42 protein-coding genes (2 of these 42 running past the window's edge) are annotated in these 57,671 nt (G+C 42.4%); 16 read left to right on the forward strand and 26 right to left on the reverse strand.

Going from position 1 to position 57,671, the window contains the following annotated elements; genetic code table 11:
- Positions 1-1,125, forward strand: partial view of a dihydroorotase gene (locus G4D82_RS07960; RefSeq protein ID WP_166336396.1) — the 3' portion only. 135 nt of this gene lie to the left of the window's left edge; 1,125 of the gene's 1,260 nt are visible here — the last part of the coding sequence; its start codon lies beyond the left edge, outside the window; it ends in the stop codon at positions 1,123-1,125.
- Positions 1,118-1,441 (forward strand): hypothetical protein, encoded by a 324-nt coding sequence (locus G4D82_RS07965; protein WP_166336398.1) that lies wholly within the window; start codon positions 1,118-1,120, stop codon positions 1,439-1,441. Before G4D82_RS07960 ends, G4D82_RS07965 begins: the two co-directional genes overlap by 8 nt.
- A 12-nt stretch (positions 1,442-1,453) precedes the next feature.
- Here G4D82_RS07965 and G4D82_RS07970 read toward each other — a convergent pair whose 3' ends face one another.
- Positions 1,454-4,348, reverse strand: coding sequence for a T9SS type B sorting domain-containing protein (locus G4D82_RS07970; RefSeq protein WP_166336400.1), 2,895 nt, complete (start codon positions 4,346-4,348; stop codon positions 1,454-1,456).
- A gap of 3 nt (positions 4,349-4,351) precedes the next feature.
- Positions 4,352-5,005, reverse strand: a complete 654-nt coding sequence (locus tag G4D82_RS07975; protein WP_166336402.1) for a hypothetical protein — start codon at positions 5,003-5,005, stop codon at positions 4,352-4,354.
- A gap of 96 nt (positions 5,006-5,101) precedes the next feature.
- Here G4D82_RS07975 and G4D82_RS07980 point away from each other — a divergent pair, with 96 nt between their 5' ends.
- On the forward strand, positions 5,102-5,743 hold the full coding sequence (locus G4D82_RS07980) for an alpha/beta hydrolase (protein ID WP_166336404.1): 642 nt from the start codon (positions 5,102-5,104) through the stop codon (positions 5,741-5,743).
- Here G4D82_RS07980 and G4D82_RS07985 read toward each other — a convergent pair whose 3' ends face one another.
- Both G4D82_RS07985 and G4D82_RS07990 read right to left on the reverse strand, forming a co-directional pair.
- The gene (locus tag G4D82_RS07985) at positions 5,744-6,244 is read right to left on the reverse strand and encodes a hypothetical protein (protein ID WP_166336406.1); all 501 of its coding nucleotides are present in this window, start codon (positions 6,242-6,244) and stop codon (positions 5,744-5,746) included.
- 3 nt (positions 6,245-6,247) lie between these two features.
- The gene (locus G4D82_RS07990) at positions 6,248-7,012 is read right to left on the reverse strand and encodes an MBL fold metallo-hydrolase (protein ID WP_166336408.1); all 765 of its coding nucleotides are present in this window, start codon (positions 7,010-7,012) and stop codon (positions 6,248-6,250) included.
- A 90-nt stretch (positions 7,013-7,102) separates the two neighbouring features.
- Here G4D82_RS07990 and G4D82_RS07995 point away from each other — a divergent pair, with 90 nt between their 5' ends.
- Positions 7,103-8,563 carry a TonB-dependent receptor gene (locus G4D82_RS07995; protein ID WP_166336410.1) on the forward strand — a complete coding sequence of 487 codons (1,461 nt, stop codon included), beginning with the start codon at positions 7,103-7,105 and terminating at the stop codon, positions 8,561-8,563.
- A 142-nt stretch (positions 8,564-8,705) separates the two neighbouring features.
- Here G4D82_RS07995 and bcp read toward each other — a convergent pair whose 3' ends face one another.
- Positions 8,706-9,158, reverse strand: coding sequence for a thioredoxin-dependent thiol peroxidase (gene bcp / locus G4D82_RS08000; protein WP_166336412.1), 453 nt, complete (start codon positions 9,156-9,158; stop codon positions 8,706-8,708).
- 223 nt (positions 9,159-9,381) lie between these two features.
- On the opposite strand from bcp, the gene G4D82_RS08005 reads away from it, so the two are divergent.
- Positions 9,382-10,047 (forward strand): endonuclease III domain-containing protein, encoded by a 666-nt coding sequence (locus G4D82_RS08005; protein ID WP_166336413.1) that lies wholly within the window; start codon positions 9,382-9,384, stop codon positions 10,045-10,047.
- 43 nt (positions 10,048-10,090) lie between these two features.
- Here the strand turns inward: G4D82_RS08005 and G4D82_RS08010 are convergent, their stop codons facing one another.
- Together G4D82_RS08010 and G4D82_RS08015 are read right to left on the reverse strand one after the other, a co-directional pair.
- Positions 10,091-10,234, reverse strand: a complete 144-nt coding sequence (locus G4D82_RS08010; protein WP_166336415.1) for a hypothetical protein — start codon at positions 10,232-10,234, stop codon at positions 10,091-10,093.
- Between the two features lie 55 nt (positions 10,235-10,289).
- Complete coding sequence (locus G4D82_RS08015) at positions 10,290-10,874, reverse strand: RNA polymerase sigma factor (protein WP_166336417.1); 585 nt, start codon at positions 10,872-10,874, stop codon at positions 10,290-10,292.
- A gap of 295 nt (positions 10,875-11,169) precedes the next feature.
- On the opposite strand from G4D82_RS08015, the gene uvrA reads away from it, so the two are divergent.
- Positions 11,170-13,959, forward strand: a complete 2,790-nt coding sequence (gene uvrA / locus G4D82_RS08020; RefSeq protein WP_166336419.1) for an excinuclease ABC subunit UvrA — start codon at positions 11,170-11,172, stop codon at positions 13,957-13,959.
- Between the two features lie 56 nt (positions 13,960-14,015).
- Here the strand turns inward: uvrA and G4D82_RS08025 are convergent, their stop codons facing one another.
- From G4D82_RS08025 to G4D82_RS08045, 5 genes are all read right to left on the reverse strand, one after another.
- Positions 14,016-14,483, reverse strand: a complete 468-nt coding sequence (locus G4D82_RS08025) for a hypothetical protein (RefSeq protein ID WP_166336421.1) — start codon at positions 14,481-14,483, stop codon at positions 14,016-14,018.
- 478 nt (positions 14,484-14,961) lie between these two features.
- Positions 14,962-16,425 carry a lipopolysaccharide biosynthesis protein gene (locus G4D82_RS08030; protein WP_166336422.1) on the reverse strand — a complete coding sequence of 488 codons (1,464 nt, stop codon included), beginning with the start codon at positions 16,423-16,425 and terminating at the stop codon, positions 14,962-14,964.
- A gap of 3 nt (positions 16,426-16,428) precedes the next feature.
- Positions 16,429-17,721: a glycosyltransferase gene (locus tag G4D82_RS08035; protein WP_166336424.1), complete on the reverse strand. Its 1,293-nt coding sequence runs from the start codon at positions 17,719-17,721 to the stop codon at positions 16,429-16,431.
- A gap of 5 nt (positions 17,722-17,726) precedes the next feature.
- Positions 17,727-20,168 carry a YfhO family protein gene (locus tag G4D82_RS08040; protein WP_166336426.1) on the reverse strand — a complete coding sequence of 814 codons (2,442 nt, stop codon included), beginning with the start codon at positions 20,166-20,168 and terminating at the stop codon, positions 17,727-17,729.
- 93 nt (positions 20,169-20,261) lie between these two features.
- Positions 20,262-20,543, reverse strand: a complete 282-nt coding sequence (locus G4D82_RS08045; protein WP_166336428.1) for a DUF4834 family protein — start codon at positions 20,541-20,543, stop codon at positions 20,262-20,264.
- Positions 20,544-20,659: 116 nt separating this feature from the next.
- On the opposite strand from G4D82_RS08045, the gene G4D82_RS08050 reads away from it, so the two are divergent.
- Together G4D82_RS08050 and G4D82_RS08055 are read left to right on the forward strand one after the other, a co-directional pair.
- Positions 20,660-21,652: a transporter gene (locus tag G4D82_RS08050; protein ID WP_207788146.1), complete on the forward strand. Its 993-nt coding sequence runs from the start codon at positions 20,660-20,662 to the stop codon at positions 21,650-21,652.
- A gap of 60 nt (positions 21,653-21,712) precedes the next feature.
- Entirely contained in the window at positions 21,713-22,840 is a 1,128-nt protein-coding gene (locus tag G4D82_RS08055) for a GTP cyclohydrolase (RefSeq protein WP_166336430.1), read from the forward strand.
- A gap of 84 nt (positions 22,841-22,924) precedes the next feature.
- On the opposite strand, the gene G4D82_RS08060 is transcribed toward G4D82_RS08055, so the two are convergent.
- Positions 22,925-24,184, reverse strand: coding sequence for an aminotransferase class I/II-fold pyridoxal phosphate-dependent enzyme (locus tag G4D82_RS08060; protein ID WP_166336432.1), 1,260 nt, complete (start codon positions 24,182-24,184; stop codon positions 22,925-22,927).
- A 286-nt stretch (positions 24,185-24,470) separates the two neighbouring features.
- A complete protein-coding gene (locus tag G4D82_RS08065) occupies positions 24,471-30,515 on the reverse strand; it encodes a YDG domain-containing protein (protein WP_166336435.1) in 6,045 nt (2,014 codons plus the stop codon).
- Positions 30,516-30,871: 356 nt separating this feature from the next.
- On the opposite strand from G4D82_RS08065, the gene G4D82_RS08070 reads away from it, so the two are divergent.
- Positions 30,872-31,795 carry a T9SS type A sorting domain-containing protein gene (locus G4D82_RS08070; protein ID WP_166336437.1) on the forward strand — a complete coding sequence of 308 codons (924 nt, stop codon included), beginning with the start codon at positions 30,872-30,874 and terminating at the stop codon, positions 31,793-31,795.
- Between the two features lie 56 nt (positions 31,796-31,851).
- Here the strand turns inward: G4D82_RS08070 and G4D82_RS08075 are convergent, their stop codons facing one another.
- Positions 31,852-34,224 (reverse strand): hybrid sensor histidine kinase/response regulator, encoded by a 2,373-nt coding sequence (locus tag G4D82_RS08075; RefSeq protein ID WP_166336439.1) that lies wholly within the window; start codon positions 34,222-34,224, stop codon positions 31,852-31,854.
- A 75-nt stretch (positions 34,225-34,299) separates the two neighbouring features.
- The gene (locus G4D82_RS08080) at positions 34,300-35,379 is read right to left on the reverse strand and encodes a choice-of-anchor L domain-containing protein (RefSeq protein ID WP_166336441.1); all 1,080 of its coding nucleotides are present in this window, start codon (positions 35,377-35,379) and stop codon (positions 34,300-34,302) included.
- 97 nt (positions 35,380-35,476) lie between these two features.
- Between G4D82_RS08080 and G4D82_RS08085 the strand changes: the two genes are divergently transcribed.
- From G4D82_RS08085 to G4D82_RS08095, 3 genes are all read left to right on the forward strand, one after another.
- Positions 35,477-36,055 carry a non-canonical purine NTP diphosphatase gene (locus G4D82_RS08085; RefSeq protein ID WP_166336443.1) on the forward strand — a complete coding sequence of 193 codons (579 nt, stop codon included), beginning with the start codon at positions 35,477-35,479 and terminating at the stop codon, positions 36,053-36,055.
- Positions 36,056-36,290: 235 nt separating this feature from the next.
- A complete protein-coding gene (locus G4D82_RS08090; RefSeq protein ID WP_166336445.1) occupies positions 36,291-38,183 on the forward strand; it encodes a DEAD/DEAH box helicase in 1,893 nt (630 codons plus the stop codon).
- An 87-nt stretch (positions 38,184-38,270) separates the two neighbouring features.
- Positions 38,271-39,038, forward strand: coding sequence for a carboxypeptidase-like regulatory domain-containing protein (locus G4D82_RS08095; RefSeq protein ID WP_166336447.1), 768 nt, complete (start codon positions 38,271-38,273; stop codon positions 39,036-39,038).
- Between the two features lie 490 nt (positions 39,039-39,528).
- On the opposite strand, the gene G4D82_RS08100 is transcribed toward G4D82_RS08095, so the two are convergent.
- On the reverse strand, positions 39,529-40,194 hold the full coding sequence (locus tag G4D82_RS08100; protein WP_166336449.1) for a TrmH family RNA methyltransferase: 666 nt from the start codon (positions 40,192-40,194) through the stop codon (positions 39,529-39,531).
- 154 nt (positions 40,195-40,348) lie between these two features.
- Here G4D82_RS08100 and G4D82_RS08105 point away from each other — a divergent pair, with 154 nt between their 5' ends.
- Together G4D82_RS08105 and purB are read left to right on the forward strand one after the other, a co-directional pair.
- Positions 40,349-41,044, forward strand: a complete 696-nt coding sequence (locus G4D82_RS08105; RefSeq protein WP_166336451.1) for an SIR2 family NAD-dependent protein deacylase — start codon at positions 40,349-40,351, stop codon at positions 41,042-41,044.
- Between the two features lie 194 nt (positions 41,045-41,238).
- Entirely contained in the window at positions 41,239-42,585 is a 1,347-nt protein-coding gene (gene purB / locus G4D82_RS08110; RefSeq protein WP_166336453.1) for an adenylosuccinate lyase, read from the forward strand.
- Between the two features lie 67 nt (positions 42,586-42,652).
- Here purB and G4D82_RS08115 read toward each other — a convergent pair whose 3' ends face one another.
- Positions 42,653-44,416, reverse strand: a complete 1,764-nt coding sequence (locus G4D82_RS08115) for an FG-GAP-like repeat-containing protein (RefSeq protein WP_166336455.1) — start codon at positions 44,414-44,416, stop codon at positions 42,653-42,655.
- A gap of 219 nt (positions 44,417-44,635) precedes the next feature.
- Here G4D82_RS08115 and G4D82_RS08120 point away from each other — a divergent pair, with 219 nt between their 5' ends.
- Positions 44,636-45,700 carry a sensor histidine kinase gene (locus tag G4D82_RS08120; RefSeq protein WP_166336457.1) on the forward strand — a complete coding sequence of 355 codons (1,065 nt, stop codon included), beginning with the start codon at positions 44,636-44,638 and terminating at the stop codon, positions 45,698-45,700.
- On the forward strand, positions 45,687-46,385 hold the full coding sequence (locus G4D82_RS08125) for a LytR/AlgR family response regulator transcription factor (protein WP_166336459.1): 699 nt from the start codon (positions 45,687-45,689) through the stop codon (positions 46,383-46,385). The genes G4D82_RS08120 and G4D82_RS08125 overlap by 14 nt, the downstream gene beginning before the upstream one ends.
- Before the next feature lie 47 nt (positions 46,386-46,432).
- Here the strand turns inward: G4D82_RS08125 and G4D82_RS08130 are convergent, their stop codons facing one another.
- The 8 genes from G4D82_RS08130 to G4D82_RS08165 all read right to left on the reverse strand — a co-directional run.
- The gene (locus tag G4D82_RS08130; RefSeq protein WP_166336461.1) at positions 46,433-48,634 is read right to left on the reverse strand and encodes a T9SS type A sorting domain-containing protein; all 2,202 of its coding nucleotides are present in this window, start codon (positions 48,632-48,634) and stop codon (positions 46,433-46,435) included.
- A 146-nt stretch (positions 48,635-48,780) separates the two neighbouring features.
- Entirely contained in the window at positions 48,781-50,550 is a 1,770-nt protein-coding gene (gene rpsA / locus G4D82_RS08135; RefSeq protein WP_166336463.1) for a 30S ribosomal protein S1, read from the reverse strand.
- A 431-nt stretch (positions 50,551-50,981) separates the two neighbouring features.
- On the reverse strand, positions 50,982-51,422 hold the full coding sequence (locus tag G4D82_RS08140; RefSeq protein WP_166336465.1) for a VOC family protein: 441 nt from the start codon (positions 51,420-51,422) through the stop codon (positions 50,982-50,984).
- Positions 51,423-51,457: 35 nt separating this feature from the next.
- The gene (locus G4D82_RS08145; protein ID WP_166336467.1) at positions 51,458-52,711 is read right to left on the reverse strand and encodes a nucleoside permease; all 1,254 of its coding nucleotides are present in this window, start codon (positions 52,709-52,711) and stop codon (positions 51,458-51,460) included.
- 128 nt (positions 52,712-52,839) lie between these two features.
- The gene (cmk, locus tag G4D82_RS08150) at positions 52,840-53,526 is read right to left on the reverse strand and encodes a (d)CMP kinase (RefSeq protein ID WP_166336469.1); all 687 of its coding nucleotides are present in this window, start codon (positions 53,524-53,526) and stop codon (positions 52,840-52,842) included.
- A 30-nt stretch (positions 53,527-53,556) separates the two neighbouring features.
- Positions 53,557-54,582 carry a type IX secretion system protein PorQ gene (gene porQ, locus G4D82_RS08155; RefSeq protein ID WP_166336471.1) on the reverse strand — a complete coding sequence of 342 codons (1,026 nt, stop codon included), beginning with the start codon at positions 54,580-54,582 and terminating at the stop codon, positions 53,557-53,559.
- 90 nt (positions 54,583-54,672) lie between these two features.
- Entirely contained in the window at positions 54,673-57,123 is a 2,451-nt protein-coding gene (gene lon / locus G4D82_RS08160) for an endopeptidase La (RefSeq protein ID WP_166336473.1), read from the reverse strand.
- A gap of 168 nt (positions 57,124-57,291) precedes the next feature.
- Positions 57,292-57,671, reverse strand: the 3' portion of a protein-coding gene (locus tag G4D82_RS08165; RefSeq protein ID WP_166336475.1) for a hypothetical protein. Its footprint extends 598 nt past the window's final position; only the last 380 of its 978 coding nucleotides appear in the window; its start codon lies off the right edge, out of view; it ends in the stop codon at positions 57,292-57,294.

Below are 57,671 nucleotides of genomic sequence, written 5' to 3' on the forward strand. Positions count from 1 at the left end.
GAAATTGAATTAGACAACCTGCACCTTTCTTCAGGTTGGTTTGATTCGAGCGTTTCTTTGGGCGAACCGGGTTATGAAGACCGAGAAACAATTGCCAACGGATTGCGCGTTGCAGCCTGTAGCGGATTTACCGGAATTGCCTTACAACCCAATACATTTCCGATTGTTGACAACCAATCCCAAGTGCGGTTTGTAAAATCAAAATCGGATACCACAGCGACAGAAATTTTCCCGATTGGTGCATTGACTAAGGAAAGTGAAGGAAAAGACCTCGCGGAAATTTATGATATGAAAAAAGCCGGAGCGGTAGCTTTCGGAGATTACAACAAAAACATAGACAACGCGAACCTGCTTAAAATTGCTTTGCAGTATGCCCAAGATTTCGACGCCTTGGTGATTGCTTTTTCTCAAGACAACGATGTCAAAGGAAAAGGCGTGGTAAACGAAGGCGTGTCTGCTACTCGATTGGGTTTAAAAGGAATTCCTTCCTTGGCAGAGGAATTGCAAATCGCCCGAAATTTATTTCTGCTGGAATACACCGGAGGAAAATTGCACATCCCGACGATTTCTTCAGCTAAATCTGTGGCGCTGATTAAAGAAGCAAAAGCAAAAGGTTTGCAGGTAGCATGTAGTGTCACAGTACATCATTTGGTGCTTACCGACGAGACATTGGCCGGATTTGACACCCGATTTAAAGTCGCGCCGCCGTTGCGCACAGAAACAGACAGAAAGGCTTTAATTGACAGCGTTCTTGACGGAACAATTGACATGATTACCTCAGACCACAACCCGATTGACATCGAACACAAAAAAATGGAATTTGACCTAGCCAAAAATGGAACTATTGGACTCGAAAGTGCGTTTGGAGCTTTGTTGACGGTGCTTCCGCTAGAAGTTGTGGTGAAGAAACTAACTGCCGGACGAACTATCTTCGGTCAGGAAAAAGTAGTAATACAAGAAGGAAATCAGGCCAACATTTCACTTTTTAATCCCGAAGCCAGTGGCCATTTTAGCTTGAATAATATCTTTTCAAAATCAAAAAATGCCGCACTTTTAGATCATGCAACCCAAGGAAAAGTGTACGGCATTTACAACCGTGGAAAATTAGTTTTAAACGATGAATAATACAGTCAGCGAAGGAAAAACCGCAGCCATTACGAGCTACATTTTAATTATTGGCGTATTGATTGCCATTTCAATGAACTCCGAAACCAAAAATCCGTTTGCTTCATTTCATATTCGGCAAGCACTTGGGCTTACCGTTACTTTCCTTTCTTTGGGATTAATTGTGAGCAATTTTGACAGTCTGATGATTTCGGCGGCCATGTGGGTTTTCGTTTCCGTTTTATGGACTTACGGTTTCATCACAGCAATTAAAGGCGAAACCAAACCGCTTCCCTTGCTTGGAGATTGGTTTCAGAAAGTATTTCAGTTTATCTAATCAGCGCGGGGTTTAATGCTCGTTGTTGATGTAAATCCAGCCGGTTTTCGCGGCACCATCTTCAAAATCAATCACATAATAATAAGTAGCATCGGGCAAAATGCCATTGTCGTCTGACTGTCCGTGCCACTGGTCTTTGTAGCCGTTCTTGCTATAAACCTTGGTGCCGTATCGGTTATAAATACTGAGCTTTGCCACATCGAGATAGCGCAAATCAAAAAACTCATTCAGACCATCGTTGTTCGGAGAAATACCTTTCTGGATGCTGCAATAAATGCTTTCTACCGCGATAGATTTTGTCTTGGGGCAACCATCGGCCGAAGTGACGGTTATCGAAAATTCAAGCGGTAAAACTTCGGTCACTGAGGTACTTTTTATATACGAAGACACGTCGAAAACCGATGCATTACCAACACTAAGGTTGTTCATCTGCCAATCAAATTGTGCCGTTTGGATATCAAACCCATCAAAATTAGAATAGGCTTCGAGCATTAAATTTCCGCTTTGGCAATATTTGGTAAGCGCGAAATCGAAGTCGTCAAAAACCGCTACTTGCTTCGAGGTACCAAAGGCACATTCTTGCGGATTGGGCGTAAATAAATAAACCTTGGTTTGCGTATTACTGAAAGCCGGTGACCAAGTTCCCGAGATTCCATTATTGGAAATTGTGGGCAAACTGAAAGTGGTATCGCCAAAACAAATCGGCGGTATGTTGGTAAAATCAGGAGTTGCTTTTAAGTTCACATTAACAGTCATCTGAACCGGAATCGCGCACAAATCGGAAGTTGGTGAAAAAGTATAAGTTGTGGCTTGTGCATTGTTCGTCGCTGGCGACCAAACTCCAGTGATTCCATTAGTTGAGATAGTAGGAAGTAATAGCGGGCTGCCTTCGCAAATCGGGGCAATCGGAACAAAAACCGGTGTTGGTGTCGGTTTGACTACCACTTGCGTAGTGACCAAATCAATACACGAACCTTCGGTGGGCGTGAACGAATAAGTAGTGGTTTGCTGGTTGTTGAATGCCGGCGACCAAGTACCGTTGATACCATTCAGTGAAGTCGTAGGCAAAGGGCTTTGTGAAATGCCCGCACAAACCGGCGCAATCGGGTTAAAGGAAGGTACCGTGGTGGACGGAACATTAATGGTCATGGTAGCCGTTGTGATGCAGCTTCCTTGAACACTCGGCGTAAAAGTATAAGTGGTTGTTAGCTGGTTGTTGACCGGCGGAGACCAAGTTCCGGTAATTCCATTGTTTGACGTAGTAGGCAACGGGTCTAAAGTGGCGCCCGAACAAATCGGTGGCACTTGAGTAAAGGTAGGTGTAACATTGTTACTGATGCCGATGGTTGCTTGCATCGATAGAAAGTTTGAACAATCGCCGGTGCCGCCCAAAATAAAACTCAAATTGATATTCTGATTGACGATTGCGGCAGGAACCGTTACGTTTACTGAGCCATTAGCGCCAATAGATACCGTTTGTGAAGCAGCACCATTGAGCGAATAAGTTACAATATCGCCAGGTGTTCCGCTGATAGTGAAAATGGCGTCGGTACCCGAGCAAATCGTCGGACTGTTGGTGGTTAAGGTCGGTTGTTCGCATAAAGTTCCGCAGACCGCTACAATGGGCGGCGTAATGAAATCGAAAGATTGTTGTAGCATGTCTGCTGAACTACCATCGCCCATTGAACCATCAATCCTATGCCCTACGTAGCCATAACGAACGCTACCCAATTTAACTACAGCGGTAGAATGCCCTCCAGATTCGGCATGAGTAATAACATCTGTGCTTTGTATTCCGCTTGGGAAGTCAAAATGATTAATTCCGTTTTGCCGTCCTATCATATAATAACTATTCGATCCAGCTGTGTATAAAAGGCCACCCGTTTTAATCACCGCAATGCTTGGATAATTGACATCATGCTCATTAGCTGAAATCCAAACAGCATCTGTCATTACTGAGTTGTCCGGATTTTTCGCATTCACCCAAACAGTTCTCTCTGTAGTTGTCCGATCCCCCAACTGTCCTAAATCATTATTACCCAAAGAATATATTTTTTTATTTGTTCCTAAAACGTAATATGACCCATTGGTTGATTGTATCATTTTTACAGCGGGAATATCTGGAGGCAAAGTCATTTGGGTAGCATAGTTTCTAGTAGTCGAATTAGAGCCATCTCCTAAGTAGGTAAAATGCCCCCAAGTCCACAGAGTACCATCGGACTTTAAAGCAAAACCTACATTAGTATTTCCGCGGGCGACAATGACGCCGGACAATGGCGTGGTTGGGTCTTGCATTACTTTGTACCATCGTGTTTCAAGCCCAGAAATATTTCCATTTCCACGGATAGCATTATTATCAATCGAGAGTACATAAACTTCACCTATACAAGTAGTCAAGATGATGGTAAAAGTCGTCACAAACAACATTTTGATTTGGTCCGTACTAACACCGATAGGCAAACCGTCTGCCTTTCCGTCAACTGTTATCCTATTGAAACTTGAACTGTTTGTAATGGCATTACTGATAACTGCACCTTCATAACCACCCACAAACAGTCCGTCTGATGTAAGTACCACAATTTGGGAGACTCCACCCCAAGAACCAAGAGCAATTTTATATATTGTTCCTGTGAGCGTCGTATAATTTGTTGTATTAATCAACATTGGAGATAAAGCTGGTGAAGAACCGTTTTCTCTCATATTCGCGCCCCAAGTTCTCCATTGCGAATTGGGCTCTTTGATATAAGTAGAATGATAGCCCGAACCAATATTATCGTAAGCGATGTTGGCCGCGTCATCGTTGGAATAAAGCCCAGTGTTTCCGTTGCAAAACTCCGAACCTCCGCATTGTGCTGAAACCGACATTGAAACGACAACTAAAAATATAAGTGAAAATAAGGCGCGCATGGGTTAGTTTTTTACTGGCGTTACTAATGAAATACTTTGGATTTTCCCGTTGGCATCGACAAAATCAAACATCAGATAAGCGTTTTCGGTTGCTATACCATTTAGGGAATATTCGAGAAAATGAGTTCCTTCGGATAAAGAGGTCGCTTCTGTTTTGAGTTGTGCCACGATGTTGGAGCCGATACCCGCTGATGCTACTGGCGCACGATTAAGCACCGCCGGACTATGGTCATAGGTTTGAATAACAACCGGAACTTTTAAAGTGATTCCGCGCGTCTCTTTATTCTTGACAATGGGTGACGAAAATTCAAGTGGTTGGCCAAAAGTCATTTTTACCGGGCTCACCTCTACCACTATTTCGCTGGGCAAATGCAGTCGGGCGCAATCGGCTTCTGGGTGTTTTTTTTCGTCGACTTTTAGGGTGTAAATTCCGGGTTTGTCGAAATGGAACTGATTGATTTTGTTTCCCTTGAGCCACAACGACTTCGGACCGTGGATTTCAAATCGGGTATCTTCGGGTACATTTCCTAAATGAATTTGATCGCCATAAGCGATGACAATTTTGTTTTGGGCTTGAAGGATGATAAAGGAAAAAAACAGAAAAACACTAAGACAGTTTCGCTTTTTTTGTTTGGATTTAAGGAGTACTTTTGGCATGTTTTGTATTTGAAAGAATTCAAATATATAAGATTTTGACTATCAATTAGAAAATAAATCGAAATCTTAAAATTTCATCAATTAAAATTACCTGTTATGAGCTTATACCATCTGGTTCGTGAACCGAAGATAAAGTCGGAAAGTAAAAACCCTTTGCTATTACTGTTGCATGGTTACGGTAGCAACGAAGAAGATCTTTTCTCGTTTGCGAGCGAACTTCCCGATCAGTACTACGTAATTTCGGTGCGCGCGCCTTATGATTTAATGTACGGAAGCTATGCTTGGTATGCGATTAATTTCGACGCAAATGAAAACAAATTCTCAGACTTCAACCAAGGACGACAATCGCGGGATTTGATTGCCGGTTTTATTGATAAAATCATCACAGATTATCCGATAGATGGCAATAATGTTACTCTAATTGGTTTTAGCCAAGGCGCAATTTTGAGTTATGCAGTGGCGCTTTCTTATCCCGAAAAAGTGAAGCGCGTAGTAGCGATGAGCGGCTATTTGACCACGGAGATGGCAACTGAAAATTACACCAAAAACGACTTCTCGAACTTGCGCATTTTCGCATCACACGGAACCGTAGACCAAGTAATTCCGGTAGATTGGGCGCGCAAAGCCAAACCAGAATTGGAGGCTTTAGGCATCGACATCGTTTATAAAGAATACCCGATTGGGCATGGCGTTTCGCCCCAGAATTTCTTTGATTTCAGAGACTGGCTCGAGCAATAATTATTTTTGGTACAGCACCGATTGAATCACTTCAAATGATATCGAATTGTCTTCATTGACAAAATACTTCAGAAGCACTTCGCCCCAGTAATTGCCGTCGCTGTAATCAGCAATTACCCAGCGGTGGTTGAGCACTTTGGCTTTATTGATAATAAACTTCTGCGCTCCCAATTGGGCTTGTCCGGTGTAGGGGTTTCCTTCAGGGTTTTCGTTGAAATCCATCAGTTTTTCTTTCACCCGCGGAATCAAATCTTCGTATGAGACGACCTTCTCAGCGGATACTTGGACGAAATAATCTTGTGCATTTTGATTGTGCTCCAGTGAAAAATAATTGGCATCATCAACCTGATTAACGACTAACGCTAAGCTGTCCTTGAGTTTGGCGTTTGTAGCGGCAAAATGGGCTTGGTCAAAGGTGTCTTTTTTGCTGTAATACATGTAAGTAAAGATATTCATCAGCACCGAAAGGATAAACAGATAAAGGAATAACGATCTTTTCATAGGTTAAATAGTGATTTCTAAATTATCGTAAGCCACAAAAACGTTTGGCGGTAATTTTTTTTGAATGTCTTGATGCAAGCCGAAATGGTGGCTGATGTGCGTCAGGTAAGTGCGCTCCGGATTCACGAGTTTGATAAAAGCCAATGCTTCCTGCAAATTGAAATGAGAGTGATGCGGCTCTTCACGAAGGGCGTTAATGACTAAAATTTTGACCCCTTTGAGCTTTTCTACTTCTTCGGCATCGATAGTTTTAACATCGGTTAAGTAAGCGAAATCATCGATTCGGTAGCCGAAAACCTGCAAATCTGCATGAAATACGTTAATCGGCACAATGGTCTTATCGTAAAGCTGAAAAGGCTCCGACGCTTTCACCTTCACAGGAACAACTGACGGTGCACCCGGATAACGGTTCTCGGTTTCAAAAACATACTCAAAACGCTTTTTCAGATTTCCCAAAACCCTTTCGTGTGCGTAGATCGGAATCGGGCCTTGTTTGAAATTGAAAGGTCGAATATCATCCAGACCAGCTGTGTGATCGGCATGTTCGTGTGTGTAGAGAATGGCGTCGATGCGCTGGCAGTTTGAAGTGAGCATTTGCTGGCGGAAATCGGGTCCGCAATCAATTACCACAGAGCCATTTTCCCAGTGAATCCAGACTGATACGCGGAGTCTTTTGTCTTTGTTATCAACACTTTGACAAACCGGATGATCGCTCCCAATCACAGGAATGCCCTGCGAGGTTCCAGTACCTAAAAAATAGACTTTCAAACTGTTATTTTTTTTACAAAATTAGCATTAATTCTCACTTGGTAAAGGGCTATTTTAATTAACTTTGCGCGAAGTATTACTACCCTAATAATGGACAAACAGATCAAACTCAAGGGCGATAAGATCATCGAACAAGTTCCGTCGCTCAAAGACAAAGCGCTGCGCATCAATTTGAATGAAAACATCTACGGTACTTTTGCCGAGATTGGCGCCGGTCAGGAAACCGTAAGGCATTTCTTTAGATCAGGCGGTTCTTCCGGAACGATTGCCAAGGCGATGAGTGCCTACGACAAAGATTTTTCCGATGCCATTTACGGCGTAGAAGAAGACGGCCGTTACGTCACAGAAAGCCGTTTGAAGAAAATGCTAACCCACGAAGTCAACTTGATTGAGCGCCGACTCAGCCGTGAGAAACACCCTAACAAACTATTTTTCAGCTACGCGAATACTGTAGCTACCATTGATTTTGCCAAGCAATTCAAAGGGCATGGTTGGGTTGGTATCCGTTTTCAGATTGATCCAGAGGAAGACTACAACGAAATCATCATCCACATCCGATTCAAAGAAACCGACGCGCGTTTGCAACAAGAAACCTTAGGTGTTTTGGGCGTGAACCTGATTTATGGTGCGTTCTACAAATATACCGACCCAAAAAAATTGTTGCGTTATCTGTACGATCACCTTGACAAAGACCAGTTGGAAATCGATACGATCAACTTCTCAGGGCCGCGTTTTTCAGAAGTTGACAACCGTTTGATGAGTTTACAATTGGTCAAAAATGGCATGACCGATGCGGTAATGTTCAATCCTGACGGAAAAAATATCTTGCCTGCCGCTATTTTATACAAGAAAAACATTTTGGCTTTGCGCGGTAGTTTCCGTCCGGTGACGAGTGTGAATATGGACATGTACGAGAAATCGCTGAAAATGTTCTTAGAGGAAAGCAAGGTTGACAAAGAAAATACACTGGTAATTTTTGAAATCACGCTTTCGAATTTGCGCTCAGAAGGCGAAATCGACGAAAGAGACTTCATGGATCGCGCCGAATTGCTTTGTGCCTTGGGCCAAACGGTAATGATTTCCAACTTCCAAGAATACTATAAAGTAGTCGAATATTTCTCGGCATACAGTAAAGCCAGAATGGGATTGGCCATGGGCGTGAACAACTTGATTGACATTTTTGACGAAAAGTACTATCGCCATTTGAGTGGTGGAATTCTCGAGGCTTTCGGGAAATTGTTCTACCGCGATTTAAAAGTGTTCCTCTACCCGATGCTGGGCGAAGACGGAGAAATCATTACTTCGGAAAACTTGAAAGTACATCCGAGAATGAAGGAACTTTACAAATTTTTCAAATTCAACGGAAAAGTGGTCGATATCGACAACTTCGATCCGAACAATTTACAGGTATTCTCGCGCGAAGTACTCAAGATGATCAACCGCGGAAAAACCGGCTGGGAAGAAATGCTGCCCAAAGGTATTGCAGAGCTCATCAAGCAACACCAACTCTTCGGTTACGACCCGAACAAAGTTTTAGAGGAAACGAAATAGATTGTTTTTAGATAAAACAAACCAAGAGCCAAGAAACAAGAGATTGTCTACTTGGCTCTTTTTTTCATAGAAACGTTCTTGGTTCTTGGCTCTTGCTTCTTGACTCTTGGTTCTTGGTTCTTTCTGCGCAGCGGTCAATATACTACTTTAAAATCTGCGCGCTGTGTTCTTTACTCTTCACGTTGGTAATTACCTCATCAATAATTCCTTCTTCATCGATGATGAACGTAGTGCGGTGAATGCCATCGAACTCGCGGCCCATAAACTTTTTTGGTCCCCAAACCCCAAATGCTTTGATGACGCTGTGGTCTTCATCTGCCAACAATGGAAAAGGCAAATCGTATTTGGTTTTGAACTTGGCCTGTTTTTTTGCGGTGTCTGCGCTCACGCCAAGCAATTCGTATTTGTGGGCTTGGAAACTCTGGTAATTGTCGCGCAAGTTGCAGGCTTCTGTAGTGCAAGTAGGCGTATCTGCAGCCGGATAAAAAAATACTACGAGCTTTTTGCCTTTGTAATCGGCTAAAGTATGAAGGTTTCCGTCTTGGTCATGGGCTGAAAAGTTGGGCGCTTTGTCTCCTTTTTGTAATGTCGTCATATCTTGTGGGTTGTTGAATTCCAGCAGAAAACCCTGCCCCGGGTTGCAGTGAAAACCCCGGGCGGTTTCAGGCTTGCTTTTTCTGGTAATGGCTCAGTGACCCAAGGAAGCTGAAGCGATTGCCTAGAAAAACTGGCTGAAAGCGACCGGCGTTGCAACGGAAAACCGGAACTAGGCCCTACTGAAAAAATTACACTATTTTTACGCTCCTAAAATACTTCGTATGAACCAAGCTGAGCGTGTGACATTTGTTATAAATACGTTAAAAGAACTATACCCGAGTGTGCCTGTGCCGCTCGATCATAAAGACGCTTATACGCTGCTGGTGGCGGTGCTGCTTTCGGCCCAATGTACCGATGTGCGCGTGAACCAGATTACGCCGTTGCTGTTTGCTAAAGCCGATAATCCGTATGACATGGTAAAATTGTCGGTGGAAGAAATTCAGGAAATTATTCGCCCATGCGGGCTTTCGCCAATGAAATCGAAGGGCATTTATGGGCTGTCGCAAATATTGATTGAAAAATACAACGGACAAGTGCCGCAAAGTTTTGAAGCATTGGAAGCCTTGCCCGCCGTGGGCCACAAAACGGCCAGTGTCGTGATGAGTCAAGCCTTTGGTGTGCCTGCATTTCCCGTCGATACACACATTCATCGGTTGATGTACCGCTGGAATTTGTCTAACGGAAAAAATGTGGTACAGACGGAAAAAGATGCCAAACGGCTATTCCCGAAAGCGCTCTGGAACGATTTGCATTTGCAGATTATTTGGTATGGACGCGAATATTCGCCGGCGCGCGGTATGAACTTGGAAAAAGATATCATTACCAGAACCATCGGCAGAAAAAGTGTGATTGAGGAATTTACAAATCCTAAAAAGCCGAAAAAATAAAAGTAAATTCAAAAAAAATCCCGGCCAAAAACCGGGATATTTCTTAATTAGCGATGACTTCGAGTTTTAGGTTACCCACTTTTAGAAAGCTCAAAGCTTTAGAGTAATTCAGCAAAAAAGAAACAGTTTCTTTTTTTGGTTTCATAGAAGGCGTAACTAATGTTTCTTTAGAGTAAATTTTTGCCATATATTGTTGTTTGAGGTGTTATTTGTACCACAACGCAACAATATTTCTATTATTGTTAATTGGTTAAAATAATTTGGTGCTTATCGATTACTTTTCGCAAGTTCATCAGCGCGTAACGCATTCTACCTAAGGCGGTATTGATACTCACGCCGGTGATTTCAGAAATTTCTTTGAAACTCAAATCTTGATAAATGCGCATCACCAATACTTGCTTTTGGTCTTCGGGCAATTCCTCGATAAGTTTCTTTAGGTCTTTTTCGACTTGCTCGGTAATCATTTGGTTTTCGATGGTGTGCGAACCGTCTGACATGATTGAGAAAATCGAAAACTCTTCTGTTTCGCGAAACATCGGCATCTTTTTGTTTTTACGAAAATGGTCGATGATCAAGTTGTGTGCAATACGCATCACCCAAGGAAGAAACTTTCCTTCTTCGTTATAGGAATTAGACTTTAAGGTTTTGATTACCTTAATAAAAGTGTCTTGAAAAATATCGTCGGTGAGATCACGGTCGGCTATCTTAGAGAAGATAAAACCGTAAATCTTAGATTGGTGTCTGTTGATTAATGTAGCCAAAGCGCTTTCATCACCTGCCACATAATTTTTTACCAATAATGCATCTGGGGTTTGAACATTAGCCATAAAATTACCTTTTAGTTTGAAATAATAAATGTTGAGAACAAGCTCTAAAAAGTAGTTTTGCGCTATAGGCTATATGTTAATGTGGGATTAATATGAAGCCAAATGTAGTACTATTCTTTTTTAAAAAACAAATAAAACCGGAAATTTTAACAATTTTGGCACAATAAACTGTAAAACACTGTCGAATTTTCAAGCTTTTCAGCAATCGACTGTTTTTCTTTCTGAAATATTTATGAAATGGTATTATTTACCGCAAGGGCTTATTTAATTATCTTTGCGCTCTCTATTTACTGCTATGAAAACAACGGATTTTGCCACACTCGAACCCAAGAAAAATATTATCATAAAAGGCGCTCAGGTACACAACCTGAAAAACCTCGATGTCGCCATTCCAAGAAACCAACTGGTGGTCATTACCGGGCTTTCGGGTTCCGGAAAATCGTCATTGGCCTTTGATACTTTATATGCCGAAGGCCAACGCCGTTATGTGGAGAGTTTGTCTTCGTATGCGCGTCAGTTTTTGGGCCGTTTAGACAAACCGAAAGTAGAATATATTAAAGGTATTGCCCCGGCGATTGCCATTGAGCAAAAAGTGAACACCACCAATGCGCGTTCTACAGTCGGTACGTCGACCGAAATTTACGATTACCTCAAATTGCTCTTTGCCCGAATCGGGAAAACCTATTCGCCCGTTTCGGGTCGCGAAGTCAAAAAAGATTCGGTAACCGATGTGATTGATACCGTCAAAACGTTTACCCTAGACAGTAAATGGTTGCTGCTCGCTCCGATTTATTTGGAGGCCGGAAGAAAACTCGAAGAAAAACTCAATACTTTGTTGCAACAAGGTTTTTCCCGGATTTGGGCTGATGGCGAAACGATTCGTTTGGATGATCTTGGCAGTTTAAACCCAAAAGCAAAAGAAGTGTTGCTGATTGTCGACCGAATTGTGGTTAAAGACGAAGAAGCATTCTACAACCGTCTGTCTGATGCGGTTCAGGCCGCTTTTTTCGAAGGCAAAGGTGAATGCTATTTGCAAGCGCTCGAAGGCAAAGAGCGGTTTTCGTTCAGCAACAATTTCGAGCTTGACGGGATTACCTTTTTGGAACCCAACGTGCATTTGTTCAGTTTCAACAATCCGTACGGCGCTTGCCCGGTTTGCGAAGGCTATGGCAATATCATCGGCATCGATGCGGAACTGGTCATTCCCAATACCGCTTTGTCTGTTTATGAAAATGCGATTTTCCCTTGGCGTGGCGAAAGCATGGGCTGGTACCGCGACGAACTGGTCAAGCATGCGTATAAATTCGATTTTCCTATCCACAAACCTTATTACCAGTTAACCGAACAACAAAAGGATTTGCTCTGGACCGGAAACGAATATTTCCAAGGTTTGAACGATTTCTTTAAAGAACTCGAAGAAAAAAACTATAAAATCCAAAACCGTGTAATGCTCTCGCGTTATCGGGGCAAAACCAAATGCTATTCGTGTAAAGGCAAACGGTTGCGCGTTGAGGCTTCCTACGTGAAAATCGGTGGTCAAACCATTTCAGATTTGGTCGATTTACCAATCCGAAAATTAGCGGCTTTTTTCAAAGAACTAACCTTAAACGAATTCGATCAAAAAGTAGCCAAACGTTTGTTAACGGAAATCAACAACCGACTGGGTTTCTTGGTCGATGTCGGTTTGGATTATCTCACGCTCAATCGAAATTCGGCTTCACTTTCCGGCGGTGAATCACAGCGCATCAATTTAGCCACATCGCTCGGCAGCAGTCTGGTCGGGTCGATGTATATTCTGGACGAACCGAGTATTGGCCTGCATCCGAAAGATACCGAACGCTTGATTAAAGTATTGGTTTCCCTTCGCGATTTAGGCAACACAGTCATTGTGGTCGAGCATGACGAAGACATCATGAAAGCCGCCGACATGATTATCGACATTGGCCCAGAAGCCGGAACATTTGGTGGTAATCTCGTAGCCCAAGGCACTTACAAAGAAATTGCAAAATCCGGTTCTTTGACGGCGCAATACCTCAACGGTACGATGGAAATTGCGGTGCCTAAAGCCAGACGAAAATGGAGTAACTATATTGAAATTCTCGGTGCACGCGAAAATAATTTGCAGAATGTCGATGTTCGTTTTCCGCTTGAAGTACTTACCGTAATCACTGGTGTATCGGGTAGTGGAAAAAGTACACTCGTGAAAAAAATCCTTTTCCCGGCGATGCAAAAAAAACTTGAAGGCATTGGCGAGAAAGCCGGACAATTTACCGAATTGCGCGGTTATTACCACAAAATCCAACATATAGAATACGTAGACCAAAACCCGATTGGCCGCAGTTCGCGTTCAAACCCAGTGACTTACATTAAAGCTTATGACGACATTCGCGAGGTATTTGCCAAAGAGAAACTCTCGAAAATTCGCGGGTATCAGCCCAAGCATTTTTCGTTCAATGTAGACGGCGGACGATGCGAAACCTGTAGCGGTGAAGGCTCGATTAATGTAGAAATGGTGTTTATGGCTGATGTCCATTTACCTTGTGACACTTGTGGCGGCAAACGTTTTAAAAAGGAAATTCTCGAAGTGTATTTCGAAGGCAAAAACATCGACGACATTCTCACGATGACCATCGACGATTCTATTGCATTTTTTAGTGCAGCCAAACAAACCAAAATTATTCAGAAACTACAGCCATTGCAAGATGTAGGTTTGGGTTATGTGCAATTAGGGCAATCTTCGTCAACACTTTCCGGTGGCGAGGCACAACGCATCAAACTCGCTTCTTTTTTAGTGAAAGGAAGCACCAAAGACAAAGCCCTTTTCGTATTTGACGAACCAACGACGGGTTTGCATTTTCACGACATCAAAAAACTCTTGAAATCTTTCGACGCACTCATTGACAAAGGCCATTCGATCATTGTTATTGAGCACAATCTCGATCTGATTAAATGCGCCGATCATATTATTGATCTTGGCCCTGAAGGCGGCGAAAACGGCGGGCAGCTTCTCGCCATCGGCACACCTGAAGAAATAGCCAAGAACAAACAATCGGTAACCGGAAAATACCTCAAAGACAAACTATAAAAAATTGCGCCTTGACAAGAACAACTCATCAAGGCGCCTATTTAATACTGAACAACTTACTCGCTCTGTTCGCTCGGGTTTTCGTCACCGGCAAAGAATAAATTGAACACAAAAATCTTCACATAACGCGTTTCATTGCTTTCAAAAGAATAGGTGATTTTCTTTTTCTTCGGGTCGAGCGCTACTTTGCCTCGCGCACTTTTCGAACGCAGGATCCAAGTTGCTACGCCTTCGTCATCTATAGAATAGTTTACAATCGAGCCATGGTACAAACGCGTTTTGCCGTCGTCTGTCAAACTAATTACTATATAACCATTGCTCTTGGTGTTGATCTCGCGGATGTCAATCACCGAACTTTCATACTCGGTATCTTTCAAATCATAAGCATCACGCTCCGGATTCCATACATAAAACAGTCGGCTGTCAGAGTTGAAACGGCGCTGCTCGTTGACCTTCGCTGGAGTGGTTTGCGCCACTGTATTCAAACCGAAAAAAAGTAATAAACTGAAAATGAAATACTTCATTGCTTTGGGGAATTTTCGCCAAAAGTAAAAAATTTAATCAAAGCTAAAGGCGCTCAAAGTTATTTTTTTAACGAAATCAATTTTAGTTTGGTATAATAATTGAAAACTTAAAGCGTTCATAAATTATAAAAATTGGGTTTTATAATTAATTGGTTAAAAGTCCCGCTGGCTGTAGCAATATGGTAAGCGGGATTTTTTTTTGGAGCCGGGAACCTGCTGTGCGCTATAGTCCTCGCAAGCTGCGGGCTGCCGCTTCCATCAGGGCTAGGGCTTTAGTAAAAATCAAGAACATTGTTTCTTAATTGAAAATCAGGCCTAATACCTGAAGTCCACTGGACTTCCTCCTCTTAATATCAAATCTGAAGTCCACTGGACTTTTATTCCGCTATCGCTCCATACAATTCGACCTATGGTCTCGGGTCTCCTCTTAATATCTACCCGAGGCTTTAGCCGAACTGAGCGAAGCTAAATATCAGGGCTAGGGCTTCAGCTTATGCAAGAACCCATCGATGACTTCATTCACTTCGGCAGAAATTTTCCAACGGTAATTCCAGAAAACATAAACTGCGGTAATCAAACCCGATTTCAGCATGATGCTCGGAATTGGGTGAAACGGAAAATCCCAAAAATAAAACAATAGAAACACTATGGCAATAATCGCAAAAGAGCGCAAAGTCTGTTGGGTGAACGGAAACAAATTCATCTTACTGACCACAAACCAAAGTTTGACCGAATTGTAAATGATTACCGAAATCAGCGTCGCCAACGCAGCACCGACGATACCGTAGAGCGGAATAAAAATCATGTTCAACCCAATAATCAGCACCACGAGCATCACGCCAAAAAACAAAACCCAACGGTAATATTTCGTATTGAGAATAATAGCGTTGTTATTGCCCAAAATGACATCGTAAAACTTCGAAAGGCCGATTAAAAAAACCACCCAAATCCCGCCGCTGTATTCCGGCGGAACCAACAGATAAATTTGTTTGATGTTCAGAAAAATTCCTAACATAATCAAACCTCCAAAAACTTGCAGGTTGATGGCACTTTTCTGATATAAATCTTGCAATTCACCAAGCTTGTTTTCGCTCATGAGTTTGGCCGTAATCGGATAAATAATTTGCAACATCGCGCGGCTCGGCACTGCAATAACCGTCGCAATGAAAATCGCTACCGAATACAAGGCATTGCTCGAAATATTCTCGTAAGCCGGAATCATGACTTTGTCGAAATCCATGAGCAAAACCGCTACGCTGCCTGAAAGGATAATAAAGAACGAGTAACCGAAAATCTCTTTGCTGTTGTGCGGAATTTTGAATTGCAAAACGGGCATTTTCACATACATCGCATAGCTTTTCATCATCACAAATTGCAGCAAATAAGCCAAAGCCAACCCGTAAATAAAATCGTCTTTGCTGAGCCAATCCCAATGCACGGCAAAAAGCATCAGCATCACTACTGAGCGCACCAATACTTCGCTAATGAAGTTGCCAAAAACCGATTGCATGTGCACTTTTACCCAAGCGTAATACACTTCAAAGTAGCCCATAAAAATCCCGATGAGGGGAATCAGCCACAAGAACGGCCTTACCGTCGGGTTTTCCTTTAAAATATAAAAGGCGATTTCATCATAGAAAAAGAAAGTAATCGACGTAATGGGTATAATTAGCAAAAGTGGCATCCAAAGCATAAAACTCAGGAATTGCTCGCGCTGGGTTTCGTTTTGGCAACGCGAATAAAATCGGATTAGCGTATTGTGCACGCCAAAAGCCATTAGTGGCATCATGATGTTGGCCGCCGAAAGCAAAAAAGCCACCATGCCGTAATGGGTTTTTCCTAAAAAATGAGTGTACAAAAACAAGGCATTGACCGCACCAATAGCAAAACCAAAATAGGTAATCAAGGTGTTTTTAATCGATTGGTTCAGCACAATTCCCATGATCTAGGACGGATTTTGTTGCAAGATTAATTCCGCCAATCGTTCGGTGAGTTTTTTTCTGGAATAAGCTTCCAAGCCCACGGCATTCACTTTTAAAGTACCGTTGAGATAAGATTCGTAGAGCGCCAGAATAGTTTTTTTCAAACCTTCTTTGTCAGAATAATCGAAGAAACTTCCGGTGTTGGTGCTTTGGATAATCTCGGCAAAATCAGAGCTTCGCGGGCCAATAGCCACTATCGGACGACCTGAAACCATATATTCGAAAAGCTTGCCCGGAATGATACTAATGGTATTTCGCGAGTTAATTTCGATGAGCAACAAGACTTGTGATTTGCGCTGGTGCACCAAAGCTTCCTGATGCGAAACATAACCCAAATCGTTCACATACTCAGCTAGGTTATAACTGTGCATGGTTTCGTGAATTTCCTTGCTGATGGTTCCGATGAGTTTCAATTCTAAATGGCTGGAAAAACCCGGAACCTCTTTGACCAAATCAGACAAAGCTTGCCAAAGAATCACCGGATTGCGTTCAGACAAAAACGAACCGATATGTGCCAAAGAAAATTTTGCATCCAAGTTTTGTTTGCCTACATTTTCTGAATCGTAACCATTGGTAATGACTGTGATGGGTTGGTTGGTTTTCTTCTGAAACTCCAACTTGGTACTTTTGCTGGTCACAATAATCGAATCGGCGGTATGAAGGACTTGACGTTCTAAATTTTTGTGTTCGTTCTCGGCATAATCAGACAGTCGGAGTTTGTCATGATAGCCGATGGTGGTCCAAGGGTCGCGAAAATCGGCAATCCAACGAATGGGCAATTGTGCTTTTAGTTTCATCCCGATAAGGTGCAAACTGTGCGGCGGGCCAGTAGTGATTACGGTATCAATTTGATTTTCTTGAAGGTATTTTTTTAGGTAAGCGACTGAAGGTTTCACCCAAAAAACACGGGCATCAGGTATAAAAAAATTGCCGCGAATCCAAAGCAGGAACTTATCAACGGTAGTCATTTTGCGCTCGTTGGGAATAATGCCTGCACTGATTTTCTTGGTTTTATTTTTTGAGAAAACTGAAGCTAAACCATAGGGTTCAAAAATTGGTCTTTTGATAATAATTGCCTGTGCCGAAATATCTTCCTGTAAACCTTCATCCAATATCGGATAGGAAGGATTCTCGGGAACGTACACCACGGGCTGAATCTGGTAATCCGGCAAATATTTTACGAATTTAAGCCACCGCTGTACCCCTGGTCCGCCGGCTGGAGGAAAATAATAGGTAACAATCAGTACTTTTTTCATTGGCTTTATTCGTTATTGGCTGAGGGCTTTCCGAACCAAAGCTTTCTTCTTTCTGCATACAAACCGCCCACAATAACCACCAGCATCAGCACCGAACTGGCTAAAGAAATGGTACTTCCGGTTTTCACTACTTGCGGTTCAAACTTGAATTCAATTTCATGCTTACCGGACGGAATGGGTAAGGCACGCAAAGCGTAATCGACTCTCAGGTGTGGTACTTTTTTCCCATCGATGTAGGCATTCCATCCGTCTTTGTAATACATTTCGGAGAATACAGCCAAACCATCATGGCTATTATTAGAACGGTATTTTAAATGATTGGGTTCGTAGGATTTCAAACTGATGTAGGCCAAACTGTCTTTCTGGAAATTCTGGTGCACGAGCATCGAGCCGAACTCTTTCTGGTTGACCACGGCGATATTTTTAGTGTCGAGGCTGTCGAGATCTTTCATTTCTTGATCTGCGTTTTGAGCGAATTTCACGCGCTGCACAAACCAAGCATTGCCATTGGCATATTGGTTCAATCTTGGGTAAACTGTGCCCGAAGTATCGGCTTGCAAAACGTAACGCACATTGAGCATATCGAGTACATTCATATTGTTCTTGGCAATCTGATAATCGAACAACTGCTGCATTCTTCGTGGCTTAGCGGCATGATATCCACCGATAGATTTATGAAAATACGACGACCGAGCACTCGACAAATTGCCATCAATTTCAAAAACCCTGTAGTTTGCCGTATCACGCTGGATCATCAAATCGGCTTGCGTGGCTTCAAACGGAACGTCTACTTGTGCAGCACTCACAAAATCCTTGCTGCTGAGGTAATTTTTATCTACAAAAAACAGATCTGAAACCATCAGCAAACCCAACAAAATAATGGCCGTATTTCTCGCCACACGCTCTTTATAGAACAGCCAAAGAATCAACGAAACCAAAGCAATGAAAAATCCGCTGCGCAATAAATCGGCTGAATACAAACTCTTTCGATCCGACTTCAAAGCGTCAACGAACTCCGGCCCGTAAGATTGCAAATAATAAGCATCCGATGGCCCAGCAAACTCGAAAGATCCTTTCGCAAAAAACAATAAGCCTAAAATTCCTAAACCTATCGCGCCAGATTGCCACAAGGCTTTCCATTGCTGTGATTTTTCGGCTTTCAAAAAGGCTTGTAAACCAAGAATAGCCAGCACCGGAGCGCACAACTCCAGAATGACCTGTATCGACGAAACTGCGCGGAACTTGTTGTACATCGGTAAATATTCGATACAGAAATCGGTGAGTGCAGAGAAGTTTTTTCCCCATGAAAGCATCAAGGAAATGATAGCTGCGGTTAAAAAAGCATATCGAATTCGACGTTTGGACACAAAAAATGCCAATATGCAAAGAAAGAAAATTACCGCGCCAATATAGGCCGGAGCCGCCACGATAGGCTGATCGCCCCAATAAGTGGGCATGGCTGAAACGAAATCTTTGGCTTGGGCTTCGGGAACATTCTGGCTAACAATGAACTCGTACATGGCGCTATCGGTGCCGACGTTCTCTGCATTAGAACCTCCGAAAAGTCTGGGCGCAAATACATTCATACTTTCGGCAATACCATAACTGTATTCGGTGATATAGTCATTGCTCATCGCATTTTTAGTGGTGTTGGGCGTGCCATCAGGGTTGTAGGTGAGCTCGCTTTTGTCACGCGTACTAAACTTAGCGTATTCTGCCGTTGCCATGAGGTTGGTCGCATTTACACCAATGGCTAAAATTCCAGCCAAAACAAAAACACCTACCGCCGTTGCTAGGGTTTTAAATTGTTTTTCCTTTATGAAATTCCAGATGAAAAACCCCGAAATTATCAGCAACAGCAGCAACAAATAATAAGTCATCTGAAAGTGGTTCGCATTGATTTCAAGTGCTGCGGCAATCATCGTTAAAATTCCGCCGACGACAAATCGCTTTTTGTAAACCAATAAAACACCAGCCACCACCAACGGCATATAGGCAATGGCGTGCGCTTTAGCATTGTGCCCGACCCCGAGAATGACAATCAAATAAGTGGAAAGACCGAAAGCCAAAGCTCCAAAAAAAGCGGTCAATGGCTCGGTTCGCAATACCAATAACAACACGTAGAAGCCCACAAAATAAAGGAAAAGATAATCGGCCGGACGTGGTAGAAATCTTAAAACATGGTCTAATTTACTAATGTATTCGTGTGGATAATTGGCGCCCAACTGATAAGTAGGCATACCGCCAAAAGCAGCGTTGGTCCAGTATGGTTCGGCGTGATGTGTTGCGCGAAAATCGTTCTGCTCTTTGGCCATTCCAGTGTATTGCACAATATCGGATTGGAATATCTTCTTGCCCTGAAGTACCGGATAGAAATAAATACAGGAAACCAAAACAAAGCCAAGTATAAACAAGGCGTGAGCATAATACTTTTTGAGAAAATCCATAGCTGAAAGGCAGTGCTAACGCGTAGCATCGATTAGATTAATACCTGCCAAAAATAGTCAAAAACTACGAAGAATCGAATCTAGGATTTGATTTTAATTGAGCTCCTCGTAATCCACGTACTCGCCTACTTTTTTAGTTTCGCGAGGTTTGGTTGCCTTGGTCGCATCGTAGATAATTTCGTCTTGTTGGCTTGAATAGGCCTGTTGTTGCTGGTATTGCGATTGGTATTGCTGCTGAAAATTACCGGCGGCTTTCTCGACAACTTTCTTTACCAATACCGGAAGGAATAATCGCGCGAGAAACTTCACGATATAGTAAAACAAGATGATATAGCAGATGGTTTTGATAAAACCCGCGAATGAAGCTGTTTGCATCGTCTGTAAAAAATTTCAACAAATTTATGAAATCAAAAGTTCCGTGCTCTTAAATAAATAATAAATTAATAGTACTTTTGAGCGAGTTGACCCGGCACTTATTTAAACCTGCTTCTATGTTAAAAATCAAGCCTTTTGTTTCGTTGTTTTTGCTTTGCGGCACCAGCATTTCCTTTGCACAATTCACCGATGTAATCAATTCCAATCGTCCAGGACAATCGATGGCTGCTTTTTCAGTGGGAAAAACTGTTTTTCAAACCGAATTAGGCATCAACCGCATCCAAGAAAAGTACGATGATGCCAATTATGAAGCGGAAACTTGGGCCAGCGATTTGACTTTACGTTATGGTGTTTTTTTCGAACAACTCGAAGCCATTGCTACTTTTGACTATGCAAATGAAACCTATAGCACACCAACTACAGACATTCACAATACAGGTTTCAGAAGGGTTTTGCTTGGGGCGAAATTCTTGATTTATGATCCGGAAAGAAACTACGACCCGAAACCCAATTTATACAGTTGGAAAGCCAACCACAAATTCAACTGGAGGCAATTCATTCCGGCGGTTGCACTTTACGGCGGCATTAACATCAACACCAACAAAGACAAATTCCTACGCAAAGGCCAACCCAAGGATGAAGATTTCAGCACCAAAGGCATGATTCTTACACAAAACCAGTTCGGTCGTTATACCTTTTTGACCAATATCATTCTGGATAAATTCCCATCACAGAGAAGATCAATTGATTATGTGCTGACCATGACCCGCGGTTTTAATGCCAGATTATCGGGTTTTGTAGAAATTCAGGGCTTCAACGGTGAATTTTACAAAGACCATTATTTCCGTACCGGCGCGGCATATTTGCTTTGGCAGAACCTTCAGGTAGATGCTTCCATTGCCAGTAATTTTCAGGCAGAACCCAATTTAGTTTTTGGCGGAATCGGCGTTTCTTGGCGTTTTGATGACAATTATACTGAAGTCATGTTGCGCTCGCCGAAAGAAGAAAAGAACGACGGCAAATCGAAAAAGCAGAAAAAAGACGAAGAAAAAAAGAAACAGGAAAACAAAAAGCGCAAAGATGCCATCGAAAGCACGCCTGTAAATTAAATGCGCACACCGATTAATATCCAACACGAAAAAATTTTGTAAACGCCAAAATCCCACACTATGATTACCATTGAAAAAGTTTCCAGCAAAAAGCAACTCAAGTCGTTTGTAATGTTTCCGTTTTCGCTCTATGAGAACCATCCGTATTGGGTGCCGCCGCTCATAGGCGAAGAAATGGAAACCTTCGACAACAACAAAAATCCCGCACTACAAACCGCCGAAGCCCATTTATACTTAGCCTATAAAAACGGTGAAATTGTCGGACGAATTGCAGCCATCATCAACTGGAATGAAGTCAATCTGCAAGGCAAAAAGAAGGTCCGTTTTGGTTGGTGGGATGTGATTGATGAAGTTGAAGTGACCCAAGCCCTGCTCGAAAAAGTATTTGAACTCGGCAAACAACACCAACTCGAACATGCCGAAGGCCCAATGGGATTTTCCAACTTAGACAAAGTTGGCGTGCTCAGTCAAGGTTTTGATTTTATCGGTTCGATGATTACATGGTACAACTATCCTTACTATGTTTCCCATTTGGAGCAATTGGGTTTTGTGAAAGAAAAAGAATATTTCGAAAGCAACTTTTCGTTCGATTTGGTCGACCCGTCGTTTTTTGTGAAAGTCAACGATTTGGTAAAGAAACGCTACCAACTCACTCCACTGAATTTCACGCGAACCAAAGACATCATGCCCTATGTTGACAAAATGTTCGATTTGTTCAACACGACCTACGCGAATCTGGCTTCGTTTGTGGCCATTACCGATGTACAGCGCGAATATTTCAAGAAGAAATACATTCCATTTATCAACCCGGAATATATTAAATTCATTGTCGATAAAAATGACACCTTGATTGCCTTCAGTATTGTGATGCCTTCATTTTCAGAGGCTTTGCAAAAATCGAAAGGCAAGTTGTTTCCCTTTGGTTGGTATCATTTACTACAAGCCCGAAAGCACAGCAAGGAAGTATTGTTCTATTTGATAGGTGTAGCACCTGAGTACCAAAGCAAAGGCATCACGGCGATTATTTTCGACGAATATTACAAAACTTTCAAAGCCAAAGGAATTACCAATTGTATCCGAACACCGGAACTTGAAGAAAATCACGCCATCCACAACCTCTGGAAACACGTCGATCCGCGGGTGACTAGAAGAAGAAGAACGTACATGAAGTTAATTAATAATGAATAGTTAATAATTAATAATTCATGTTGGAGTAAAAAAAAGCGCCCCGTTTCCGAAGCGCCATTATTAATTATTCAATATTAATTATTGCTAACTGACATCAACTGTCGTTTTCTCGGCTATCGCTTTGTAAGTTCCGTTGGTCAATTTCTCACGAATGGCTTCGAACGCTGTCAAGGTTTCGTCGATATCGGCCAAAGTGTGTGAAGCCGTCGGAATCATACGCAACAAAATAATGCCTTTCGGGATTACCGGATAAACTACAATCGACAAGAAAATTCCGTAATTCTCGCGCAAATCGTTGACCATCACCATTGCTTCGGGAATACTTCCGTGCAAATAAACCGGCGTGACACAAGTATTGGTATCGCCAATGTCAAAACCTCTGGCTTTCAAACCGTTTTGCAACGCGTTCACATTTTCCCACAACTTGTCTTTGAGTTCCGGATGGCTTCTAAGCAATTCCAAACGCTTCAAAGCACCAACGGTTTGAATCATCGGCAAAGCCTTGGCAAACATTTGCGAGCGCAAGTTGTATTTCAAATAATCAATGATGTCTTTATCTGCGGCGATGAATGCCCCGATGCTCGCCATCGATTTGGCAAAAGTCGAGAAATACACATCAATTCCGTCTTGGCAACCTTGCTCCTCACCTGCACCGGCGCCAGTTTTTCCTAGCGTTCCGAAACCGTGCGCATCGTCTACTAATAAACGGAAATTGTATTTCTTTTTCATTTCCACGATTTCTTTCAGCTTACCTTGTTGGCCGCGCATTCCGAAAACACCCTCGGTAATGAATAGAATTCCGCCTCCGGTTTCCAAAGCCATTTTGGTGGCGCGCTGCAGGTTTTTCTCCATGCTATCCAGGTCGTTGTGCTTGTAGGTAAAACGTTTGCCCATGTGCAAGCGAACGCCATCGATAATACAGGCATGCGCATCTACGTCGTAGACAATAATGTCATTTTTTGTCACTAGCGCATCAATGGTCGACATGATTCCTTGGTAACCAAAATTGAGCAAATAAGCGGATTCTTTCATCACGAAAGCCGCCAATTCCTGCTCTAATTGTTCGTGTAAGGTGGTGTGTCCAGACATCATTCTGGCACCCATCGGATAAGCCGCGCCGTATTGGATGGCCGCATCGGTATCTGCTTTTCTAACTTCCGGATGGTTGGCCAACCCTAAATAATCGTTCAAGCTCCAGTTCAAAATCGGTTTGCCGTGAAATTGCATTCTCGGGCCAAGTTCGCCATCGAGTTTCGGAAATACATAATATCCTTCGGCCTGCGACGCCCATCTGCCCAGCGGCCCTTTATTGTTTTGGATTCTCTCGAATAAATCTTTTACCATGACAATCAGTATAAATTTCGATATTTTTTGATGCCGCAAAAGTAAGGATTTTAACGTCAAATTGAGGCTTAATGCTATTTATTTTTAGAAGCTTCTTCCCGCTATTCACTACAATCTTTTACTGCGAACACCGCAGCAAAAGGATTTTCGTTTCTATCGGGGCTAGGACACTACACAAACCAAGAAACTACTGATTTGAAATAAGCAAAAAATCACTGTGACAATTCTTCTAAACAAAAAAGCCCTTCCGTTTCCGAAAGGGCTTTCTGTTATAATGTGTCCATTTTTAGAATGGATAGTTCGCGAAAATAGAATTCTCGATATTGATAAAGACATTATCCAAATCCGCGTTATCCACAACACCATCTCCGTTCAAATCCGTAGCTAAAACCCCGAAGTTTGAATTCTCGATATCCGGGAAAATCGAATCCAAATCAGCGTTATCGATTACCTGATCTAGGTTCAAATCTCCTGTATACATAGCAAAAACTCCAGTTTCAATCTCTCTCATATTATCACCATAAGCTTGTGAAGCACCTGATGAGAAGTCATAAGAAAGTGGCGTAGTACCCACTGCCTGAGCAGTAGCTGACCATGTCTCGATGATGTTCGAACCTTTTACTACGATGTAGTAGGAACCTGCTGCTGCAGTATTGAACGTACAAGTTAAAGTACCATCGGTTTTCAAAGTACCAATCGCAGTATCAACCAAAGCATAACTTGTAGCATCATGCAACTCGATAGTCAAATCTTCTACTTCGTCTGCTGGTGATACATAATCTTGGTTCAACTTCACTGAGTTCATCGTGCTGCCTCCAATGTAGTAGCCTTCAATAAACAAAGTCAAGTTTACTACTGAACCTGCTGAACATGGGTTCGTTGGGTTAAGTGCTGGGTTTGTATCATCACAATCCAAATCATTGGTTGAATATCCGGCTGGCGTATTCACCCCTGAACAAACTGAAGCGGTAGCTGTACTTCCGTAAGTATCACCGTCAGCATCTACATAGAAGGTAGCGAATTGGTAGATAGCAGAGTTTGTATCGTCGCAATCAGTGTTGTTAACTGAATAGCCTGCTGTTGGAGGTGTATTGGCATCTACAGCACACAAAGAAGTAGTGGTTGCACCTGTGCCATATCCATCGTTATCGCCATCAGTATAGAAAGCAAAAGTTTCGTGTTTATTGACATCTTCATCATCGCAATCTGTATCATCAGTTACATAACCTGAAGGCTGTCCTGTACAACTCAACTGACTAACGGCGGGATTCCCGAAACCATCAGTATCGTTATCTTGATAGTAAGTGATATTTTCAGCGATTCCGGTAATGAAAACCACATTATTAGAATCTACTACAATCGAAGACGAACCATCTGCGCGCTCCACAGCAGTAATAGTCAGCAATTGGAAATTTGCAGACAATGGTAACGGAATTTCAAAAGTAGCCGCTCCACTAGCATCAGCAACACTTGTCAACACACTTTGCGTTGGTCCTTCATTGATGTTATAATAAATTCTAGATGCCAAATTCGGTGTCAATCCGTTCACGTCAAAAGTTCCGTTGGCTCCTTCACAAACGGTAGCACCGCTGTAGGAAACAGAATCAAAAGTTGGTGGCGCAGCAGTAGTAGTAACTTGAATCACGTTGGAATAATCAGACGTGCTATTAGGGCTATAGGCTCTTACTCGGTAGTAGTAATCGGTAAGTTCAGCCAAACCACTAACTGCTTGAGACAATCCATTGACTGATAAATTCTCATAAATCGAGAAGCTTGGAGGGTTTCCTGTTACAACAATAGAATCTATTGCGCTTGTTCCACCAGCAGCTACAGTTCCGGAGACTGCATTATTGCTGGTCATGATCCATCTGAGCATTACCGATGCTTGATTATCACATGTTGCTGGTAAAGCAATATCGCTTAAAACTCCTGAAGTCCAGTTGTTTCCTACTGTTACAATCGCTCCGCTTACATCAGCCCAAGAACCACCAGCATTGATACTGTACTGCACTTTGAAGTCTTTCGGACCTGTATTAGAAGAACGTTGGGCCGAAGACAATTTAATTGACGAATATCCAACAGTAGAAATATCAATTTGCCAATATTTAGTTCCATTTCCTGAGTTCCAACTAGCACCTGAAGCAGCACTAGTGGTACTAGATTGAACTGAATTAAATGACAAAGTACCGACACCTCCAACCGCAGTCAAGGTTTTTCCGTCATTGGCAGTAATACCACCATCAATTGTAGCATTGTCATTTGTCAACGGGAAATTCCAGTCTGCAATAGTAGTGATAGCACCAATAAAGTTTGGATCGGTACTAACATCTAATAAATAAGATTCCGCACCGGTGACAGCTTCCCAATTGGCTACAAAACTACCACTTGAAACAGAAGTTCCAGCCGTAGCTACAGGCCCAGTAGTCAAACCTAAAGTAGTAAAGGTTTCAACATCTCCATAAGAAATACCTAAAGCAGAAGAATCTGTGGCATAAGCTCTTACGTAATACAAAGTATTTGGTGTCAAAGTAGTTAAAGTTACTGGGAATCCTGAAACTTGAACAGCTCCGGCAAAATCACTAAACAAGCTGTACTGGATTCCTGAATCAGTTATAGCCGAACAACCCGCTTCGGTCAGACCGTCTATGGTAGCTCCAATAACAGTAATCGCAGTAGGAGTTCCGGTAACAACCGTAGCTGGCGTATTGATTCCGGATCCGGTTACTGAAACAAAAATAGTTGGCGCTCCACCACCACTTACCGGAATGTTGCCATCGTAAGATTGCGCAAGTGTTGGCGTAAATTTCACCGAAATGATTTCAAGCAAGTCTCCATTCACGTCTGGCGACAAAGTAATCGATGCATCGTAAGTGTTTGTTCCGGAATTGAAGAAAGTGTATCCATCCAACGGTCCGACAGTGATATCGCTTTCAAGCAATTCACCGAGTAATCCGAATGTGTTGGCAGAAGAAGTGGTGTTGATACAAATGCTTCCAAAACCACTCAATGGATCAGCCGTTAGTGTCGGTGTAGTAACTGGCAAAGTACTTACTGAAGCCGACGGACCAAAAGCGGTTTCTACATTGGCTCCGTTTCTGGCTTTTACCGAATAAGTATATGAAGTATTAGGATTCAATCCGGTTACCGAAATTAAATGCGGCGAAGGCAAAAGCAACCAATCAAAGGCAGATTGCCAAACTGCAGTTGCTCCAAGAGTTCCATTAGCCTGCAAGTATTGGCTATTGATTTGAATCGCATATTGCGTAGTGTTTGGGTTGTTGCTAATATCAAAATCAAAATCAAAAGATGTTGTGGTGATATTAGTAGCCGCGTTGGGTTGTACTGGCACGTTGGCTAAAGTGTAAAAACTTTGAGGAGCTCCGTAACCATATCCTTGCGCACTATTGGCGTAGGCTGTGTAGAAATATTCAGTATCTGAAAATAGTACATTACCGGTTCCTAGTGAAAAAGTACCCGTACCAATACTTGGCGATGGATTCTGTAATTGAATCACTCCTGGTTCTCCTAGGGTAGGTGTAAAGTCTGTGATAGAATAAAAGATACCATTTCCTAAAACATCAGAACCTCCAGTTGAAGTAACATCACCTGTTAAAGTAGCGGACTCAATGGTAATATCAGTAGCCGGCGTAACGGTAACCACAGTAGGTGGCGGCAAAACTACAGCTCCGTAAATTGTCAAATCATCTACTCTGAAAGTTCCTGAAGATGCTGCGGCACCACCAGCCAAATCAGAACGCTGTGTTCCATAAGGATAAATACGGAAAGTAACTGTTCCAGAGATTGGTGTATTGAAATCTGCAAAATCCCAAGACAATTGCGTTGCCGTTGTAGTGGTAAGTGCCGTATTGTTCATTGAAGTTGAAGTGGCAAAACCATCAGTACTATAACGAACTTCAAGCTGGTTTGGTGCTGTTCCACTACCGGAACGCAGGAATGATACTTTGGTTAAATTCAATCGATAACCTGAAGCAGCTGTTGCTCCAAATTCAACATAAGAATTGTTATTAATACTCGAAGTAACATTCAAACCTGTTGAACTAAATGAGTTATTAAGGTTAGAACAAGTCATCGTGCCACGAGTAGCAATTGCACCAATAACGTTAGGCTCTACTACTGGAACATTTCCTTGGGTTGGGCAAGCAGAAGTTCCTGTGAATTGGTTGAGGTATAAAGCCGCTTCTACGGTTCTGGTTTGAGTTAAATCCGGAGCTGCCGCATAGTTGGTATTACCGGCCTGCTTGGCAGTAATGGTTACCAAACCTGTACCTAGAATAGTTAAAGTGTTGCCCGAAATCGAAGCCACACTAGGATTTGAACTCTCAAAAGTGACTGCCAATCCTGAAGATGCTGTACCATTTAGAGTAATAGGAGCCGTTAAGGTAGTCAACTCTGGCAATGTTCCAAAGAAAGTAATGGTTTGCGAAAGTTGTGTAATGGTCGCGTCAGCAACTGTGGGCTGAGTTAAAGCATAATTTCCTGCTTGTGCGCCAGTAATGGTATAACCCGTAACTGTTACAGCTTGCGTTCCAGCATTAGCCGTCGCAAATTGAGCGACTGGTGTACCTGCGATAGTCACTACATCGCTGCCAATTGGAGCTGGGGATAAAACCGCCGTTCCAGTTAAAGTTGCCGTAGTATTTCCGTCATAAGGTTTATCTAAAGCAGAGATTCCTGTGATAGTAATTCCAAGTGGTGTTACTGTAAGAGTTTGAAGTTGATCAATGGCTGGATTGTGCGTGGCATCTCCAGCTTGAGAAGCGGTAATAGTAGTAGTTCCAGCTCCAACAATCACCGCAGTGTTTCCAGAAATAGTAGCTACCGCAGTATTTGAGCTAGTATAGGTAATAGGATTTCCACCCGGATTGTCCGACGTAGCTAACAAATCAACACTAGCTGTTCCGTATACTACGCTTCCAAGAGCAGGAAAAGTAATTACCTGATCATCTAAGGAAGAAGGGTTAATAGTCGCATTAGCAACTGTGGGCTGACTCAAAGAATAATTCGCCGCTTTAGTTCCTGTAATGGTATAACCTGTTACTGTAACTGGCCATGTTCCTACCGCAGCAGATGAAAAATTCGCAACCGGCGTGCCTCCAAGAACCACATCATCAGAAAAAAGCACTCCGTTTAGTACCGCGGTTCCGGTTAAAGTCGCCGTAGTATTTCCATCAAAATCTTTGTCTTGTGCACTCAGTCCGGTGATTGTAAGTCCTAATTGGGAAACGGTATTTCCTGAACTCGATGTCACAATATTAGCACTTGGCGCTGGGCTACTAGAAAGCACCACCGCATTTTGACTATTATAATTTCCTGCCGAAGCATTGTCTTTCAATCGAACTAAGAATGCCACACCACCTGCGTTGGCTTCAGCAGCAGTATAAGAAGCAGTGGCTCCATAGGAAACCACATCATTTCTTGACACTTCAAAACCCGTTTGGGCCGTAGCTACTAGCGGATTTGACAACAAACTTCCTGAAACCGCAAAAGACTGTGAAGCTGAAGCCGTTCCATAAGTAGTAGAAAATGCAGTAGATGAAGTAGTACCACCATTAATTAATGACGCAGATGGAGCTACGTCTGCCCATGAAGTTCCTACACGAATGGCGTCAATAGTGGCCGTTGGAGAATTTCCTTGTCTGATAGCCACCGCACTTAAAGAGGCTGCATCTGCACCGGAAGTTACGGTTTGCAATGGCGCTCCAGCCGCACTTTCAGTAGCCGCAAATGTGGGTAAAATCCATAAATCTACTTGGTCGTTAGTTGCACCGGCAATGAAAGTATACTTGGCTACAAGCATGTAGGTCGTCCCTAAAGTAAAGTTGGTAGTTGCGGCTGTTCCGTTGGCCGATTTACCTACTCCAAATCTGAGGTTTCCACTATTTGTATTGGCGTGAATCCTTACGTTAAAAGTACTCGGAGCCGTGTAATAGTGTAAAAAATAATCACCACTTGTACCTACCGCTGTTATATTCACAAGACAACTCATGTAAACCGTTCCTGAGTTCTGCGAAGTAAAACTTCTGTTGTGATCACCGACACCAGAGCTTGAAGTTGTGGCGGCACCACCAACACCAGAATCTGCATGACCTGCGAAAGTAAGACCAGTATTGGTATACTGAACATAATTGCTAGAACCACTATGGGAGACCCAATTCGGGCTCGCGGCCGTTTGTAGGTTTCCCGGTGTAGAATAGCTGAAATTTTCTGTCAACAACTGCGCAAAACCTTGAATAGGTAGACACAGCAACAGGAAAGCGAAACACCAGAACATAAAAGTGTTTACTTTCTTAGAAAGTAGCATATTTTTCATAAATAATTAAAATTGAGTTGACGCAAAAATATAGATAATTTCCCTGAGCAGCGGCAATTTAGATGAAGTAATTGTTAATTTTTGTCAACAGTTTGAATTGACCCTGATTTTATGGCGTTTTGTCGATGATAACGATAATTTAACACAAGAAAATAATGACAGATTTTTCACAAAAACCAACAAAATCAATAATTTAACCATCCGAATTTTATCAAAAAATAGAAAATTTGTAGGAAACAAAACCATTCTTCAACTTCGTAATTAAGTTATTCATACTAATTCTTTTGCATTACATCGAAAATAAAATCTCATTCCATATTTATTGGTAATTTAGCCGAAAATTTAAAAGACAAAATATGAAGACAAATTACACTGTATTTAAAATGCTTGCCCTAACATTATTGTTTACTTGTAATTCTTGGGCACAAGCAACAATAGCACAATGGAGATTTAATGGCGCAGATGCAAACTCAATTCCTGGAGGCGGTAGTGCTCCTTTAGTTTCCCTTGGAGCTGGTACGGCAGAATTGATTGGAGGTACTACTGGTGCGTTCGCTGCCGGAAATGCATCAGCAGAAACTACAGAAACTGAACCTACTGCCACAAACTTCGGATGGCAAACTACTGGTTATGCTCCGGCCGGAACAGATAACAAAGTCAGAGGTGTTCAGTATAACGTCAGCTCTGTTGGACAAGCTGGCATCGTTTTTAAATTTGAACAACGCCTAAGTAATAGTGCAAGCAATACTTATGTAGTGCTTTACACTGCCGATAGAACCGCTGCGAGCCCTGTTTGGGTTGAAGCGCAAACTTTTACTTTTACACCTGCCGCTACTGGAACTGGAGACACTTGGTATAATGGAAGAACTGTTGATGTTTCTTCAGTTACTGCCTTGGACAACAACCCTAATATTGCTTTCAAAATTGTGAGCGCATTCGATCCAATCGTTGGAGATTATGTGGCGGCTAGATCTACAAACGTCTATTCTGCCGGAACCGGAGGAACTGTTCGTTATGATATGGTAACCGTTACCAGTAATGTAACTTTAGGTGTTTCCCAATTCGAAGCCAACGACAAAAGTTTAAGAGTATATCCCAATCCATCCAACAAAGAAATTGTAACTCTAAGCCAAACTGAAGATATTACGGTTTCAGATGTTACTGGAAAAGTGATTCTTACCGCTAAGAACACTTCAACAATTGATACGCGTTCGTTCAACAGAGGTGTTTATTTCATCAAAACTGCTTCAGGCGCTACGGCAAAATTGATGGTGAACTAAATCTCATCTTCAAATAACACAAAAGGCGTCAATTACTGGCGCCTTTTTTATTGCTATTATTTTTTTAGAATCAGATTGGATATCACTTCAAACAACGAATCGTTTTTCAAAGGTTTGGAAATATAGTAATCCATCCCGATTTCCTTCACGCGTCTTTTGGTTTCTTCCATGACATCTGCGGTAACAGCGATAATTGGAATGTTTCGATTGTGCTCACCTGCTTCTCCGTTTCGAATGGCAATTGTTGCTTCGTAGCCGTCCATCACGGGCATTTGCAAATCCATCAAGATGATATCGAAAGACTGACTTTGCAAAGCATCCAAGCCTTCTTGACCATTGTTGGCATAAACCACAGTAGTGTTGAGCCATTTCTTGGTAATCATTTTAATCACCATTTGGTTAATCGCATTGTCTTCGACTACCAAAATCGATTTCCCTTTCAAGTCAAACACGGCATCAGCGGCCACTTCAACAGGTTTTTTCTCGACGGCGACCACTTCGTAATCAATAGTAATACGGCAAGTCGTCCCGATGCTTTCCACGCTGTCGATCTGGATCGAACCTTTGTGCATATCAACCAAGGTTTTCACGATGTAAAGACCGAGGCCCAAACCGCCAAATTTGCGTTTGTTATCAATTGAATTCTGAGAAAACGAATCAAAAATACTGTGCAGTTTCTCTTTGGGAATACCAATCCCGGAATCTGAAATAGTCAGCACCAAACTCGCGCGATTATTGGGCAAAGTTTTAGAATCGATATGGAATTTCACTTGACCTTGCGCGGTAAATTTAATCGCGTTACTCAGTACATTGTTGACGATTTGCACCAAACGCGTGACATCGCCCAGCAGCATCTCCGGAATGCCTTCCGCTTTAGAAAATTCAAATTCAAGGCCTTGGTCTTTGGCCCGGTTGACCGCATTGTTCTTTAAATGTTCCAGCACTTTGACCGGTTCGAACTGAACGCTTTCGAGTTGAAGCTCGCCTTTTTCAATCTTCGAGAAATCTAGAATATCATTCACCGAACTCAGCAAACTATGCGAGGAATACTTAATCACTTGACAATTCTGGCGCACTTTCTCATCGGAAACTTCTTTAGAAATGGCATCGGTAAGGTTTAAAATCGCATTCAACGGCGTGCGCAATTCGTGGCTGATGTTCGAGAGAAAATAAGACTTGAGTTCGTTCATTTCCTCTAGCCGAATTAAGGCCAAACGATTGAGCTCTTCTTTTTCGTTCTTGAGGTTGCGAATCAAATTCCCCATCGAAAGTGAAAGGAAAATAATCTCCAATCCGGTGCCGAACTTCGAGCTGTTTTGTGTAAAAAACGAATTGGGCACTTGTCCGAAATTGTTCAAAATAAAAATCCCGAAGCCCAATATCAGGAATAAAATACCGATGCTGAAAAACACATCAATCGGTTTGCGTTTCACATACAAGTAGATAACCGAAGCAATGATAAGCAACAAAATCAGCAAGCCCAAAACATTAGCTAGCGGATAACAAATCGCGAACAACGCCGGCACGAAAATAATCAGCAACAAAACGATAAAAGCCAGCACATAAAGCACATTGAACAACAAATAAATTGTGGCGTTGTACTGCTTAATTCTAAGAAAAACTTCGCTGTATTTACCGAGTAAGATTCCGGCAATCATCGCAAATAATAAAACAGCGTGCATCGAAAGCCAACCGCTTTGGGGTGTAATCCACTCGTAAAAATAACCGTCGAGCGAGAATTGCAGCAAACCGATAAAAACCACATACAAACTATAATACAGAAATGTTCTTTCCCTAAGGCCAAAGAAAAAGAACAAGTATAGAATGGCCGCCGTAGTAAGAATACCGTAGAAAATCCCGAAGACCAATTGTTCCATCGAGACTTCATTGAGATAGCTTTCAGCGTCGCGAAGCATCATCGGCATTTTGATGACTTCTCCATCGCTTTTCAAATGCAGGAAATAAGTGATTTTCTGATTCGGTTGCAACTCGATTGAAAAAATGGTTTTGCGGTCTTTGAAGCTTCTTTGCGCAAATGGAATCTGATCACCACTAACGGATTTACTGATTTTACCCAAGGAATCAATCGCATACAATTCAACCAAATCAGTAATCGGCCGAGCGGTTTCCAGATAATAGCTCAAAGATGTTGAAGCTTGATTTTCCAACTCAAACTTGGCCCAAAAATGATGGTCGGTGAAACCCAAATCGTCATTTTCGGTTTTTAATTTCCAAAAATTCAGCTTGCTGTATTGGTGGATGATAAAATCAATGTTGAACTCTTGTTGGCCCACATCGGCTATAGTAGTATATGGATGCAACGAAATAGCATCCGGAACCGGCTCATGAAAAACATATTGAGATTGAGATATCTGAAAACAGAAAAGCGATAAAATTGCACAAACAAACCTAAAGGAAGAATTTCGCATGCTTTATTTTTTTAGAAATATAGGTCAAAAAAAAACTAATGGAATTGGCTTTAACGACTGTTCAATACAAACTGTTTATTGCACCACTAGCTTTTGACGATTGATTTGACCTTCACTAGTTACTAATTCAACAATATAAGTTCCCGATTGAAGCTCGGAAATGTCGATTCGTGTCTCATTTTGGACAGCAATCTGCTTTAACATTCTGCCTTGCAAGTCGTAAAATTGTACTCGATTCAAGTTAATTTTTGAACTAAACTGGATAAAATCACGGGCTGGATTGGGAAACAAATTCACCAATTCAGTTGCAAAACTGTCAGAGTGTAAAGTAGCCGAACGCAAACTTCCTTGCAAAAGAAACATCGCCGAGTCGTAAAGATTATCGCTCACATTCCCAATGACAAACTTCAAATGGTAAGTCGAACCTGCCACTACTGCTTCACTTGCTGTTAAAATTGTAGTACGCCCGTCATATTGCATCGAGGCGTTGGCCAATGGCGTAGTACCGGTTCCATTACTAACATAAAAAGAACAATTCTCACAAGGACCAAAATTCGAGTTCCCATTATTGATGGTATTGATGCTCACCGGTTGCGAATTTCCGGGAATTATAGCGATATTTCTAGCGTTGTTGCTGAAAGGCCCAGAAATGCCCGGACCGCTCAACAACAAGGCAAAAGTGTCATTGAAGGAAGAATTGGCAAACTCGGGATATTCTTCCGAAGCAAAAACATACTCGAAAAGTACCGTGTCGCCGTTGGGTATAAAATCAAATTCGAGGTTGCACACATTGCGAACAGTAGTGCCTGAGATTAACGCCAAATCGGCATCTCCAGCAAAAGGTGTCGCAGCAACTGAACTCATTGAACCAGAATTATTCGGACCCGAAGCCACCGATACCTTGCCCGTTGTAAGTAACAAACCTTGTTCGCTACCTAGAGCAGTAGCGCCATTGGAATACTTCCCGACTTGATCGCCAATGGTTTGTGCCGCTGTTGTAGAGCCATTGAATTTCACATTACTCACGGCAATATTTTCACCTAAAAAGGTATTCAAAACCAATTGTGCCGGAGTTTGCGTATTGTCTATTTGCAATTGCGCCGAGCCTGAAAGAAAGCTTAAACCGAAAATTAAGGAAAGTAGCAGTCGCTTCATAGTGATATTTTTCGGCAAGATAATTAATTTTCAAACCCATCGCTTGAGAAATTTCATCCACAGAAAAACTACCTTTGCGCACATTAAATCTTGAATCATGCAAATTGTTTTCGCTACCAACAACATCAATAAAATCAAAGAAATTCAAGCTTTGCTTCCGGCAGATATCCAACTGATTTCTCTAAATTCTATAGGCTGCCATGAAGATATTCCTGAAACCGCCGACACGATTGAAGGCAACGCTATTCTCAAAGCCAATTACGTCACCCAAAAATACGGCTATGATTGTTTTGCCGATGACACAGGCTTGGAAGTGGAAGCTTTGAACGGTGAACCCGGAGTTTATTCTGCGCGGTATGCCGGCGAGCAAAAAAATGCCAACGACAACATGGATTTGCTGCTCAGCAAATTACAAAACGAAAACAACCGAAATGCGCAATTCAAGACAGTGATTGCTTTAAATCTGAATGGAATGCAACATCTTTTTACAGGAATTGCCCAAGGAACCATCACCAAAGAGAAATCTGGAAATCAAGGTTTTGGTTACGATCCGATTTTCCAACCCGAAGGTTACGATAAAACTTTCGCCGAAATCCCGCTCGAAGAAAAAGGGCGCATCAGCCACCGCGGAAAAGCCACGCAAAAACTGATTTCTTTTTTGCAAAAAACTAAATAAAAAATAAGTAACGACTTACTTTTTCCTACCGTTTTTATTCAACTAAAACCACTTCTTAGCACTCTATCAACCTACAACTTACAACCCACAACGCACAACATTTTCTATCTTTCTGATTTTCAAATAATAATAAAACAATAAAACCCTTCAAGCCATTAGATTATTCGGTTTATTCGCCCTACTTTTGCACGCGAATCGAGACCGGGGGTCCGATCGAATAATTTAAAAACAAAGAATGAACAAATTTGAACAATTAGGATTGAAAGAATCGCTACAGCGTGCGATTATCGATCTAGGATTTGAGAATCCGACCGAAGTACAGCAGAAAGCGATTCCAATGTTGTTGGAACAAGAAACAGATTTAGTAGCCTTAGCCCAGACCGGAACAGGGAAAACAGCCGCCTTTGGCTTTCCGCTGATCCAGAAAATTGACGCGGAGAACCGCAATACACAGGCACTAATTTTATCGCCAACGCGCGAATTGTGTTTGCAGATTACCAATGAAATTAAGTTGTACTCCAAATACGAAAAAGGCATCAATGTCGTGGCCATCTACGGAGGCGCGAGCATTACCGAGCAAGCCCGTGAAATCAAACGCGGCGCACAGATTATTGTAGCCACTCCGGGCAGAATGCAAGACATGATCAATCGCGGATTGGTCAACATCAAACAAATCGACTATTGCGTGCTTGATGAAGCCGACGAAATGCTCAACATGGGATTCTATGAAGACATCGTATCGATTTTATCAGACACGCCAGAAACCAAGACCACTTGGTTATTTTCTGCGACCATGCCTGCCGAGGTAGCGCGTATCGCCAAGAAATTCATGGAAAACCCTATCGAAATTACCGTAGGAACCAAGAATTCAGGTTCAGCTACTGTTTCGCACGAATTCTATCTAGTGAACGCCCGCGACCGTTACGAAGCCTTGAAAAGATTGGCCGATGCAAACCCAGATATTTTCTCGGTGGTTTTCTGCCGAACTAAAAAAGACACACAACACGTAGCGGAAAAACTCATTGAAGATGGCTACAACGCCGCAGCTTTGCACGGAGATTTATCGCAAGCCCAACGTGACTCAGTGATGAAATCGTTCCGTGGCAGACAAATTCAGATGCTTGTTGCTACTGATGTAGCTGCTCGTGGAATTGACGTTGATAACGTGACGCACGTAGTAAACTATCAGTTGCCCGACGAAATCGAAACCTACAACCACCGCTCAGGAAGAACCGGACGTGCTGGAAAATTAGGAACTTCGATCGTCATTGTAACCAAAAGTGAGTTGCGTAAAATCTCGGCGATTGAGCGCATTATCAAACAAAAATTCGAAGAGAAAACCATTCCGTCAGGCATCGAAATCTGCGAAATCCAATTATTGCACTTAGCTAATAAAATTAAAGATACCGAAGTAGACCACGAAATCGACAACTATCTTCCGGCAATCAACAACGTGCTAGAAGGTTTGTCTAAAGAAGAACTCATCAAGAAAATGGTGTCGGTGGAATTTAACCGTTTCATCAATTACTACAAGAAAACCCGCGATCTTTCTTCACAAGTGGCTGGAGGCGATCGTGAAAAAGGCGCTCGTGAGCCGAGAGAATTCAACAATGGCGGTGCGGTGCGTTATTTCGTCAACATTGGTTCGCGCGATGAATTCGATTGGATGTCACTTAAAGATTTCCTACGCGACACGCTCGAACTGGGCCGTGACGATGTTTATAAAGTGGATGTAAAAGAAGGCTTCTCGTTCTTCAACACCGACCCCGAACACACCGACAAAGTGATGGAAACCCTTAACAATATTACGCTCGAAGGCCGACGCATCAACGTTGAGATTTCTAAAAATGATGGCGGTGGCAGACGCGACCACAACGGCAGAAATTCCGGTGGTTTTGGCGGGCGCGGCGAAAAAAGAAGCAGCGGTGGTTTCAGAAGCGACAGAAGTACAGCTCCAAGAAGCGGCGGATTCGGCTCTAGAAGCGAAACCAGAAGCGCCTCACCAAGACGCTCAGAAGGATCGGCACCGGAGCGCGGCACCAGAGGTTCAGAACGTTATGCAGACCGCGCACCCAGACGTTCGGCTTCATCCGATATGCCAAAAGAGAGAAGAAACAGAAGAGGTTAAGCCTACTTTGTTAATTTTCTTATAATTATACCGAAGACTATTCAATATCAGGAGTGTTTTATTACTTTTAAACTTTCAAAACACCCTATGCGATATTTAATAGTCTTCGTTTTTTTATGGCTTTCCCAGGCCGCATTTTCCCAAGCCATCACAGAAAACCAGACTGTTTCGGGCGTCATCACCAACGACAACACCAAGCTCCCGATTTCCAATGTCAACATCATCAACCTGAATAAAGTTATCGGTACGGTTTCCGATGCCAAGGGCCGTTTTGAAATTAATGTCAGTGTAAGCGATACCTTATTATTATCGTATATCGGTTTCCAGTCACTAAAAATCCGCGTCACCAATGACTGGATCAAAAACAAAACGACGCAAATCCAAATGACCGAAAAGGCTATCGCGCTCGAAGAAATCATCATCCAACCTTATTATTTAACAGGTTATCTCGAGGTCGATTCCAAACTCATTCCCTCGCCCAACAATTACCGCTACAGCATTTCAGGTTTATCGCAAGGATACGAAGCCGGTGAATATTCGCCCGGTGCTTTCGGGAACATTTTAGGCTCTATGTTCAATCCGGCCGATGCGTTGTACAACTTCTTCGGCAAAAAAGGCAACGAACTCAAACGCCTGAAGAAAATCAAGAAAGACGAAACCGTACGCAATTTGCTCGAATCCAAGTTCGACCGCGAAACCCTAGCCACACTTTTGGGAATCGACAAAAAAGAAATCGCCGAAATCCTCGACCGCTGCAATTATTCGGAAGCCTTCATCAAAACCGCCAACGATTTACAGATCATGGATGCCATCAGCGGTTGTTATGAAGAATATAAAGTTCTGAAGAAGAAGTAAAAAGTGACTGAGTGCCTGAGCTGCTTAGTGCCTTAGGTTTTTTTAGGAGCCGGGAACCTGCTGTGCGCTCCCAAACTTTGCCACCGAACCCCGGCGCCAAAGGTTTTCCACTTCCATCAGGGCTAGGGCTTTTGTGGAAATTAAAAACATTTGTTTTGAAATCTTATACAAGCCTTTACCTGAAGTCCACTGGACTTTTATTCCGCTGTCGCTCCATACAATTCGACCTTTCGGTCTCGGGTCTCCTCTTAATATCTACCCGAGGCTTTAGCCGAACTGAGCGAAGCTAAATCATCAGGGCTAGGGCTAACGTAAACATTCCACAACTCTTTCAAAATTTGCGACTGTCTTTACAGTTTGAAAACAAAATTCCCCACTACAACTAAACGAACTAAGGCACCAACGGATTAAGGCATTCATGCACTTCACAACTATTTCCCAACCTGAAAACAAAATTACCCACTACAAATAAACGAACTAAGGCACTCAGCTACTCAGGCACTCGATCCGCAAAATATCTCGCTTCGATCCGCTTGATATCTTTAATAGAATGCCGCGCCCAATCGAGGCGTTTTTCCAGAATTTCTTCGTCGGTGAGTTGCCAGGCAATGTCTGATTTGTGCAACCTGCCCATGAGATTCTGGATGATGATGGCTGCCGATACCGAGATGTTCAAACTTTCTGTGAAACCCACCATCGGGATTTTGAGGAAGCCGTCTGCTTGTTCTAAAACTTCTTCGGACAATCCGTGGCGCTCGGTGCCGAAAAACAACGCACTCGGTTTTGAAATATCGAAATCGTCGAGCAAACAATCGTTCTGGTGCGGCGTGGTCGCGATAATCTGATAGCCTTTACCTTTTAGGCTTTCAATACAAGAAGAAATACTTTCAAACCGGTTCACATCGACCCACTTTTGGGCGCCCATCGCGATTTCCTTGTCGATGCGCTTGCCGAATTTTTCCTCAATCACATTGAGTTGTTGGATGCCGAACACCTCGCAACTGCGCATCACGGCGCTGGTGTTGTGCAATTGGTAAACGTCTTCCATTGCTACGGTGAAATGATTGGTTCGGGTAGCGAGCACTTTCAAAAACTTGGCTTTGCGGGCGTCGGTCAGGAAACCTTCGAGGTACTCTAAATAAGCAAGATCGGTCATGCAGAAAAATTTTTCCAAAAATAGTAAAAGAGAGGTTTTTACTTTTAGTAGTACCAATGAAATTAAACACGAATTTCACGAATTAGCACGAATTCTACTGCGCATTTTTTTAAATTCGTGTCCATTAATGTAATTCGTGTTAGCTTTCTTAATCATGAAAAAGAAAATTGTTATTCTCTCCGGTGCCGGAATTTCGGCCGAAAGCGGTATCAAAACTTTTCGCGATGCGGATGGTTTGTGGGAAGGCCATGATGTTATGGAAGTGGCTTCGCTTGAAGGTTTTCGCAAAAACCCGGAATTGGTTTTAGATTTTTACAACCAAAGGCGCCGGCAGTTGCAACAAGTAAAACCCAATGCGGGTCATGTGTTGATTGCCGAATTGGAAAAAAATTTCGACGTACAAGTAATCACCCAAAACGTCGATAATCTGCACGAACAAGCCGGAAGCACGAATGTTTTGCATTTGCATGGCGAATTACTTAAAGTGCGTTCTGTGCGAAATGAAAACCTGGTTTTAGATTGGTCACACGATTTGGTGCTCGGTGATTTTGGCCCCGACGGCAATCAGTTGCGCCCGCATATTGTTTGGTTTGGCGAGGCTGTTCCCGCTTTGGAAGAAGCCATTTACCTAACCCAAAAAGCAGCCGTTTTGATTGTCATTGGCACCTCGTTACAAGTGTATCCGGCTGCGGGATTGCTGCATTATGCTCCAGCGAATATTCCGATGTATTACATAGATCCGAAACCGGCCACCATTTCGAACGCACCGCGAAATCTGAAAGTGATTGCTGCAACTGGTTCTGAAGGCATGTCTATCGTTATGAAAGACTTAGCAACTGACAACAAGTAACCGACAACTGACCACAGAAGCCCTAGCCCTGATAGCAGCGGCATCCTTTTTAAACCGTCTAGGTTTTAGAAACCTAGACGGTTTAAAAAGATATAGCGGATAGCAGGTTCCCGGCTTCTAAAAAATAAAAAAACGCCAATCTGTTTCCCGATATTTCTGGTTATCTTTGGGCCTTCAAAACAACACACTACACCATGGATTCGCTGAACTCACTCAACGCTGTATCGCCTATTGACGGGCGTTACCGAAGCAAAACCGCACCACTTTCCGCCTATTTTTCTGAAGAAGCTTTAATTCGTTACCGCGTTTTGGTGGAAGTGGAATATTTTATTGCGCTTTGCGAATTGCCTTTGCCACAACTTCAAGGAATCGATGCTTCGGTTTTTGGAAAACTTCGGGCTTTGTACGAACAATTTTCGAGTGATGATGCCTTGCAAATCAAGAAAACCGAGAAGACGACCAACCACGACGTAAAGGCCGTAGAGTATTTTCTGAAAGACCAATTTGATACTTTGGGATTGGGTGCTTACAAAGAATTTATTCATTTTGGATTGACCTCGCAAGACGTTAACAATACGGCGATTCCGCTTTCGACCAAAGACGCTTTTCAGCAGGTTTACTTGAAATCACTCATCGCATTAGTGGGCAAACTCAAAAGCTTGGCTGAAGAATGGCGCGACGTACCGATGCTCGCCAGAACCCACGGACAACCTGCTTCGCCAACGCGTTTGGGAAAAGAGATTGAGGTTTTCGTAGAGCGGTTGGAAGAACAGATGCGGTTGCTTTTCAACGTGCCTTTTGCGGCTAAATTTGGTGGTGCGACTGGCAATTTCAATGCGCATTTGGTGGCCTATCCTAAAATCGATTGGCGCCAATTCGGAAATAAATTTGTCGAACAACAATTGGGCTTGCACCACTCGTTCCCGACGACGCAAATTGAACATTACGACCATTTTGCGGCTTTCTTCGACGCGCTGAAACGCATCAACACAATCATCATCGATTTGAACCGCGACATTTGGACTTATGTGTCGATGGATTATTTCAAACAGAAAATCAAAGCGGGCGAAATCGGGTCTTCAGCCATGCCGCACAAAGTCAATCCGATTGATTTTGAAAACTCCGAAGGCAACTTGGGCATCGCCAATGCTATTTTTGAACACCTGTCGGCCAAATTGCCTATTTCGAGATTACAACGCGATTTGACTGATAGCACGGTGTTGCGCAATATTGGCGTTCCGTTCGGGCATACGTTGATTGCTTTTGAATCGACCTTGAAAGGTTTAGACAAATTGCTACTGAACCAAGCCAAGTTCGAAGAAGATCTGGAGAAAAACTGGGCCGTGGTCGCCGAAGCCATTCAAACGATTTTGCGCCGCGAAGGTTACCCGAATCCTTACGAAGCTTTAAAAGGTTTGACGCGCACCAATAAAGCCATCGACAAAAAAGCGATTCACGATTTTATTGATACTTTGGAAGTTTCTAAAACGGTGAAAAAGGAATTGTTAGCCATTACGCCTAGTAATTATTTGGGGATTTAAGAAATTTTCTCGCAAAGGTGCCAAGACGCGAAGATTCAATTATAACAATTTCTTGTTAATATTGCGATCAAAGCTTCATAAACTTAGCACTAGAACTACCTTTATCTGAATTCACTTTCACCAAGTAATTGCCACTTTTCATACCCGAAACGTCGACACTTTTTGTTTGCTGCGCGTTGGGAATGACTAAAACCATCTGTCCTAAAGTGTTATAGATACTGATTGAAGTATTCGGCGCTGAGTCTTTCGAATCGATATTCAAAACCGAAGCAACCGGATTGGGAAACAAAACCAAATCCTGAGCTTGTGTCGGTGCATTCAAACCCAAAATTCCTTGTCCTTCGACAATAGTGAGGAATTGATTTCCTGATATATTCAAGTAAGATTCTTCTACATTCGAAAGCCACTGCACTCGAATTTCTTCAATAATGGCAGTATCGCCCAAACCAAAATGTGCCCTTAAATCATTCTGTCCGCAGTAAGAAGATTGGGCCGAAATTTCGCGCAGTTGCCAAACTGTTTGCCCATTGATGGTAGCTTTTATGCGAATTTTTGTTCCTATCGCCGATTTGTTGGTCGAAGTTCCAACGAGTTTAATAGTAATCCAATGGTTGCTATTGCCGTTGTTATGGTATAAGAAATCGGGCGTATCAACCCCATTGAATGCTACTGTGGCTACTGCTAAATCCTGAAATCCGTCGTTGTCGTAATCGCCGAACGCACAGCCATAAGACCAAGATTCATCCGTAGCCGGAACTTCGGTTAGATTTTGCGTGAAAGTGCCGTCGCCGTTGTTGATGTAAAGGAAATTTCTAAGCAAATCTGTTGTGCTATTGTAACTGTTGGTCACGAACAAATCCAGATCGCCGTCGTTGTCGATATCGCTCCAAGCCGAACTGAACGAATGAGAATTCGTGTTGGAAACCGGATCGGTAGCCATTTTGGTAAAAACAAGATTGCCGTCGTTGCGGAACAAGGCGTTGTTGGAACCGTCATTGGCCAGATATACATCCAAATCGCCGTCGTTGTCGTAATCGGCCCAACTGCTGCTCATGGTTTTGCCGCCATCATTGAGCAAATCGCCGGTTGTAATTCTGGTGAAATTACCGCCGCCGTCATTGCGATATAAGTTTTCGTTGGTGTTTGAATTGCCTTCATTGGTCACGAAAATGTCGAGCAGCCCATCATCGTCAATATCAATCCAGTTAACACTTCTGGAGGTAAACGCGTTCGTTACAGCATCGCCCGTCAGGATTTTAGTAAACGTATTGGCTGTGTCGTTGTGATACAACTGATTTCTTTTGGTAGCCGTTGTTGGACCACTTCGGGTAACATATAAATCGAGCCAACCATCTTGGTCATAATCGCCCCAAGCCGCGGTTTCGCTGTAACCGTTTGAATCGGATATTGGATTTGCAACTTGGGTAAAATTTCCCAAACCGTCGTTCGTGTAGAACAGATTGTCTTCGTTGTACCAATTCACCACATACGCATCTGGGTCGCCATCGTTGTCACAATCGGCAAAAGTAGCCCCGTCGCTGGGCTTTCCGTCGAGTACTAGAGGATCCGCGGTTATTGCGGTAAAATTACCGTTGCCCTGATTCATGTAGAGCATATTGTTCTGCCCGCCAGCTTTTCCATTGGATATAAACAAATCAATCAATTGGTCATTGTTGACATCTACCCAATTAACGCTTCTGGAATCGCCGGGCGTATTGACTATAGCACCGCTAGTCATTTTCGTGAAGATTTGTGCCGACAGATCGCTTTGAAAAATCAACAGTGTCATGAGTGACAACAATACATGCAGAAAGTGGTTTGTTTTTTTCATGTTCTTATTTTTTTAAGATTAGAGTTTATCGACATTTAAAATTAACCGGATTTTGTTTGGGAATGTGTTGCCGACTACATACAACACTTTGTACTGGCGTTAAAACCGTAAAATGCAGACTTATGCCATTCATGCGCCGCAAACGGTTGTTGATAGGGCGCAAAAAGCTGTTGGTGTTTTTGACGACCGTGCCAATAATTAATTGTCTATTTTTGAAATATGAGCAAGAGACTACTTTATCATGCCGCTTTCTGGATGGTTTATGTACTTTACAAAAGTTACCTGAATTTTGATTCGGTCGGGTTTAGCGTGGGCAAAAAATCAGGTGTTGCTTTGTTTTTGATGGCGGTTTTGATTCAGTTGGTGTTGCTGGTGGTTAAAATTCCGTTGGTGTATGGCTTATTTTTTATGGCCAATCAATATTTGTCTAAACAGTGGTCGTTGGTTAAAACTATTGGAGCAGTTGCGGTCGTTTTTGTTGTTTCATTATTGGGAATCGCTGGGCTAAACCAAATCGTGGTTAACGGTTGGATTTATCGCGAACCCACTAACGATTTCTGGAACAATTTCCTTTCGCTTGGCAGCCTTCTTTATTGGCTTTTTATTCTGGCTTTTGTTAGTGGAATAGCCATTTCGATTAAACTCATCAGGCTCAATATTCGGCAGAAATTAACCCAACAGGAATTGCTTCAAAAGAAACTAGAACTGGAACTACAGTTTTTAAAATCGCAATCCAACCCGCATTTTTTATTCAATACGCTCAATAACATCTACAGCTTAGCGAGAAAAAACTCAGACAAAACTGCTGAAGTCGTGCTAAAACTTTCTAGCCTAATGCGTTATATGCTCTATGAAAGCACCCGAAAATCAATAGAAATTGATAAGGAAATTCAAATCATCCGCGATTATATCGAACTCGAAAAATTGCGTTATGACCAAAGGCTTGAAGTAACTTTCAATAGTTCAATCGATCAGAATAGTGAAAAAATTGCGCCATTAATTTTGCTTCCGTTTGTAGAAAATGCCTTTAAACATGGCGCCAGCGAATCGAGGTTTCAAAGCTATATTCGAATTCAACTGCTATTGAAAAAACAACAGCTTTTCTTCGAGGTCAAAAATTCGAAAGAAATCAATGATGAGACCCAGCATACCGTCAAAATTGGATTGAACAACATTCGCCGGCAACTCGAATTGCTTTATCCCGAACACCAATTGACCATTGAAGACCAACCTAAGGAATTTAGCGTACAACTCAAAATCAATCTCAGCGATGGAAATTTATAACTGCTTAATAGTAGAAGACGAGCCATTAGCGGCTGATATCTTGAAAGACTATATCGGCATGGTGCCATTTTTAAACCTAATCACGGTTTGCCCGGATGCCATAGACGCGCTCGAGGTCTTGAAAAAAGAAAAAGTCGATTTGATTTTTCTCGACTTGCACCTGCCAAAAATAAAAGGGTTTGATTTCATTAAAACTTTGCAACATCCGCCGAGTATTATCATTACCACAGCCTATCACGAATATGCGTTGCAAGGTTACGAATACAACGTATTGGATTATTTGATGAAACCGATTGCGTTTCAACGTTTCCTGTTGGCTGTCAATAAACTGAAACCCGCAGTCAACACGGCACCTACGCTGGTTCAGGAAGTCGGAAGAAGCCATCTTTTTCTAAACGTCGCCAAGAAGAAAGTGAAGATTTACCTCGATGAAATTCTGTATATCGAAAGCCTCAAGGAATACCTGCAGTTTTTTACTGCGAACAAAACCATCAAAGTGAAATTTCAGTTGGCACAAATGGAAGATTTATTGCCCAAATCACAATTCATCAGAATTCATCGTTCGTTCATTGTGGCCAAAAATAAAATCGATGCCTTTTCAGCTACCGATGTTGAAATTAACAAGAAGCTGATTCCCATTGGCAGAAGCTACAAAGAATTGGTATTGTCGGTAATAGAGAAATAAAAAAGCCCCGAACTATTTCGAGGCACCTTCTGTTTTATTCTATTCGATTACAACTTCACAAATTTCGCGCTCGAACTGCCTCTACTTGAATTCACTTTCACGAAATAATTCCCACTTTTCAAACTCGAAACCTCAACGCTTTTAGTCTGCTGAGCGTTGGGAATGACCATCAAAATCTGACCTAAAGTGTTGTAGATACTGATAGATTTGACTTCGATGTTGCGGGTCGATTCAATGTTAACAATGTCTTTAGCCGGATTCGGATAAATTTTGAAATAATCGCCAAATTCAAAATCTTGATTGGCGAGCAAAGCTACTGTTGTGGTCGCGGTATTGGTCACAATCGGAAAATTGTAATCGAAATAGATACTTGCAGTGTTGCTGAAAGTATCGCCTAGAACAAGATTCGGTTTGGTTTTGATTTTAAAAGCGACATAACCATCGTTGTTGGCATCATCAAATGGCAGATTGATGTTTTCAAAGATAAACTCCACTTTGTTGCCTTGAAAACGAGTGATCATCTCATGGCTGCTCTGCAATGGAACCAATGAACTTAAATCAAACTTTGTCGTATCGATGATATCCTTTACTACGATATTGTGCGCTTCTGCTGTACCTGAATTTTCAAAACGGATTAGATAGTGAATATACTTACCTATCATTTCCGGCGTAACAGTATTTCCTTCTAAGCAAGTTTTATCATTCGGGTCGAACGAATTCACGACGGTTTGGTTCAATGTGAAATTATTATCAGCAGGAGTTTCGTCAATTTGTGGACTATTGGCTGTAGCGGATAAAGTTACAATATCACCACTGTTAACCGGCGGCGTGTCAGTGGGTGTATTAGTATGAAGCACCACATTAAAATAAGCTTTTTGAAATGGCTCTAAACCGGTAAAATTCCATGTCAGGGTATTCATTGACTGCGAATCTGCTACCGGATTAGAACTAATAAAATCTTGTACGGCATCGTCGAAGGCTAAGGTAATGCTCCCTGATTGAGTTGTGGTACCTTTATTCTTAACTTGTAAGGAATAATTCACATCGCCCCCCGGTCTGATAGTATTAGTCCCGAACAAAAATAATTCAATATCGGGATGGCTTCCATTGGGAGTAATGCAGAAATCCTGGGTGAAAGGACTTACTTGCGAAGGAAAGTTAACCGTATAAGAGGCCGGGGTAATGGTATAATAAGAAGCATTCTCCAAAATAGGTGTGACAGTATGGGTTCCGCCTATAATGGTAGTTGAGTATATTCCGTTTGACATCGGAATGGTTCCGGAAATGTTTCCATTAGTGATACCTAGCCTCAAGTTGGGAAATGGTTGATCGGCAGCATCACAACCGTTGCCGTCCCTATCTAATTTGTTGCTTCCTTGTATAGTGTAGAAAGGCATCCCAGCGTCGAAATTACAGTAAGAATTCAACGCACAATTGCTGTAACCATAGGTATTGAGTTTAGCCTGCGCCTGAGATAGCCTACTTTCGCTTACGCATAAATATTGCAGATTGGGATTGCCAGAAAAATCAAAAGAATACCACTGATCGCCCATGTCCGCATCGATATCTACCGCATCTTTAATCATTAGGGCCGTGAGTAAATTGTTATTATGACAACTGAGTGACTCGCATTGGTAATTCCCAGATATATCAAGGGTCGTCAAGAGAGTATTGGAGCAGTTCAAACCTTCAAGTTTTGTAAAGTTACCAAACTCGAGACTGGTAAGCGGATTATCGCTGCAGCTCAGTATCAAACCATCATTAAAATTCGAAAAATCGAGTGTAGACAACATATTATTATAGCAATAAATAAATAGCGGCCCAACAAAACCCGTCGTATCAATCGAAGTCAGTTGGTTATGGTGACAATAAACCCACAATTGCCTTGTTTCTAAAGCCCCTGTTGTGCCTAAAGCAAGGTTGATTATTTGATTGTAGCTACAATCTACCGAACTAAGTTCCGTAAAATATTCGATGCCCTGCATAGAAACAATATTGGAATTAGATACATTCAACGCATGAATTGCTGCTGCTTCATCTACCTCAATTTCGCCATTGTTGTTGGTGTCAATCTTTACACTCATAGAATTCTGTCCATTCACAGGCGGAAAAAAATAGACTTTAGCAATGGTATTCGAAGGGCTAGCCTGCAACAGTTTAGCCTTAAAATTCGGATCCGGAAAATTAATAATCTGACCAAACGAATGCGCAGCCATCAAAAAGATCAAAAATGAGTAGAACTTTTTCATAAAGAAGAATTTAACTATCGCAAAACTAAATAAATATTCTGGCAGAATATGCTCAACACTTAGAATTCGACGTGTTTGGTTTAGAATTCGCAAATAAAAAAAGCCCCGAATCACTTCGAGGCTTTCTTACTATTTAGGAAGAAAAATTATTTCTTTTCTTTCTTTTCCATTTCAGCTTTCAAACCAGCCAAAATATCATTGTTATCTCCTAAAGTGGCAGCAGGTGCGTTGTTAGTCGAAACTGTTTCAGTAGCCGCTTTCACGTTTTTCTCTTCTTCTTCACGGAAGATCGCCGTGTGAGAAGCCACTACTCTTTTGAATTCTTTGTTGAACTCGATTACTTTGAAATCAGCTTCTTCGCCTTTTTTCAACTTCTTACCGTCTTCTTTTTCCAAGTGACGCGTTGGGATGAAAGCTACGATATCGTCACCGAATTCTACAGTAGCGCCTTTGTCTACGATCTCAGCGATAGTTCCTTTGTGGATAGTTCCCACTGCGAAAGAATCCTCGTACTGATCCCAAGGGTTAGCCGTAGTTTGTTTGTGTCCGAGTGACAATTTGCGTCCTTCTACATCCAACTCAAGAACTACAACATCCAATTTCTCACCTACGTTGATGAATTCAGATGGGTGCTTGATTTTCTTAGTCCATGACAAGTCAGAGATGTAGATCAATCCGTCGATACCTTCTTCCAATTCAACGAAGATTCCGAAGTTGGTAAAGTTGCGAACGATTCCTGTATGCTTAGAACCTACTGGGTATTTCGCTGTGATATCAGTCCATGGATCTTGACTCAATTGCTTGATACCCAATGACATTTTTCTGTCTTCTCTATCTAAAGTAAGGATTACAGCTTCAACAGTATCACCCACTTTTACGAAATCCTGAGCGCTGCGCAAGTGCGTAGACCATGACATTTCAGATACGTGGATCAAGCCTTCAACACCTTCAGCCACTTCGATAAATGCACCGTAATCAGCGATTACCACTACTTTACCTTTCACTTTGTCACCTACTTTCAAGTTAGCATCCAAAGCATCCCATGGGTGTGCGTTCAATTGTTTCAAACCGAGTTGGATTCTTGTTTTCTCATCATCGAAATCAAGGATCACCACGTTCAATTTCTGATCTAATTCAAGTACTTCACTCGGGTGGTTGATACGTGACCAAGAAAGGTCTGTAATGTGGATCAAACCGTCAACACCACCAAGGTCGATGAATACTCCGTAAGAAGTGATGTTTTTCACAACACCTTCAAGTACCTGACCTTTTTGCAATTGTCCGATGATTTCTTTCTTCTGTACTTCGATATCCGCCTCGATAAGCGCTTTGTGAGAAACTACAACGTTTTTGAATTCGTGGTTGATTTTCACCACTTTGAATTCCATCATTTTATTTACGTAAACATCGTAATCACGGATAGGCTTCACATCGATTTGTGAACCTGGTAAGAACGCCTCGATTCCGAAAACGTCTACGATCATACCGCCTTTAGTTCTGCATTTCACGAAACCATTAACGATTTCACCTGTTTCATTAGCAGCGATAACACGATCCCATGACTTGATAGTTCTTGCTTTTCTGTGTGAAAGTACCAATTGTCCGGTTTTGTCTTCGCGAACGTCGATAAGTACTTCTACTTTGTCCCCAACTTTTAGGTTAGGATTGTAACGGAACTCGTTCAAAGAGATCACCCCTTCAGACTTCGCGTTGATATCAACGATAACGTCGCGGTCAGTGATTCTTACTACTACACCTTCTACTACTTCTTCTTGGTCGGTGTCGATGAAAGTTTTCGATACCAAAGCTTCAAATTCCTGAAGGTTTTTCTCGTCTACCGCGTCGATTCCCTCTTGGAAATTGTGCCAGTTGAAGTTCTCTAAAAATTCCGTTTGTGATTTTAATAATTCAGACATGCTGATAAAAAATTTGTATCCTGTTTTCACCGGGCTTCTAACGTGACAAAAAACAGAAGTTGTTTTTTAAAATTGTTTCGTTCAACCTCTAATGGAAACCCTTCACCAAAAGAGTGCGCAAAAGTAAGGCTATTTTTTTGAAATGCAAACTTTTAGGATTAGAAATTTAAGTTGAAGCAAACTAGGTTTTCGAGTATTCTTTTTTTGATTGGGAGCCGGGAACCTGCTGTACGCTATATCTTTTGCTCCGCTGCGCTGCACAAAAGGATGCCGCTGCCATCAGGGCTAGGGCGTTTCGTTTTCTTTGCGGCTTTGCGTCTTCGCGAGAAATTCTATTTATCCCTCGCAAAGACGCGGAGCCACAAAGGTTTTTAACTGAAACAGAAAGCTCGGTATAAACACCGGGCTTTATAAATCTATCGCGTAAAGAATTACTTCGGCATCTCGTCGAAATTCACCATCCAGTGAACCCCGAATTTATCCGCAAACATTCCAAAGTACGCGCCCCAGAACGTTTTCTGCATCGGCATAAATATGTTCCCTCCGTCCGAAAGCCCGTTAAAAATGTGGTCGGCTTCTGCCGTACTGTCGGCATTGACCGAAACCGAGAAATTCCCTCCAAATGGCGGAACATCGCCGCTTTGGCTCGTACTGTCGCTGCCCATTAACACTGTGTTGCCAATAGGTAAGCAAACGTGCATCACGCGATTGCCTTCTTCCTCAGAAGGTGGCAGACAATTTGGATCATCTGAAGGCGGCATATCTTTGAATTTGCCCATGTAAGGAAATTCGCCACCGAAAACCGATTGATAAAACAGAAAAGCTTCCTCGCAATTCCCGTTGAAAATTAAATAAGGGTTAATGGTTGTCATGCTATTTTTAGTTGTATATAGTTGCTCTAAAATTGTTAATGTGTCACATTTTCCACCTCATCCGGATTGTGCTTGTGCTTGAACATCACCGCAAACAAAACTGCAATCACGAGTGCATAGGCCGCAAAAGTAAGCCAGATGTTGTGCCAGTCGCGTTGCCCGTTGTGTGTAAAAAAAGTATCGATGACAATACCACTAACCAATCCGCCGAAGAAAGCACCGAACCCATTAGACATCATCATGAACAAACCTTGCGCAGACGAACGAATTTTAGAATCGGTGGAAGTTTCCACAAACAGCGAACCTGAAATATTAAAGAAATCGAACGCCATTCCGTAAACGATGCACGAAAGAATAATCATCCACAAGCCATCCACCGGATTTCCGTAGGCGAACAAGCCGAATCGCAATACCCAAGCAAGCATCGAAATCAGCATGACTTGTTTGATTCCGAACTTTTTCAAGAAAAAGGGTATCGCTAAGATGAACAAGGTTTCAGAAATCTGCGAGATAGACATGATGATAGTAGAATATTTTACCACAAATGAATCGGCATATTCGGGAACGCTCGCGAATTCCGACAGATACACATCGCCGTACATATTGGTGAGTTGCAAAGCCGCGCCCAAAAACATCGAGAACAAAAAGAACAAAGCCATTTTATAAGTACCGAAAAGCTTGAAAGCATTCAACCCGAGTTTTTCCACAATCGATGCCTTTTCAGAAATGAGCTTTTGCGGTGGGCATTTCGGTAAAGTGAACGAGTAAACCCCTAACACAAAAGCTGCAATCGCCGAGAAATAAAACATATTCGCCGAGGCTTTATTGCCCGAGAGATTGGTAATCCACATCGCGACGATAAAACCGATGGTGCCCCAAACGCGAATCGGCGGGAACACTTTTACGACGTCGAAATTGTTGTTTTTAAGAATATTGTAAGCCACGGAATTCGACAACGAAATCGTCGGCATATAGCAAAGCATCGCGGCAAAAATCACCCAATAAAAAGTAACCGGATCGTTGACTTGCGGAATATAAAGTAAGGCAAGACCACTCAGGATATGAAGTATTCCATAGAGTTTCTCGGCGTTGATCCATTTATCGGCAATGATTCCCGTGAGCGCAGGCATTACAATAGAAGACAATCCCAAAGTCGAAAAAATAGCGCCGAATTCAGCGCCGCTCCATTGCTTGGTTCCGAACCAATAATTGGCTACGGTAATCAACCATGCGCCCCAAACAAAGAACTGAAGGAAACTCATGATCGTGAGCTTGAACTTGATATTCATAAATAATAGTTTTGGTTAAAGATAGTGAGGTAAAACTACTATTTTAATTGAGATATACAAAAATTTACAACGATTTCGTGGCAATAGGTTGGAGCAGTCAGCGACAGGATTTCGACGAAGTAAAAGCTTTAATTGATTCTGTGATTCACCAAATCCAAAACAAGTTCAAATTGTTCTTCGCGGGTTAGGTGCGAATTGTCTATTTCTATGGCATTTTCAGCTTTAACCAACGGCGAATCTGCACGGTTGGTATCAATATAATCACGCTCTTGAACATTTTTTAAAACGTCTTCGTAAGACACATTTTGACCTTTGGATTGGAGTTCATCAAAGCGGCGTTGGGCTCGGGTTTCAGGGCTGGCGGTCATAAAGATTTTGAGTTCGGCATCCGGAAAAACCACCGTTCCGATATCGCGGCCGTCCATCACGATGCCTTTGCCTTGACCCATTTGCTGTTGTTGCTCGACGAGTTTGGCGCGCACTTGGGAAACTTCAGCGATTTTACTGACAAAATTAGACACTTCGATGGTGCGGATTTCTGTCTCGACGTTCACGCCATTGAGGTACATTTCAGCAAAGCCCAAACTGGGGTTAAAATGAAATTCGAGTTTTATCGAGGGCAAAGCCAAAATCAAATTTTCCTTGTCGAACAATTCCGCCGTGATGTAGCCGTGTTGCATCGCAAAGTAAGTAACGGCGCGGTACATCGCTCCAGTATCCACATAAACATAACCCAAGTGATTGGCGATTTGCTTGGCTAATGTACTTTTCCCGGTAGAAGAAAATCCGTCAATGGCAATCGTAATTTTTTTCATATGCAGTGCCGCAATTGGCTGTTTCTTAGTTTATTCTTCGTTGAAATTAATAGTCAAGCCAAACAAACTGGTATTGGCCGCCAAAGTATATCGCGAATAAGAGTAGTCAAATTTGAGTCGACCCATTTTAAGTCCGAAGCCGAGTGAAATCCCGGAAAAATTTCTTTGCTCAAGCAAACGCAACTCTTCGCCTCTTCTGAAATTGTAACCCAATCTAAGGTTGAAACCGCGCTCAGGAAATAATTCTGCCCCAAAAATCACGTGGCGCAAAGCATTGTTGAAAAAAGAGGTTTTCTCTGGCGTGGAAGTGCCGTCAATAGAATTCTCTGCACGTGCCGGATTGGAAAAACTTACATTCCACTGCTGCAGGTTTTCTAAAGTTAAATGCCAACGAATCGGCACATTTTCAATTTGTTGTGAAATACCGGCCATCACTTCTAAAGGCAACGATTCGCGGGTTCCGGCATAGGTAGAAATTTGTGTTCCGATATTGCGCACCACAAACGCGTAGTTAAGCCCGTTGGTTTCATCAATGTAGATCATTCCGAGGTCGATCGCACCGCCAAAAGAATTATAGCTTTCTAAAGTGGAGTTGATTAGTTTAGCATTCGCCCCGACGTGAATATCGGTATGAGGAACATTATAAGCATAACCCACAGACAAAGAAATATCGCTTCCGGTAAAACTCGAAGTGGGCGTTCCGTTTTCATCATAGCCGTCGAACTTGCCATAATTCACATAGTTCACTCCGGCATGAAGGGTTTGCACATGTCGGTCGTAAGTGTAGGCGTAAGCTGCTGTTCCGTAGGTAATCTCTCCGTAATAATTGCCGTAATTGACTGACATTCGATTGTCCATTTCCGGATTGATGGTGGCCGGATTGAAATGGCCTTGGTTCACATCATGATCATAAATAGTCAGCGTTTTTCCGCCCAGTGCCGACTGTCTGGGCGAAGTCACCATATTCAAAAACTGATAGACCGACTGCCCTCCTACTTGACTGTATGCGAATACATTGAAGAAAATAAAAAGCAATACTAGGAATGGTCGGATCATTTTGGCACGCGTTATAGGTGAATGGATAACGCAAATGCGAAGATATTATTTTTAATAAAAAAACGACCCATGTATTGAGCCGTTTTTTGTTTATAGTTTTTTAGCGTTTTTGACGTCTTGGGTAGTCAGTGCGAACTTGAGTACCTCGCTCATTTCCTTCACATAGTGGAAAGTAAGCCCCTCAATGTATTCGGGTTTGATTTCATCTACATCTTGTTTATTTTCATGGCACATGATGATTTCCTTGATGTTCGCTCTTTTGGCTGCCAAGATTTTCTCTTTGATGCCGCCAACGGGAAGTACTTTCCCTCGAAGGGTAATCTCTCCGGTCATTGCAATACCTTTTTTGACACGCTTTTGAGTAAATAAAGAAACTAGCGATGTCAGCATGGCAATTCCCGCGCTCGGACCATCTTTGGGCGTGGCTCCTTCAGGTACGTGTAAATGGATGTTGTATTTTCCTAAAGTTTCAGAATCTAGACCTAATAATTTTGCGTTGGCTTTGATGTATTCTAGTGCAATAGTTGCCGATTCTTTCATGACGTTGCCCAAGTTTCCGGTGATAGTCATGGTGCCTTTTCCGGGCGAAAGCAAAGATTCAATAAACAAGATATCGCCCCCAACAGCCGTCCAAGCCAAACCGGTAACTACTCCGGCTACTTCATTGCTCTCCGACTTGTCTCGCTCCATTCTCGGCACTCCAAGAATTTTAACGATATCTTCATCTGTGATTTTTTTGTTGTAGTCTTCTTCCATGGCTACTGACTTGGCGATGTTTCTAACTACTTGTGCGATTTTGGTTTCCAGCCCACGAACCCCGGATTCGCGCGTGTAACCTTCTACTATTTTCTCCAATTGCTTCTTGCCGATGCTTACGTCTTTTGCGGTCAAGCCATGTTCTTTAAGCTGCTTTGGAAATAGGTGCTGACGGGCAATCTCTACTTTTTCTTCGATAGTATAACCGGTCATTTTAATCACTTCCATTCGGTCTTTCAAAGCCGGCTGGATGGCCTGCATATTGTTCGAAGTGGCGATGAACATCACCTTAGACAAATCGTAACCTAACTCAAGGAAATTATCGTAAAAAGCGTTGTTTTGTTCCGGATCTAAAACCTCTAATAAAGCCGATGACGGATCGCCATGGTTGCTGTTCGAGAGTTTGTCAATTTCATCCAGCACAAAAACCGGATTAGACGTTCCTGCCTTTTTCAGGCTTTGGATAATTCTTCCGGGCATCGCACCGATATAGGTTTTACGGTGGCCGCGAATTTCAGCTTCATCGCGCAAACCGCCCAAAGAAATCCGAACATATTCACGTCCTAAAGCTTCCGCTACTGATTTTCCGATAGAGGTTTTCCCGACACCCGGAGGCCCAGTCAAACAAATAATTGGCGACTTCATATCGTTGCGCAATTTCAAAACGGCCAAATGCTCGATCATTCTTTTCTTGACATCTTCAAGGCCAAAATGATCGCGGTCGAGAATTTTCTGCGCGCGTTTTAAATCGAAATTGTCTTTGGAAAATTCGTTCCATGGCAAATCTAAAATCAGTTCTAGATAATTGCGTTGAATTCCAAAATCAGGCGCTTGTGGGTTCATGCGCTGCATTTTCGAAAGCTCTTTGTCGAAATACTGTTGCGTTTTCTCGTCCCATTTCTTGGTTTTAGCCTTTTGGCGCATCTCGTCGATTTCTTCCTCTTGCGAAACACCACCGAGTTCTTCCTGAATGGTTTTCATTTGCTGGTGCAGGAAATATTCGCGCTGTTGCTGGTCTAAATCAAAACGCACTTTAGACTGGATATCGTTCTTGAGCGTGAGTTTCTGCAACTCGACATTCATGTAACGCAAAGTTTCCAACGCTCGTTCTTTAAGTGCATTGACCGCCAATAAATTTTGCTTTTCGGTCACCGTCAAATTCATGTTCGACAAAACAAAATTGATTAGGAAAGATTGGCTTTCAATATTTCTAATGGCGAAAGTGGCTTCGGTGGGAATGTTGGGACTTTCTTTTATAATTTGAATGGCGAGTTCCTTGATGGATTCTACAATCGCCAAAAATTCTGAATCGTGATAACCTGGGCGCTTTTCTTCAACTTCTTTAATCAAAGCGTTCAGGTAAGGTCTTTCGGAAGTGACGGCGTCGATTTCAAAACGTTTTTTCCCTTGTAGGATAACGGTAATGTTTCCGTCGGGCATTTTTAAAACCCTTAAAATTCGGGCTACAGTGCCGATTTTATGAATGTCGTTTTTGGTCGGGTCTTCGTCGGCTTCGTTTTTTTGCGCCACCACACCAATAATCTTATTACCAGCATTGGCATCGTTAATCAATTTGATCGATTTGTCGCGACCGGCTGAAATCGGTATCACCACACCCGGAAATAAGACAGTATTTCTTAAGGGTAAAATGGGCAACGAAGCAGGCAATTGCTCGTTGTTCATTTCTTCTTCGTCCTCTGGGGTCAGTAACGGAATTAATTCAGCGTCGGTATCGAATTCTTGTAATGACAATGTGTCAAAAGAAAATATATTTTGGTATGACATAAGGCTTAGTAGGTCAAAATGACATTAAAATTGGTAATTGGACAAACAAATGTAAAGCATCAATTCGACAAATCAGTATAAAATCGATGTATTACACATTAACTCGTCGGTTGTTTGTAAAAGCCAATTTTTGTGCCATTCGCCGGCAATGTCATGAAGTTGGTCTAACTAGTAAAGGATGTGCGCGGTTAGTTTTTCTAGGGTTACGGTACCGTCTTCGGCTTCAGTTTTTATCTGAATCGGGCCATGGTCTTTCGCAAAATAGTAAGTAGTTGTAGAGGTACTCACAGACAAATCAGCTGCGGTAACTGTCTTTACTCTTTTCACGACAATTACATTAGTGAATGAGCCGCCGGGAACCGTTAGTGTCGCATCGCGGGCAATGATTGAGGAAACTATCTCTACGTTCGAATCTTCTGGCGGAAGGCCCGTTTGGGTAACCGTTTCAATATAACTGTCGGTCCAAGAGCTGCCTACTGGTAAATTGTCTTTGAGTACAATTGTTTCATTGCCTGTAATTTCTTGCCCCAACCCATCGGAATAATTTT

The sequence above is a fragment of the Flavobacterium lotistagni genome, from assembly GCF_011392125.1.
In the GTDB taxonomy this organism is placed as follows: domain Bacteria; phylum Bacteroidota; class Bacteroidia; order Flavobacteriales; family Flavobacteriaceae; genus Flavobacterium; species Flavobacterium lotistagni.

Coding starts and splice junctions, on each gene's coding strand:
- G4D82_RS07965 (WP_166336398.1), top strand. CDS start 1,118: ATGAATAATACAGTCAGCGAAGGAAAAACCGCAGCCATTACGAGCTAC.
- G4D82_RS07970 (WP_166336400.1), bottom strand. CDS start 4,348: ATGCGCGCCTTATTTTCACTTATATTTTTAGTTGTCGTTTCAATGTCG.
- G4D82_RS07975 (WP_166336402.1), bottom strand. CDS start 5,005: ATGCCAAAAGTACTCCTTAAATCCAAACAAAAAAAGCGAAACTGTCTT.
- G4D82_RS07980 (WP_166336404.1), top strand. CDS start 5,102: ATGAGCTTATACCATCTGGTTCGTGAACCGAAGATAAAGTCGGAAAGT.
- G4D82_RS07985 (WP_166336406.1), bottom strand. CDS start 6,244: ATGAAAAGATCGTTATTCCTTTATCTGTTTATCCTTTCGGTGCTGATG.
- G4D82_RS07995 (WP_166336410.1), top strand. CDS start 7,103: ATGGACAAACAGATCAAACTCAAGGGCGATAAGATCATCGAACAAGTT.
- bcp (WP_166336412.1), bottom strand. CDS start 9,158: ATGACGACATTACAAAAAGGAGACAAAGCGCCCAACTTTTCAGCCCAT.
- G4D82_RS08005 (WP_166336413.1), top strand. CDS start 9,382: ATGAACCAAGCTGAGCGTGTGACATTTGTTATAAATACGTTAAAAGAA.
- G4D82_RS08010 (WP_166336415.1), bottom strand. CDS start 10,234: ATGGCAAAAATTTACTCTAAAGAAACATTAGTTACGCCTTCTATGAAA.
- G4D82_RS08015 (WP_166336417.1), bottom strand. CDS start 10,874: ATGGCTAATGTTCAAACCCCAGATGCATTATTGGTAAAAAATTATGTG.
- uvrA (WP_166336419.1), top strand. CDS start 11,170: ATGAAAACAACGGATTTTGCCACACTCGAACCCAAGAAAAATATTATC.
- G4D82_RS08025 (WP_166336421.1), bottom strand. CDS start 14,483: ATGAAGTATTTCATTTTCAGTTTATTACTTTTTTTCGGTTTGAATACA.
- G4D82_RS08030 (WP_166336422.1), bottom strand. CDS start 16,425: ATGGGAATTGTGCTGAACCAATCGATTAAAAACACCTTGATTACCTAT.
- G4D82_RS08035 (WP_166336424.1), bottom strand. CDS start 17,721: ATGAAAAAAGTACTGATTGTTACCTATTATTTTCCTCCAGCCGGCGGA.
- G4D82_RS08040 (WP_166336426.1), bottom strand. CDS start 20,168: ATGGATTTTCTCAAAAAGTATTATGCTCACGCCTTGTTTATACTTGGC.
- G4D82_RS08045 (WP_166336428.1), bottom strand. CDS start 20,543: ATGCAAACAGCTTCATTCGCGGGTTTTATCAAAACCATCTGCTATATC.
- G4D82_RS08050 (WP_207788146.1), top strand. CDS start 20,660: ATGTTAAAAATCAAGCCTTTTGTTTCGTTGTTTTTGCTTTGCGGCACC.
- G4D82_RS08055 (WP_166336430.1), top strand. CDS start 21,713: ATGATTACCATTGAAAAAGTTTCCAGCAAAAAGCAACTCAAGTCGTTT.
- G4D82_RS08060 (WP_166336432.1), bottom strand. CDS start 24,184: ATGGTAAAAGATTTATTCGAGAGAATCCAAAACAATAAAGGGCCGCTG.
- G4D82_RS08065 (WP_166336435.1), bottom strand. CDS start 30,515: ATGAAAAATATGCTACTTTCTAAGAAAGTAAACACTTTTATGTTCTGG.
- G4D82_RS08070 (WP_166336437.1), top strand. CDS start 30,872: ATGAAGACAAATTACACTGTATTTAAAATGCTTGCCCTAACATTATTG.
- G4D82_RS08075 (WP_166336439.1), bottom strand. CDS start 34,224: ATGCGAAATTCTTCCTTTAGGTTTGTTTGTGCAATTTTATCGCTTTTC.
- G4D82_RS08080 (WP_166336441.1), bottom strand. CDS start 35,379: ATGAAGCGACTGCTACTTTCCTTAATTTTCGGTTTAAGCTTTCTTTCA.
- G4D82_RS08085 (WP_166336443.1), top strand. CDS start 35,477: ATGCAAATTGTTTTCGCTACCAACAACATCAATAAAATCAAAGAAATT.
- G4D82_RS08090 (WP_166336445.1), top strand. CDS start 36,291: ATGAACAAATTTGAACAATTAGGATTGAAAGAATCGCTACAGCGTGCG.
- G4D82_RS08095 (WP_166336447.1), top strand. CDS start 38,271: ATGCGATATTTAATAGTCTTCGTTTTTTTATGGCTTTCCCAGGCCGCA.
- G4D82_RS08100 (WP_166336449.1), bottom strand. CDS start 40,194: ATGACCGATCTTGCTTATTTAGAGTACCTCGAAGGTTTCCTGACCGAC.
- G4D82_RS08105 (WP_166336451.1), top strand. CDS start 40,349: ATGAAAAAGAAAATTGTTATTCTCTCCGGTGCCGGAATTTCGGCCGAA.
- purB (WP_166336453.1), top strand. CDS start 41,239: ATGGATTCGCTGAACTCACTCAACGCTGTATCGCCTATTGACGGGCGT.
- G4D82_RS08115 (WP_166336455.1), bottom strand. CDS start 44,416: ATGAAAAAAACAAACCACTTTCTGCATGTATTGTTGTCACTCATGACA.
- G4D82_RS08120 (WP_166336457.1), top strand. CDS start 44,636: ATGAGCAAGAGACTACTTTATCATGCCGCTTTCTGGATGGTTTATGTA.
- G4D82_RS08125 (WP_166336459.1), top strand. CDS start 45,687: ATGGAAATTTATAACTGCTTAATAGTAGAAGACGAGCCATTAGCGGCT.
- G4D82_RS08130 (WP_166336461.1), bottom strand. CDS start 48,634: ATGAAAAAGTTCTACTCATTTTTGATCTTTTTGATGGCTGCGCATTCG.
- rpsA (WP_166336463.1), bottom strand. CDS start 50,550: ATGTCTGAATTATTAAAATCACAAACGGAATTTTTAGAGAACTTCAAC.
- G4D82_RS08140 (WP_166336465.1), bottom strand. CDS start 51,422: ATGACAACCATTAACCCTTATTTAATTTTCAACGGGAATTGCGAGGAA.
- G4D82_RS08145 (WP_166336467.1), bottom strand. CDS start 52,711: ATGAATATCAAGTTCAAGCTCACGATCATGAGTTTCCTTCAGTTCTTT.
- cmk (WP_166336469.1), bottom strand. CDS start 53,526: ATGAAAAAAATTACGATTGCCATTGACGGATTTTCTTCTACCGGGAAA.
- porQ (WP_166336471.1), bottom strand. CDS start 54,582: ATGATCCGACCATTCCTAGTATTGCTTTTTATTTTCTTCAATGTATTC.
- lon (WP_166336473.1), bottom strand. CDS start 57,123: ATGTCATACCAAAATATATTTTCTTTTGACACATTGTCATTACAAGAA.